47 protein-coding genes and 1 pseudogene (2 of these 48 running past the window's edge) are annotated in these 57,671 nt (G+C 64.4%); 24 read left to right on the forward strand and 24 right to left on the reverse strand.

The features are described from left to right. The 4 genes from FJ418_RS12480 to FJ418_RS12505 form a co-directional block, all read right to left on the reverse strand. Positions 1–1,234 carry the 5' portion of an ABC transporter ATP-binding protein gene (locus FJ418_RS12480; RefSeq protein WP_140865773.1) on the reverse strand. The gene continues 287 nt to the left of window position 1, outside the view, so the window shows 1,234 of its 1,521 coding nt (coding positions 1–1,234); its start codon is at positions 1,232–1,234; the stop codon falls past the left edge of the window. Between the two features lie 231 nt (positions 1,235–1,465). Then, entirely contained in the window at positions 1,466–2,491 is a 1,026-nt protein-coding gene (locus FJ418_RS12490) for a BMP family protein (protein ID WP_140544243.1), read from the reverse strand. 320 nt (positions 2,492–2,811) lie between these two features. Continuing rightward, entirely contained in the window at positions 2,812–4,887 is a 2,076-nt protein-coding gene (locus FJ418_RS12500; RefSeq protein WP_140865779.1) for a 3-hydroxyacyl-CoA dehydrogenase NAD-binding domain-containing protein, read from the reverse strand. 96 nt (positions 4,888–4,983) lie between these two features. Further along, positions 4,984–6,696 carry an MFS transporter gene (locus FJ418_RS12505; protein WP_140865780.1) on the reverse strand — a complete coding sequence of 571 codons (1,713 nt, stop codon included), beginning with the start codon at positions 6,694–6,696 and terminating at the stop codon, positions 4,984–4,986. 80 nt (positions 6,697–6,776) lie between these two features. Here FJ418_RS12505 and FJ418_RS12510 point away from each other — a divergent pair, with 80 nt between their 5' ends. Further along, positions 6,777–7,388: a TetR/AcrR family transcriptional regulator gene (locus FJ418_RS12510; protein ID WP_181166915.1), complete on the forward strand. Its 612-nt coding sequence runs from the start codon at positions 6,777–6,779 to the stop codon at positions 7,386–7,388. A gap of 16 nt (positions 7,389–7,404) precedes the next feature. Here FJ418_RS12510 and FJ418_RS12515 read toward each other — a convergent pair whose 3' ends face one another. Together FJ418_RS12515 and FJ418_RS12520 are read right to left on the reverse strand one after the other, a co-directional pair. Further along, positions 7,405–7,995 (reverse strand): hypothetical protein, encoded by a 591-nt coding sequence (locus FJ418_RS12515; RefSeq protein WP_140865784.1) that lies wholly within the window; start codon positions 7,993–7,995, stop codon positions 7,405–7,407. Positions 7,996–8,039: 44 nt separating this feature from the next. Then, positions 8,040–8,648, reverse strand: a complete 609-nt coding sequence (locus tag FJ418_RS12520; RefSeq protein ID WP_140865786.1) for a TetR/AcrR family transcriptional regulator — start codon at positions 8,646–8,648, stop codon at positions 8,040–8,042. Positions 8,649–8,726: 78 nt separating this feature from the next. Between FJ418_RS12520 and FJ418_RS12525 the strand changes: the two genes are divergently transcribed. Then, on the forward strand, positions 8,727–10,010 hold the full coding sequence (locus tag FJ418_RS12525) for an MFS transporter (protein ID WP_140865788.1): 1,284 nt from the start codon (positions 8,727–8,729) through the stop codon (positions 10,008–10,010). A 299-nt stretch (positions 10,011–10,309) separates the two neighbouring features. Then, positions 10,310–11,884, forward strand: a complete 1,575-nt coding sequence (locus FJ418_RS12530) for an alkaline phosphatase (protein ID WP_140647005.1) — start codon at positions 10,310–10,312, stop codon at positions 11,882–11,884. A gap of 137 nt (positions 11,885–12,021) precedes the next feature. Here FJ418_RS12530 and FJ418_RS12535 read toward each other — a convergent pair whose 3' ends face one another. Next, entirely contained in the window at positions 12,022–12,309 is a 288-nt protein-coding gene (locus tag FJ418_RS12535; RefSeq protein WP_246683024.1) for a hypothetical protein, read from the reverse strand. A gap of 195 nt (positions 12,310–12,504) precedes the next feature. Between FJ418_RS12535 and typA the strand changes: the two genes are divergently transcribed. The 5 genes from typA (at position 12,505) to FJ418_RS12560 (ending at position 17,438) form a co-directional block, all read left to right on the forward strand. After that, positions 12,505–14,334, forward strand: a complete 1,830-nt coding sequence (gene typA, locus FJ418_RS12540) for a translational GTPase TypA (RefSeq protein ID WP_140865790.1) — start codon at positions 12,505–12,507, stop codon at positions 14,332–14,334. 143 nt (positions 14,335–14,477) lie between these two features. Then, on the forward strand, positions 14,478–15,155 hold the full coding sequence (locus FJ418_RS12545; protein WP_140658953.1) for a hypothetical protein: 678 nt from the start codon (positions 14,478–14,480) through the stop codon (positions 15,153–15,155). Continuing rightward, entirely contained in the window at positions 15,152–16,267 is a 1,116-nt protein-coding gene (locus FJ418_RS12550) for an XRE family transcriptional regulator (RefSeq protein WP_140658954.1), read from the forward strand. Before FJ418_RS12545 ends, FJ418_RS12550 begins: the two co-directional genes overlap by 4 nt. 133 nt (positions 16,268–16,400) lie before the next feature. Further along, on the forward strand, positions 16,401–16,736 hold the full coding sequence (locus FJ418_RS12555; protein WP_140658955.1) for a hypothetical protein: 336 nt from the start codon (positions 16,401–16,403) through the stop codon (positions 16,734–16,736). Between the two features lie 87 nt (positions 16,737–16,823). Beyond that, positions 16,824–17,438: a LysE family translocator gene (locus tag FJ418_RS12560; protein ID WP_140704354.1), complete on the forward strand. Its 615-nt coding sequence runs from the start codon at positions 16,824–16,826 to the stop codon at positions 17,436–17,438. Positions 17,439–17,501: 63 nt separating this feature from the next. On the opposite strand, the gene FJ418_RS12565 is transcribed toward FJ418_RS12560, so the two are convergent. Further along, entirely contained in the window at positions 17,502–17,825 is a 324-nt protein-coding gene (locus FJ418_RS12565; protein ID WP_140647001.1) for a YciI family protein, read from the reverse strand. Between the two features lie 167 nt (positions 17,826–17,992). Beyond that, a pseudogene (locus tag FJ418_RS12570) lies at positions 17,993–18,557 on the reverse strand (peroxidase-related enzyme). A 128-nt stretch (positions 18,558–18,685) separates the two neighbouring features. On the opposite strand from FJ418_RS12570, the gene FJ418_RS12575 reads away from it, so the two are divergent. Together FJ418_RS12575 and FJ418_RS12580 are read left to right on the forward strand one after the other, a co-directional pair. After that, entirely contained in the window at positions 18,686–23,455 is a 4,770-nt protein-coding gene (locus FJ418_RS12575) for an NAD-glutamate dehydrogenase (RefSeq protein ID WP_140865792.1), read from the forward strand. Positions 23,456–23,869: 414 nt separating this feature from the next. After that, positions 23,870–25,258, forward strand: a complete 1,389-nt coding sequence (locus tag FJ418_RS12580; RefSeq protein WP_246683025.1) for an MFS transporter — start codon at positions 23,870–23,872, stop codon at positions 25,256–25,258. 139 nt (positions 25,259–25,397) lie between these two features. Here the strand turns inward: FJ418_RS12580 and purH are convergent, their stop codons facing one another. From purH to htpX, 4 genes are all read right to left on the reverse strand, one after another. After that, positions 25,398–27,014: a bifunctional phosphoribosylaminoimidazolecarboxamide formyltransferase/IMP cyclohydrolase gene (gene purH, locus FJ418_RS12585; protein ID WP_140865796.1), complete on the reverse strand. Its 1,617-nt coding sequence runs from the start codon at positions 27,012–27,014 to the stop codon at positions 25,398–25,400. A 113-nt stretch (positions 27,015–27,127) separates the two neighbouring features. Then, positions 27,128–28,852, reverse strand: coding sequence for a heparinase II/III family protein (locus FJ418_RS12590; RefSeq protein WP_140865798.1), 1,725 nt, complete (start codon positions 28,850–28,852; stop codon positions 27,128–27,130). A 147-nt stretch (positions 28,853–28,999) separates the two neighbouring features. Then, on the reverse strand, positions 29,000–30,376 hold the full coding sequence (locus FJ418_RS12595; protein WP_246683028.1) for an RsmB/NOP family class I SAM-dependent RNA methyltransferase: 1,377 nt from the start codon (positions 30,374–30,376) through the stop codon (positions 29,000–29,002). Next, complete coding sequence (gene htpX, locus FJ418_RS12600) at positions 30,373–31,407, reverse strand: zinc metalloprotease HtpX (RefSeq protein WP_140865802.1); 1,035 nt, start codon at positions 31,405–31,407, stop codon at positions 30,373–30,375. The genes FJ418_RS12595 and htpX overlap by 4 nt, the downstream gene beginning before the upstream one ends. Positions 31,408–31,574: 167 nt before the next feature. On the opposite strand from htpX, the gene FJ418_RS12605 reads away from it, so the two are divergent. Next, on the forward strand, positions 31,575–31,796 hold the full coding sequence (locus FJ418_RS12605; RefSeq protein ID WP_140658962.1) for a DUF1674 domain-containing protein: 222 nt from the start codon (positions 31,575–31,577) through the stop codon (positions 31,794–31,796). On the opposite strand, the gene FJ418_RS12610 is transcribed toward FJ418_RS12605, so the two are convergent. Next, entirely contained in the window at positions 31,793–32,458 is a 666-nt protein-coding gene (locus FJ418_RS12610; protein ID WP_140865804.1) for an HAD-IA family hydrolase, read from the reverse strand. The genes FJ418_RS12605 and FJ418_RS12610 overlap by 4 nt on opposite strands. A gap of 292 nt (positions 32,459–32,750) precedes the next feature. On the opposite strand from FJ418_RS12610, the gene FJ418_RS12615 reads away from it, so the two are divergent. The 3 genes from FJ418_RS12615 to FJ418_RS12625 all read left to right on the forward strand — a co-directional run bounded on the left by FJ418_RS12615 (position 32,751) and on the right by FJ418_RS12625 (position 37,015). Further along, positions 32,751–33,620: a transglutaminase family protein gene (locus FJ418_RS12615; RefSeq protein ID WP_140646993.1), complete on the forward strand. Its 870-nt coding sequence runs from the start codon at positions 32,751–32,753 to the stop codon at positions 33,618–33,620. A gap of 333 nt (positions 33,621–33,953) precedes the next feature. After that, entirely contained in the window at positions 33,954–35,315 is a 1,362-nt protein-coding gene (locus tag FJ418_RS12620; RefSeq protein WP_140865806.1) for a pilus assembly protein, read from the forward strand. Positions 35,316–35,746: 431 nt separating this feature from the next. Then, positions 35,747–37,015 (forward strand): cyclopropane-fatty-acyl-phospholipid synthase family protein, encoded by a 1,269-nt coding sequence (locus FJ418_RS12625; RefSeq protein WP_140865808.1) that lies wholly within the window; start codon positions 35,747–35,749, stop codon positions 37,013–37,015. Between the two features lie 12 nt (positions 37,016–37,027). Here the strand turns inward: FJ418_RS12625 and FJ418_RS12630 are convergent, their stop codons facing one another. Both FJ418_RS12630 and acs read right to left on the reverse strand, forming a co-directional pair. After that, on the reverse strand, positions 37,028–37,789 hold the full coding sequence (locus FJ418_RS12630; RefSeq protein WP_140865810.1) for an MOSC domain-containing protein: 762 nt from the start codon (positions 37,787–37,789) through the stop codon (positions 37,028–37,030). Beyond that, entirely contained in the window at positions 37,789–39,744 is a 1,956-nt protein-coding gene (gene acs, locus FJ418_RS12635; protein ID WP_140865812.1) for an acetate--CoA ligase, read from the reverse strand. The genes FJ418_RS12630 and acs overlap by 1 nt, the downstream gene beginning before the upstream one ends. A 304-nt stretch (positions 39,745–40,048) precedes the next feature. Here acs and FJ418_RS12640 point away from each other — a divergent pair, with 304 nt between their 5' ends. Beyond that, positions 40,049–40,321 (forward strand): usg protein, encoded by a 273-nt coding sequence (locus tag FJ418_RS12640; RefSeq protein WP_140865814.1) that lies wholly within the window; start codon positions 40,049–40,051, stop codon positions 40,319–40,321. A gap of 298 nt (positions 40,322–40,619) precedes the next feature. Here the strand turns inward: FJ418_RS12640 and FJ418_RS12645 are convergent, their stop codons facing one another. Together FJ418_RS12645 and FJ418_RS12650 are read right to left on the reverse strand one after the other, a co-directional pair. Continuing rightward, positions 40,620–41,654 carry an aldo/keto reductase gene (locus FJ418_RS12645; protein WP_140865816.1) on the reverse strand — a complete coding sequence of 345 codons (1,035 nt, stop codon included), beginning with the start codon at positions 41,652–41,654 and terminating at the stop codon, positions 40,620–40,622. Positions 41,655–41,694: 40 nt separating this feature from the next. Further along, complete coding sequence (locus FJ418_RS12650; protein ID WP_140865818.1) at positions 41,695–42,882, reverse strand: MFS transporter; 1,188 nt, start codon at positions 42,880–42,882, stop codon at positions 41,695–41,697. A gap of 123 nt (positions 42,883–43,005) precedes the next feature. Between FJ418_RS12650 and FJ418_RS12655 the strand changes: the two genes are divergently transcribed. Continuing rightward, positions 43,006–43,911, forward strand: coding sequence for a LysR family transcriptional regulator (locus tag FJ418_RS12655; protein ID WP_140865820.1), 906 nt, complete (start codon positions 43,006–43,008; stop codon positions 43,909–43,911). A gap of 67 nt (positions 43,912–43,978) precedes the next feature. Here FJ418_RS12655 and FJ418_RS12660 read toward each other — a convergent pair whose 3' ends face one another. The 3 genes from FJ418_RS12660 to FJ418_RS12670 form a co-directional block, all read right to left on the reverse strand. After that, a complete protein-coding gene (locus FJ418_RS12660; protein ID WP_140865822.1) occupies positions 43,979–45,028 on the reverse strand; it encodes an aldo/keto reductase in 1,050 nt (349 codons plus the stop codon). Positions 45,029–45,163: 135 nt separating this feature from the next. After that, entirely contained in the window at positions 45,164–45,568 is a 405-nt protein-coding gene (locus FJ418_RS12665; protein WP_140658974.1) for a hypothetical protein, read from the reverse strand. A 134-nt stretch (positions 45,569–45,702) separates the two neighbouring features. Next, a complete protein-coding gene (locus tag FJ418_RS12670) occupies positions 45,703–46,365 on the reverse strand; it encodes a YggS family pyridoxal phosphate-dependent enzyme (RefSeq protein ID WP_140865824.1) in 663 nt (220 codons plus the stop codon). 290 nt (positions 46,366–46,655) lie between these two features. On the opposite strand from FJ418_RS12670, the gene leuS reads away from it, so the two are divergent. Then, complete coding sequence (leuS, locus tag FJ418_RS12675) at positions 46,656–49,283, forward strand: leucine--tRNA ligase (protein ID WP_140865826.1); 2,628 nt, start codon at positions 46,656–46,658, stop codon at positions 49,281–49,283. Further along, positions 49,270–49,851, forward strand: a complete 582-nt coding sequence (gene lptE / locus FJ418_RS12680; RefSeq protein ID WP_140646467.1) for an LPS assembly lipoprotein LptE — start codon at positions 49,270–49,272, stop codon at positions 49,849–49,851. Before leuS ends, lptE begins: the two co-directional genes overlap by 14 nt. Positions 49,852–50,104: 253 nt before the next feature. Here the strand turns inward: lptE and fsa are convergent, their stop codons facing one another. Continuing rightward, the gene (gene fsa / locus FJ418_RS12685) at positions 50,105–50,761 is read right to left on the reverse strand and encodes a fructose-6-phosphate aldolase (protein WP_140704394.1); all 657 of its coding nucleotides are present in this window, start codon (positions 50,759–50,761) and stop codon (positions 50,105–50,107) included. A 90-nt stretch (positions 50,762–50,851) separates the two neighbouring features. On the opposite strand from fsa, the gene FJ418_RS12690 reads away from it, so the two are divergent. Beyond that, positions 50,852–53,035, forward strand: a complete 2,184-nt coding sequence (locus FJ418_RS12690) for a primosomal protein N' (RefSeq protein ID WP_140865828.1) — start codon at positions 50,852–50,854, stop codon at positions 53,033–53,035. A gap of 11 nt (positions 53,036–53,046) precedes the next feature. On the opposite strand, the gene FJ418_RS12695 is transcribed toward FJ418_RS12690, so the two are convergent. Together FJ418_RS12695 and FJ418_RS12700 are read right to left on the reverse strand one after the other, a co-directional pair. Further along, on the reverse strand, positions 53,047–53,502 hold the full coding sequence (locus tag FJ418_RS12695) for a type II toxin-antitoxin system VapC family toxin (protein ID WP_140865830.1): 456 nt from the start codon (positions 53,500–53,502) through the stop codon (positions 53,047–53,049). Further along, positions 53,499–53,741, reverse strand: coding sequence for a type II toxin-antitoxin system Phd/YefM family antitoxin (locus tag FJ418_RS12700; RefSeq protein ID WP_140646473.1), 243 nt, complete (start codon positions 53,739–53,741; stop codon positions 53,499–53,501). The genes FJ418_RS12695 and FJ418_RS12700 overlap by 4 nt, the downstream gene beginning before the upstream one ends. 65 nt (positions 53,742–53,806) lie before the next feature. On the opposite strand from FJ418_RS12700, the gene FJ418_RS12705 reads away from it, so the two are divergent. The 5 genes from FJ418_RS12705 to FJ418_RS12725 all read left to right on the forward strand — a co-directional run. Then, a complete protein-coding gene (locus tag FJ418_RS12705; RefSeq protein ID WP_140865831.1) occupies positions 53,807–54,502 on the forward strand; it encodes an aspartate/glutamate racemase family protein in 696 nt (231 codons plus the stop codon). A gap of 94 nt (positions 54,503–54,596) precedes the next feature. After that, on the forward strand, positions 54,597–54,992 hold the full coding sequence (locus FJ418_RS12710; RefSeq protein ID WP_140546140.1) for a DUF4345 family protein: 396 nt from the start codon (positions 54,597–54,599) through the stop codon (positions 54,990–54,992). Positions 54,993–55,227: 235 nt separating this feature from the next. Then, positions 55,228–55,788: a F0F1 ATP synthase subunit delta gene (locus FJ418_RS12715; RefSeq protein ID WP_140658980.1), complete on the forward strand. Its 561-nt coding sequence runs from the start codon at positions 55,228–55,230 to the stop codon at positions 55,786–55,788. Then, positions 55,788–57,317 (forward strand): F0F1 ATP synthase subunit alpha, encoded by a 1,530-nt coding sequence (atpA, locus tag FJ418_RS12720; RefSeq protein ID WP_140646477.1) that lies wholly within the window; start codon positions 55,788–55,790, stop codon positions 57,315–57,317. The genes FJ418_RS12715 and atpA overlap by 1 nt, the downstream gene beginning before the upstream one ends. A gap of 34 nt (positions 57,318–57,351) precedes the next feature. Beyond that, positions 57,352–57,671: the beginning of a F0F1 ATP synthase subunit gamma gene (locus tag FJ418_RS12725; RefSeq protein ID WP_140865833.1), read on the forward strand. It continues 565 nt past the right edge of the window; only the first 320 of its 885 coding nucleotides appear in the window; its start codon is at positions 57,352–57,354; the stop codon falls past the right edge of the window.

Consider the following 57,671-nt stretch of genomic DNA (forward strand, 5'->3'; position numbering starts at 1 on the left):
CCAGCAGCGCCTTCTGCAGATTACCGCCGGACAGCGCGCCGGCACGCACCATCGGGCCGGGGCAGCGAATATCGTAGGCCTTGATCTGCGCTTCAGCGAAGGCACGGATCGCAGTTGGATTGAGAAGTCCCCGGCGGCTGAAGGCCTCGGTGCCGATACGCGGCAGCACCATGGAGTCGGCCAAAGGCAGATTGGTGACGAGGCCGGTCGTCATCCGGTCTTCCGGTATGCGGCCGAGGCCGAGCGTCTGCAGCTCGCGCGGCAAAAATTGCGCAACCGCTTTGCCGGCTATCGTCATCGCGCCGGCCTTGGGCGCCAGCATGCCGGAAATCACATCGGCGAGCGCCCGCTGGCCGTTGCCGGAGACGCCGGCGATGCCCAGGATCTCGCCCGCGCGGACGAAAAGCGAGACGTCGCGCAGCGGCGTGCCGGCATGGCCGGAGGTGGAAATGCCGTCGAGCGTAAGCGCGGCGGCGCCGGGCGTCGAAGCCTCCTTGACCGGCGGCACGATTTCGTGGCCGCACATCAGCTTCGCCATTTCTGCCGATGTGGTGCTTGCCGGATGGTCGACGCGGCCGGCGACCTTGCCGTGGCGCAGCACCACGCAGCGATGGGTGAGGGCGCGAACTTCATTCAGTTTGTGCGAGATGAAGATGATGCCGAGCCCTTGCGCCGCCATCGAGCGCAGGGCGGCGAACAGGCCGTCGACCTCGCTCGGCGCCAGCACCGCCGTCGGTTCGTCGAGGATCAAAAGCCTGGCGCCGCGAAACAGTGCCTTGATGATCTCCAGCCGCTGCTGCTCGCCGACCGACAGCGCCGAGACCGGCAGGCTTGGGTCGAGGCTCAGCCCGTACTGCCGGCTGATCTCTTTCAGGCGGGCAAGCCCGCGCGCACGGTCGATGCGGCCGGATTTGCCGGGAATGCCGATCAGGAGGTTTTCCAGCACCGTCAGCCGCGGCGCGAGGTGGAAATGCTGGTGCACCATGCCGATGCCGGCGGCGAGCGCATCGGCCGAATTGTGGATGGCGACGGGCCTGCCTTCGACCAGGATATCGCCGGCATCCGGCGCATAGGCGCCGAACAGCACGTTCATCAGCGTCGTCTTGCCGGCGCCGTTCTCGCCAAGCAGGCCGAGGATCTCGCCCGGCGCCACGCTGAGGTCGACGGCCTCGTTCGCCTTGACGGCGCCGAAGCTCTTGGTGATGCCGCGCATTTCGATGAGTGGGGCGGACAAGGGTGCTCCTGGATTTGCGATCCGGCCAACCATGGAGGGCAGCGCTGCACCCCCTCTCTGGCCGGCCGGCAATCTTCCCCTCACGGGGGAGATCAGATGTCACGGCGGCCTTCGCCAACTTTCAATGTTGAAAGATCGAGCGCCGTCGAGGGAACCGCCAATCTCCCCGCTCGAGGGGGAGATGTCCGGCAGGACAGAGAGGGGGGCCTAGCGCCGCCCCTCAACCAGGCATCAATCCGAAACCGGCGTGTTCTCGTCGACGTCGACGCGGAAATTGCCTTCGAGGATCTCGGCCTTCTTCTTCTCGACCAGGTCCTTGACGTCGGCGGGCAGCGTCTTGTCGAACTTGTGGAAGGGCGCCAGATACGAGCCGCCCTTGGCCATGCGCGAGAAATCGCCATAGTCCTGCGCGGTGAAGACGCCGGCCTTGACCAGCTTGATCGCCTGCTCGACCGTCGGGTACATGTCCCAGACCGGGCCGGTGATGACCGTATCGGGCCCGAGGCTCGACTGGTCGGACATGTTGGAGATGGCGAAAATCTTCTTCTCGACCGCCGCCTCGATGACGCCGAAGCGCTCGGCATAGATGACGTCGACGCCGGCATCGATCTGCGCCACGGCCGCTTCCTTGGCCTTGGGCGGATCGAAGAACGAGCCGATGAAAGCGACCTTCTTCTTGACGTTCGGATTGACCTCCTTGGCGCCGGCGAAGAAGGCGTTGACCAGCCGGTTGACTTCCGGAATGCCCATCGCCGCGACCGCGCCGACCGTGCCCGACTTCGACATCTTTCCCGCGATCATGCCGGAGAGATAGGCCGGTTCGTGGATCCAGTTGTCGAAGACGCCGAAATTCGGCTCGGCGGGCCCAGCGCCCGAGCCGAACAGCCACGCCGTCTTCGGGAATTGTTTTGCCGTGCGGCGCGACTCCCGCTCGGCGGCGAAGGCGTCGCCGAGCACCAACTGGTAGCCACCTTGCGCATATTCGCGCATCACGCGGCTGAAGTCGGCGGTCTGCACCTTTTCCGACCATTTGTACTCGATGCCCAGCTCCTTCTCGGCCTTCTGCAGGGCGACATGGATCTGGTTGTCCCACGGCTCCTCGATCGGCGTGGCGAAGATCGCCGCCACCTTCAGCTTCTTGTCCTTGGCGAAGGCCGCGCCGGGCAGCACGGTCGCCGCGAGGCCGAGCGCGCCGAGTTCCAGCACGTTGCGCCGCGACAGGCCGGCGCGTTGCGTTTTGCTACGTTCGTTTTCCATTGAAGTGCCCCTCTGTTCGACAGCCGTGTCGAGCCGGCCGTTCAAAAAAATGTCAGACGAGAGACTATGGAACGGTGGTTGAGATTTGTCCACATGGTCAAATTTGGCATGTCGCCCCCGCGTTCGTCATCCACGGGCGGAGCAAGGAGCGTAGCGACGCAGCGCAGACCCGAGGATCCATGCCGGAACGTTCGAGAGCCGCGACGGTGCAGAACAATCGACGGCTGTGCCACCGCCTGTTCTGGACCGTCGCATTCTTTGTCTGATGGAACGGCATGAATTCCAGGGTCTACGCGTCGCTTCGCCCTGGAATGACGAAGTTATGGGGCGTCGCCCGCACCTTCCCAAGCCCCCGTCTCGGCAAACTTTCTCAGCACCGGCGCCGGCTCGAAGATCGCCCTGCCGGTCCGCCCATGCCAATGCTCCAACCGCTCGACGATCTTCGCCGCCCCTTCGAGCCCTGCCCAGAACATCGGTCCGCCCTTGCCGATCGGGAAGCCGTAGCCGTTGACCCAGACGACATCGATATCGGACGCCCGCGCGGCGATGCCTTCCTCGAGGATCTTCGCGCCTTCGTTGACCAGCGGGTAAAGCGTGCGCTCGATGATCTCGTCGGCGCCGATCTGGCGCCGCGCTATGCTCAGTTCTTCCGCCTTGGCGCGGATCAACGCCTCGACTTCCGGATCGGCAACCGGCTCCCGCGCGCCGCTCTCATAGCGGTACCAGCCACGCCCGGTCTTCTGGCCGAAATGGCCCTGCTCGCACAGCGTATCGGCGATCACCGCCGTCTGGCCGCGCGCCTTGCGGTTGCGCCAGCCGATGTCGAGGCCGGCGAGGTCGCCCATCTGGAACGGCCCCATCGGCCAGCCGAAATCGGTGAATGCCTTGTCGACTTGAGCGGGCGTTGCACCTTCGAGCAACAGCGCTTCGTTCTCCGCGCCGCGCGCGGCCAGCATGCGGTTGCCGACAAAACCATGGCAGACGCCGACGACGACCGCCACCTTGCCGATGCGCCGGGCGAGATCGGTGACCGTCGCCAGCATGTCGGGCGCGGTCTTTTCGGCCCGCACGATCTCCAGGAGCTTCATGACGTTTGCCGGCGAAAAGAAATGCATGCCGAGCATGTCCCCTGGACGCGAGGTCGAGGCGGCGATTTCGTTCACGTCGAGGTAGGAGGTGTTGGTAGCGAGGATCGCGCCGGGCCTGGCGATGGCGTCAAGCTTGCCGAACACCTCCTTCTTCACCGCCATGTCCTCGAACACGGCCTCGATGATCAGATCGCAATCGGCGAGATCGGTATAGTCGGTGCTGCCCTTGAACAGTCCGAGCCGCTTCTGCTTGGCCTCGTCCGTCAACGAGCCGCGGCTGACCGAAACGGCGTAGTTCTTGTCGATCGTCGCCAGCCCGCGCCGCAGCGCTTCCTCGCTGGTCTCGACCAAAGTCACCGGCAGGCCGCCATTGGCGAAAGCCATGGCGATGCCGCCGCCCATCGTGCCGGCGCCGATAATGCCGACGCGTTCGATCCGACGCTTCCGCAGGTTCTTGCCGGGAATCTTGGCCGCCTCGCGCTCGGCGAAGAACAGATGCCGCTGCGCCCGCGACTGGTCGCCGGAAACGAGTTTCAGGAAAAGCTGCCGCTCGGCCGCCAGCGCCTCGTCGAACGGCAAGGTGATCGCGTTGCGCACGGCTTCGGCGCAGGCAAGCGGCGCTTCAAGCCCGCGGGCCTTCCTGGCCAGTTCCGCCCTCTGGGCGTCGAACGCGGCGAGGTCGGTCCCGGCAAGGCGGTCGTTGCGGTCGCGCACCGGCGCGAACGGACCGCCCCGCTCGACCATTTCGTTGGCGAAACGAATTGCTTGAACAATCAGATCGCCATCGAAAGCCGCATCCACCAATCCGGTGGCCTTGGCCTCGTCGGCCGAGACCGGCGTTCCGGAAACGATCATGCCGAGCGCTTTCACAGCACCCACAAGGCGTGGCAGTCGCACGGTGCCGCCGCCGCCCGGCAAAAGGCCGAGCTTCACCTCCGGCAGGCCGAGCTTGGCGCCCTTGTCGGCGACGCGGAAATGACAGCCCAGTGCCAGTTCCAGCCCACCGCCGAGCGCGGTGCCGTGGATCGCGGCGACCGTCGGCTTGGCGATGGTTTCCAGCAAGGCGATGATGGCGCGCAGTTCCGGCTGCTGGACCGGCTTGCCGAATTCGGTGATGTCGGCGCCGGCGACAAAGGTGCGCCCGGCGCAGGCGATGACGATCGCGCTTGCGGCGGGATCGTCGCGCAAAGCGGCGAGCGCCTCGTGGAGCGGCTTGCGGACGTGAAAGCTCAGCGCATTGACCGGCGGGTTGTCGATGGTGACCACCGCCACGCCGTTCTCGTTCGCGACGCTGACAAAACTGGACAAGCGGAACCTCCCGAGGCCGGCTGCAATCGCGCAAGGGTTTACTAGGCAGCGACCCGAATGTGAACCCGATGCAGCGCTGGCCTAACGCTTGACCGTTTAACGTCGACTTGCTGCCTCGGCGGCCAGGTTCTCTGAAAACTCCGCCTCGGCGCCGCGGCCGCCGCGCCAGGAGGCGAAGGCGGCGACCAGATAGAGGATCGCCGAGAAGGTGAAGGCGAAGACCAGCCCGTGCTTGAACGGCCCCGACATCAGCTCGGGGAAGAACTGGTTGCCGGTCAGCGTCGCGGCGTTGGCCGGCGGCAAAGCGTGGAGCACGTCGGCCGGGATCAGTTCGCCCATCGGGTTGTAGCCGAGGAAGGCGGCGAACAGGCTGGCGACCGGCGGCATGTTGGCGACCTGGTGCGCGATCGCCTCCGGCACATGTTGCGCCAGAAGGCCGGCTTCCATCGTCGCCGGCAGGCTGGCGGCGAGGCCGGCCAGCATCAGGCTGAAGAACAGGCCGATCGACAGCACCTGCCCGGCATTGGTGGTGGTGGCGCGCATGCCCGACGCCTGGCCGCGCTCGCGCGCCGGCACGGAATTCATGATCTGCGTCGAGTTCGGCGCCACGAAAAGGCCGGAGCCGAGGCCGTTGAGGAAGAGCAGGCCGGCAAAGGCGGTGTAGGAGAAGTCGGCGGGCAGCAGCATCAGCGCGACGAAGCTGGCCGCGCCCGCGACCATGCCGCCAACGGCGAAAGGCACGCCGCCGATGCGGTCGGAGAAATAGCCCGAGATCGGCCCGGCGATCAGGAAGCCGACGGTAAGCGGCAGCATGAAAATCGCCGACCAAAGCGGGGTCTGCTCGAAGGAATAGCCGTGCAGCGGCAGCCAGATGCCTTGCAGCCAGACGATCAGCATGAATTGCAGGCCGCCGCGCGCGATGCCCGACGCAAGATTGGCGACGTTGCCATAGGCGAAGCCCGGAATACGGAACAGCGACAGGTCGAGCATCGGCTTGGCGACACGGCTCTCGATGACGACGAAAGCGATCAGCGAAGCGATGCCGACGGCAAAGAGCGTCAGCACTTTCGGGCTTGTCCAGGCCATCACCTGGTCGCCATAGGGCTGCAGGCCATAGGTGATGGCGGTGAGGATCATGACCAGGCCGAGGCCGAAGCTGATATTGCCCAGCCAATCGATTGTGTGGCTGGAGCGGTTCGGCGCGTCGTGCAGCTTGAGATAGGCCCAGATGGTGCCGACAAGCCCGAACGGCACGTTGATCCAGAACACCAGCCGCCAGTCGGTGTCGGCGAGCAGTCCGCCGATCAAAAGGCCGATGAACTGGCCGCCGATCGCCGCCACGACATTGATGCCGAGCGCGAAGCCGCGTTCGTTCTCGGGGAAGGCGTCGGTGAGCAGCGCCGTGGAATTGGCCATGATCAGCGCGCCGCCGACGCCCTGGATGATGCGCACGCCGATCAGATACATGGCGGCGAAATCGCCTTGTCCCGGCAGCAGGCTGAGCGCGATGGAGGCGGCGGTGAAGATGGCGAAGCCGAGATTGTACATCTTCGCCCGGCCGAACTGATCGCCCAGCCGGCCGAAGGCGACGACCAGCACGGCGGTGGCGATCATGTAGCCGATGATCGCCCAGAGCAGGTAATTGATGTTGCCGGGGTCGAGCGCCTTGAGGCCGATGCCGCGAAACACCGCCGGCAGGCTTATCAAAAGGATCGAGCCATTGATGGCTGCGGCCAGCATGCCGAGCGTGGTGTTGCTCAGAACCATCCATTTGTGGCTCTGTGGGCGGTCCTGTCTTGCGATGGTCATGGCGTTCAGATCCGGCGCTGCTGGCGCGTCGAGGGCCGGCAGGCTATATATGAGGATAGTCTCAGGTTTGGAATATGAGGATGGCCTCGGAAAAATCAAGCGCAACTGTGCCGCAGCCGCGCGCGCCGCAGCAAAAAAGAGGCCGCGACCGCGTCGCCGCGCTGATGGCGGCGGCCTCGGAGCTGTTCGTCGAGAAGGGTTTCGACGCGACGACCATGACCGAGATCGCCGCCAAGGCGGGCGCCGCCATCGGCACGCTCTATCTGTTCTTCCCGACCAAGCAGGCGGTGGCGCAGGCAATCCTCGCCCAGAACGCGGAGGCGCTTTCGGCCGAGCTCGACGACCTGCGCGACCGGACGCAGGGGATGAGCGCGGCGGTGATCGCCGACCAGCTGTTCGCGCGGCTTGGGACCTTCATGGCCGGGCATCCGGCCTATTCGGCGCTGCTCGACCTGCCGGGCGACGACGGCTGGCGGCGCGCCATGCGAGGGCACCGTCGCAGCCAGATCGCGACGCTGTTCGCCGCGGCCGATCCGCCGCTGCCGGCAGGACAGGCCGAAAGGCTGGCGGTGATCGTGCCGCAGCTGATGCGCATTCCGCTGACGCTGATCGGCGAGAAGCGGCTGCGCGACGGCGTGCTGGAGGACTTGCGGCTGATGCTGAGCCGGCATCTGGAGGCCGGGGAAGGCTGAGGAAGCCCGGTCGCGGTTAGTTGTCCACCCGGCCGAAAGCGGGCACGTCGCCGATCACTTCGCGCTTGTCCTTGCCGCAGGCGAAGGTCTTCGCCTTTTCGTCGGCAAGCTTGCGCGCCTGGTCGTTGGCCTGCGGGTTGCCGGTGGCTAGAACCAGGCCGACGGTGCAGCCCTGATGTTCTTCCGGTTGCGCCACCTTGGCGACGACCAGCACGTCGGTCGATTTCTTGTCGTCCTGCGGGTCGCTGATCGAGCGGCGGTGGATGGCGGCGATGGGAATGGCGACATCGCCATTGGTTTCGATGCGCCACTCGACCTTCGGGCCCGAGCCGTTGAAGGCGGTGAAGCTCTCCCAGACCGCGGTCATGTCGTCGGATGGAAAGCCGTAATAGAGAGACTCTCGCGCGTCGTCGTAGCCGATCAGCACCGGGTAGCCGCGATAGCCCGAGCAGACGAGGCTCGCCCAGTCGCCGTCGCCTTCCGCGGCCTGGGCATAGGTCACGCAGTCCTTCTTCCAGTCGAGATCGGTGTAGGCGCTGGAGATTTCGCCGGCCTGGGTCGTTTGGCAGAAACCGGCGAGGGCAAGCGGGATCAGAAGAGCACGCATGGCTGACAACTCCGTTCGAGTTGCCGAAAGCGTAGCTTCAATTGCTATTTCTTCAAGCTGGCTTCGATCAGGAGGTCGGCGTTGCGGGCGACGGCGGCCGCCGGTCCGCCCAGGCCAAACAGCTGGCCGCTGATATAGGCGCCCTCGATGAGGAGCAGCAGACCGTCACCCAGCGTATCGGAATCGGCGGCGCCCATCGCGGCGGCCATGGCACGCAGGCGCCGGCGCAGCTCCACTTTGTTGTTCTCGCTCACCACCCGCGCGGGATGCCCGCGCTCGGGATATTCGACCGCCGCGTTGGTCATGCCGCAGCCGCGATAATCCGGCTTTTGGGTGCGTTTGCCGACGCGGGTCAGGAAAGCGATGATCTGGGCGCGCGGATCGCCCGGATGCGCGTCGACCGCTTCGTCGAAGCGTTCCCAGAATTCGAGGTCGTATTTGCGCAGATAGGAGGCGGCAAGCTCGTCCTTGGACGGAAAGGTGCGGTAAAGGCTCGGCTTGGTGACGCCGGCACGCCTGACGATCTCGTCGACGCCGATCGCCCTTATGCCCTCGCGGTAAAAGAGGTCGCGCGCCACGTCCAGGATCTTATCCGCCGCCCTGGGAGCGGGGGCATCGCTCAACGACGCTTCAATTTTATTGTCCGATGGCATGCAAACAACTCGCTTGACAATGTTACTGACCGGTACGTATTTATGGCTTCATCCCATTGCAACGTACCGGTCAGTAACATGATAGCCCAGTCCCGTCCGTTTGGCCAGCGCTACGCATTCGTCGTTGTTGCCGTCATTTTCCTGTGCCTGCTGATCGCGGCGGGGCTCCGTTCGGCGCCCTCGGTGATGATGGTGCCGCTGGAGGAAAGCTTCGGCTGGCATCGCGACGTAACGTCCTGGGCCGCCAGCGTCGGCATCCTGCTCTACGGCCTGACCGGTCCGTTCGCCGCCGCGCTGATGGAACGTATTGGGCTGCGCCGCACGCTGCTAGGCGCGCTGCTGGTGATGTCGGGATCGACCGCGCTCAGCCTGTTGATGACTGAGCCATGGCATCTTTTCATCACCTGGGGCGTGTTTTCCGGCATCGGTTCGGGCGCGGTGGCGAGCGTGCTGGGCGCCACCATCATCAACCGCTGGTTCAAGACCAATCGCGGCCTGATGATGGGGCTGATGTCGGCCTCCAGCGCCACCGGCATGCTGGTCTTCCTGCCGCTCATCGCCTCGCTGGCGCAGAGCGGCGGCTGGAAGCCGGTGGCGATTGCCGTGGCGCTGGCCACCGCCGCGCTGATACCCTTCGTCTTGCTGCTGGTGCCGGAGCGCCCCGCTTCGATCGGCCAGGTTCGTTACGGCGCCGATGCCGACGACGTGCCGCCAGTGTCGCCTGCATCGCAGGGCAATTTTCTGGCCCATACGCTGAACACGCTGCGGCGGGCTGCCGGCACGCGGGTGTTCTGGTACCTGTTCGCCACCTTCTTCGTCTGCGGCTTCACCACCAATGGACTCGTCGGCACGCATCTCATCGCCTTCTGCGGCGATATGGGCATCGGCGAGGTGCAGGCGGCCGGGCTGCTGTCGATGATGGGCATTTTCGATCTGATCGGCACCACGCTGTCTGGCTGGCTCACCGACCGTTTCGATCCGCGCAAGCTGCTCGGCGTCTATTACGCGGTGCGCGGTCTGTCACTGATCTACCTGCCCTATTCCGGCTTCTCGGCGACCAGCCTGGTCATCTTCGCCGTGCTTTACGGGCTCGACTGGATCGCCACCGTGCCGCCGACGCTGAGGCTTGCCAACGAGGCGTTCGGCGATCGCAGCGGACCGATCGTGTTCGGCTGGATCGTCGCTGGCCACCAGGTGGGCGCCGCGGCCGCCGCCGCCTTCGGCGGCACGATGCGCGAGCTGCAGGGCAATTACGAGCTGGCCTTCCTGATTGCCGGCATGACCGGCATTGCGGCGGCTTGTATTTCGCTCTTGATCAACACGAGCAGGCCGGCCTTCGGGCCGGAGCCGCAGATGGTCTAAGCTGCCAATCTCCCCCCTTGTTGTGGGGGAGATGCCCGGCAGGGCAGAGGGGGCGCTGTCCCGCCGAGCTATCCAGTTGAAATCAAGTCCAATTAGGCCGTTGGGTATAGGCTCAGCGAGTAAACGCTGAGAAGTTGGCGATCCTTCGCGCCCCCCTCTGGCCTGCCGGCCATCTCCCCCACGAGGGGGGAGATCAGCAGTTCTGTTCACTGTTATCAAAACTTCATGGTTCCGATATGCGCCTGAAACATTGAAGCGAGAGCTTGGCGGTCCCGCTCAATGCCATCCCGGAGACAGCCATGAACAAGCTTTCGTTGACCCGCCGCGCTTTCGTCACCTCGGCCAGCGCCTTCGGCCTTGTCGGCGCCTCCGGACTTGCGCTGCCTTATTATTCCCGCGCCAGCCAGCGCCCGGCCTTCACGCATGGCGTCCAGTCCGGTGACGTCGACGCCACCTCCGGCATGGTGTGGACCCGCACCGACCGTCCGGCGCGTGTCATGTATGAGGTGTCGACGACCGAAAGCTTCGCCAATGCGACGCGGCTCGCGCCGCTCGACACCTCGCCGGCCAGCGACTACACGGTGAAGCGGCTGCTCACCGACCTCGCCTCGGACCAGGATATCTTCTACCGCATGGTGGCGGCCGACCTCTCCGATATCAACGCCGTCTCCGAGCCGATCGTCGGCCGCTTCCGCACCGCGCCGTCTTCGAAGCGCGATGTGCGCTTCGCCTGGTCGGGCGACACGGCCGGCCAGGGCTGGGGCATCGACGAGACCGGCATGAAGACCTATTCGACCATCGCCAAGCACACGCCGGACTTCTTCCTGCATTCCGGCGACACGATCTATGCCGACGGCGCCTTGAAGGACGAGGTCGACCTGCCCGGCGGCGGCAAGTGGAAGAACGTCGTCATGCTCGACGGCAAGCGCAAGGTCGCCGAGACGCTGGACGAGTACCGCGACCAGTGGAAATACAACATGATGGACAAGCATGTGCTTGGCCTGTCGGCCATCTGTCCGACCTTCTACCAGTGGGACGACCACGAGGTGCTCAACAACTGGTCGGATTCGAAGGACCTGACCGCCGACGACCGTTACAAGGAAAAGTCGATCCATGTGCTGGCGGCCCGGGCGGCGCGTGCCTTCCATGAGATGACGACCATCCGCTACGAGCCGTCGGAGCCAGGCCGCGTCTACCGCAAGATCTCGCATGGGCCGCTGCTCGACGTGTTCTTCCTCGACATGCGCTCCTATCGCGGCCCGAACGGCCCCGACATGGAAGAAACGCTGACGCCGAAGTCGCGCATGATCGGCGAGGAGCAGTCCAAGTGGCTGAAGCGCGAGCTGGCCAATTCCAGGGCGACCTGGAAGGTCATCGCCGCCGACATGCCGCTCAGCCTCGTCGTCTGGGACGACGCGGCGAAGAAGGTCGGTTTCGAAGCCGTCAGCAATAACGACAATGGCGCGCCGAAGGGCCGCGAGCTCGAATTCGCCGACGTGCTGCGCTTCATCAAGAATGCCGGCATCACCAACACGGTGTGGCTGACCGCCGACGTGCATTACACCGCGGCGCATTACTACAACCCCGACAAGGCGCAGTTCCAGGATTTCAATCCGTTCTGGGAATTCGTCTCCGGCCCGATCCATGCCGGCACCTTCGGCCCCAACGACCTCGACATGACCTTCGGGCCGGAGCTGAAATTCATCAAGGCGCCGACCGCCGAACAGGGCCAGAACCTGCCGCCGTCGGCCGGGCTGCAGTTCTTCGGCCTGGTCGATATTTCGGGCGCGACCGAACAGCTCACCGTGCGGCTGATGGATCGCGACGACAACGAGCTTTACAAGGTGACGCTCGATCCGGTGCGGTCGGCTTAGGCTGCGTTGATATTCAGGTGATGCCGGCCTGACCTGAATCTCAACACACCCTAGGCGAGCAGCAGCGTCAAAGATCCTGCCGTGGCCTCAAAGCGCTGCGGCGGTCCAGAACCAATTCCAAAATGCAATGAAGAGCGTCAGTCGGGATAGCAAGCCCGCGGAACGTTCGGCCAGACCGCGGTGTCGCAGTTGGCATCCTTCTGGCGCTGCTTGAAGGCGGCGCTGACCGGGCCGGTGACGATCGGGTCGACGCCATCGGGGGCGTCGGCGAACATCTGCTGTACTGTCCTGGCGTCGGGCGGTGCGATCGGGTCGGCTTCCCGCAGCACGGCCGCCGACTGCGCGGCGCCTGCCGCTACAAGCACGCCAAGCGCGGCCCACACAAAAACCGGACGCAATCTGGGCATATGATCGGTCATGAACATCGAACTGTCCGGCCCCTCAAAGGTTCCGCCTTGGTTAACAGAATCATTTCACACCAAGACGTTTAAGAATCAGTGACCATCTATTTGGGGTCGTGCCTCCCCTTTCGCAATTGCGAAAAACCTTGTATGAGCCGCGCAACCGAAAAAGGCGGCGCTTTTGGGCCTGCTGCCTGCAACGTTCCCGAGACCAGAAAAATGAACCTCCGCAATATCGCGATCATCGCGCACGTCGACCATGGCAAGACCACGCTGGTCGACCAGCTTCTGAAACAGTCCGGCGCCTTCCGCGACAACCAGCGCGTCGCCGAGCGCGCCATGGATTCCAACGACCTCGAAAAGGAACGCGGCATCACCATCCTGGCCAAGGCGACCTCGGTCGACTGGCACGGCACCCGCATCAACATCGTCGACACGCCCGGACACGCCGATTTCGGCGGCGAGGTCGAGCGCATCCTGTCGATGGTGGATTCGGCAATCGTGCTCGTCGACGCCGCCGAAGGCCCGATGCCGCAGACCAAGTTCGTGGTCGGCAAGGCGCTCAAGGTCGGCCTGCGACCGATCGTCGTCATCAACAAGATCGACCGTCCGGACGCCCGCCACATCGAAGTGGTCAACGAGGTGTTCGACCTGTTCGCGGCGCTCGACGCCACCGACGAGCAGCTCGATTTCCCAATCCTCTATGGTTCTGGCCGTGACGGCTGGGTTTCGGAAAATCCCGAGGGCCCGAAGGACCAGGGTCTCGCCCCGCTGTTCGACCTGGTCGTCAAGCATGTGCCGGCACCGACCGTTCATCCCGGCCCGTTCCGCATGATCGGGACCATCCTCGAAGCCAACCCGTTCCTCGGCCGCATCATCACCGGCCGCATCGAGTCCGGCACGCTGAAGGCCAACCAGGCGGTCAAGGTGCTGCATCACGACGGCACGCAGATCGAAGCCGGCCGCGTCTCCAAGATACTCGCCTTCCGCGGTCTCGAGCGCCAGCCGATCGACGAAGCCCATGCGGGCGACATCGTGGCCATCGCCGGCCTGTCGAAGGGCACCGTCGCCGACACTTTCTGCGACCCGGCGGTGAGCGAGCCGCTGCATGCGCAGCCGATCGACCCGCCGACCGTCACGATGTCCTTCCTCGTCAATGACTCGCCGCTTGCCGGCACCGAGGGCGACAAGGTGACCAGCCGCGTCATCCGCGACCGCCTGCTGCGCGAGGCCGAGGGCAATGTCGCGCTCAAGATCGAGGAATCGGCGGAGAAGGACTCCTTCTTCGTCTCCGGCCGCGGCGAATTGCAGCTCGCTGTGCTGATCGAGACGATGCGCCGCGAAAGTTTCGAGCTTGCCGTGTCGCGTCCGCGCGTCGTCATGCAGAAGGGCGACGACGGCCAGCTGCTGGAGCCGGTCGAGGAAGTCGTCATCGACGTCGACGAGGAGCATGCCGGCGTCGTCGTGCAGAAGATGTCGGAACGCAAGGCCGAGATGGTCGAGCTTCGTCCGTCCGGCGGCAACCGCCAGCGCCTTGTCTTCCACGCACCGACGCGCGGCCTGATCGGCTATCAGTCCGAATTGTTGACCGACACGCGCGGCACCGCTGTGATGAACCGCCTGTTCTTCGCCTATGAGCCTTACAAGGGCGAGCTGCCCGGCCGCACCAACGGCGTGCTGATCTCCAACGAGCAGGGCGAATCGGTCGCCTACGCGATGTGGAACCTCGAAGACCGCGGCCCGATGATCATCGATCCGGGTGTCAAGGTCTATCAGGGCATGATCATCGGCGTCCATTCGCGCGACAACGACCTCGAAGTGAACGTGCTCAAGGGCAAGAAGCTCACCAACATCCGCGCCGCCGGCAAGGACGAGGCGGTGAAGCTGACCCCGCCGATCCGCATGACGCTGGAGCGGGCGCTGGCCTGGATCCAGGACGACGAGCTGGTCGAAGTGACGCCGAAGACCATTCGGCTGCGCAAGCTCTATCTCGATCCTAACGAGCGCAAGCGTTTCGAAAAGGCCGCCAAGGTGATGGGCGCGGCGTAAGCTTTCCACGGAAGCCAAAAAGGGGGAGCGGGTGCTCCCTCTTTTTGAAGGCTGCCGAAAGTCGGGAAAAACAAATAGTCTGCTAGACGCAGGACGGTAATTTTGGTAAGAGGGTATGCACCAGTCAGAACAGGACTTTTGCCATGCCCGACTACGTAGAAGCGCTTGATACTGCATTCCCCGAGCATACCTACGGCGACACAATTCGTGCATTGCGCGAGGGGGTTGCGCTCGGCGATGACGCCGTCAAAAGTCTTCCCTTCCTCGATACTCCTGTAGGGAAAGATTTCCGAGGCCTGATGCGCCGCGCGGGTGTGATGTTTCGTATCCACCAACTCTGTGAAGCCGGCGACCTTCCATTTGTCGCTGAGTTTACTCCCATGCCCATTGGTAGCTGGCACTGGCTGGAAATCCGCAGCGGCCAGTGTCGCGGTTTTTTGGTGAGAACCCCGGAAAAAGAAGCGTTTCCTGAGGACACGCCAAATCAGCAGGACAAGCGCCACTCAAACCAGATCGACATGTTCGACGACCCGAAGGTGGTCCATCTGCCTACGGCGAAGTTCTACACCGCGTGGCTTTGTTACGGGGCCACCAAGAATGGTGCGTTGAGCCATGCACTTTGGGGCCTACCGAGTGGGCAAGAAAGCGAAACCTGGCTAGCTCGAAAAGACGCGCTGAACGCCACGCGCACGGCGATTGTTAGACCTGAGGAGTCGAAAAGACCCAAAGTCAATCCGCGTGATGCAATGAAATTCCGGGAGGAAGTTCAGGAAGCACTTGAGCAGCAAAAAGACGATATCGAATCCGGCAAAGAGAAATGATCGGCGAGCAGCATAAGGTGATCCCGGAACGCATCCGGGAGGCGCGCGAATCGGCCGGGCTAACCGACGAACAATTCGCTGATGCGATTGGTGTCTCGCGCGGCGCTGTTGGACACTATGAAACCGGCTTGAGCACGCCAAGGGGCGAAGTGTTTGCCCGGATAATCGAGGTGACGGGACAGCCGCCCTCTTTTTTCACGACACCGAGAAACAGATCTGTATCGCGCTTCCGCATGCCTAACTGGCGCAGCTTGAAAAGGATGCAGCGGCCAGAGCGACTGCGTGTTGCCCGCCGACTCGAATGGGCCTTCGACATTACGTCCTATCTTGAGCGGTTCATCGAATTGCCACCCGTCCGTTTGCCCGAAATCGACTTCGATTATGAGGTGGACGATGATGACAAAATTGAAACTGTCGCAGAGGCGGTCCGCAAGCTTTGGGGGCTCGCTCAAGAGCCTGTAACCGATCTCACCGCCGTGCTGGAGTTCAATGGCTGCATCTTGATCGAGGAAGAAGTAAAGTGCGAGGACATGGATGCGGTTTCGCGCTGGCAGGGAGGGCGACCATATATCCTCTACTCTAGGGAAGTGCAGAGCACGTCGCGCACGCTTTTCAATCTTGCGCATGAACTTGGCCATATTGTGCTGCATGCGTCGGTCGAGGTGACAAGCAAGAACCTCGACCGGATCGAACGGCAAGCAAACCGCTTCGCTGGTGCGTTTTTGCTGCCAAGGTCCCAGTTCGCATCCGAGGTGGCCAGCACGTCCATCGATTATTTCTTAGCGATGAAACAACGCTGGCGGGTTGCCGTTGCCGCTATGGTCTACCGCTGCAAGGACCTCGAAATTCTAAACCCTGTTCAGGTCCAATATATCTGGAAACAGATGAACATACGGCGCATCCGCAAAAAGGAACCGCTGGACAACGCCTTCCATTTGCCGCCGCCGACCGTATTGGCGACAGGCATGCGAATGCTGATGGACCACGGCGTCCAGTCCAAGGCACAAGTTGTCGGCGCGCTATCACTCAACACCTTCGATATTGAGAGCCTGTCCGGCCTGCAGAGGGAAGAACTTCAGACAAAGGTCGTTCAATTGCGACTTTTAAAGTGAACCTTAACGCTTAGCATTAAGCATAAAGTTTCACATATTGGGAACGTGTACAATCTGGCACGCGCGGCCTATACAACCACGGTCAAGGAAAATGCAGAAATTTAACCCAACGGCGTCTCACTCGGAGAGAGCCGTGCAGGCATGGCAGATCCTCGTCGGGATGGCTAAGAACAGACAAACATCTACTTACAAAGGCCTGTCTGTGCTGATGTATGGTAAGCCTGCGGCGGGAGTTTTAGCACAAATACTTGGCCATATAGCGTTTTATTGCCATCAAAACGGCCTTCCGACACTCAACTCCATCGTGGTTGGAAAAATACGTGGGACGCCAGGCGACGAAATCCCGCTTGACCCTACAGACTTCGATAAGGAACGAGAGCGCGTCTATGCGCAGGACTGGTACGACATTTATCCGCCATCCTCTGCGGATTTTGCGAAGGCCTACGCGAAGGCCTTAATTTCTAACTGAGACACTACCGGCAGTCGGTTTGCTTTCGCCATCCCGGTGGTTGCGCTAGTCTCGTGGGCTAAAATTCTTCACCACAAGAGGTCCGCCATGCATCTCGCCTCGCTGCTGATCTTCGCCGCCGCTTTGTTCGTCGCCGCCGGCTCGCCCGGCCCGTCGATCGCAGCACTCGTGGCGCGGGTGGTCTCGAAGGGGTTCCGCGATGTCTTCCCGTTCCTGCTGGCGATGTGGATCGGTGAAGCCGTCTGGCTGTCGCTGGCGGTGTTCGGGCTCGCCGTCGTGGCGCAGACCTTCCACTACGCTTTCGTCGTCGTGAAATGGGTGGGCGTCGCCTATCTCGCGTATCTGGCGTTCAAGATGTGGACGGCGCCGGTCGAGGCGAAGGAAGGCGAGATGCCGCGCGAGGACTCGCCCTTGAAACTGTTCTTTGCCGGCATGGCGGTGACGCTCGGCAACCCGAAGATCATGATGTTCTATCTGGCGCTGCTGCCGACCATCATCGATCTTGCCTCGGTCAGCGTTGTCGGCTGGGTCGAGCTGACGCTGACCATGGCTATCGTGCTGGTGGTCATCGACCTCGCCTGGGTGCTGGCCGCTTCGCAGGCGCGCCGGCTCCTGAAGAGCAAGCGCGCCATGAAGATCGCCAACCGCGTCAGCGCCACGACAATGGCGGGCGCGGCCGCGGCAATCGCGGCGCGTTCCTAATGCATGTCGCCCAAAAGTGCACCGCGGTTTTGGGATAACGACATGCATCAAAACGCTTAAGCGCTACATCATCTCGATGATCGGCGCGATCTCGACGCTGAAGGCTGGGTCCATCAGGATCGGGCAATCCTTTGCCTTGGCGACGGCGTCGTCGATGTCCCTGGCTTCGACGATGGTGTAGCCGGCGGTCGGATTGCTGCCGCCATTGTTCTCGATCTTGCCGCTCGGCAGCACCGTCTTCGACATGCCGACCGGATTGCCGCCGTCGACCACGGCCGTGCCGAGCTTGTCGTACCAGCCGGTCCAGGCATCCATAGCCGCTTTGCGTTCGGCTTCGTCGGTCGGCATCTTGCCGGAGCCGTGATAGACATAGAGAAATTTCGCCATGTTCTCCTCCCTTGTCGGCGGCGTCGAACCGGCATGCGGCCACGCCGCTTGCATATGCGGCTGCGCCGCAGTCCTGGATATGCGGCTACGCCGCAATCCTGATCATCGGACCAAATGGCGGGATGGGCAACGAAAAATTCGATATTGCTAATGTAAAGCCGCGGCCGCTACCGCGCCATGGCGTGGTATTCCGGGTTGGGCCGCATGTCGACCGCGGCGGCCACCCGGTTCGACATGTTGAAGAAGGCGGCGGTCGAGGCGATGTCCCAGATATCGCGATCGGTGAAGCCGGCTTGTCGCAAGGCCGCGCGGTCGGCCTCGACGATACCGGCCGGCTCCTCGGTCAGCTTGACCGCGAATTCGAGCATCGCTGTCTGTTTCGGCGACAGCTCGGCGGCGCGGAAATTCATCACCATCATCTCGCCGAGTGCCGGTTCGCCCGACAGCTGGCGCACTGCCGCGCCATGCGCGGTCAGGCAATAGAAGCAGTGGTTGATCGAGGAGACGACCACGGCGATCATCTCGCGCTCCAGCTTCGAAAGACCGGAATCGCCCAGCATCAGATCGTTGTACATATCGGTGAAGGCGCGCAGCTTCTTCTCGTCGAAGGCGTAGGCGGTGAGCACGTTGGGTACGAGGCCGAGCTTCTCCCGGGCATTTGTCGAAATAGGCTTTCGTGGCCTCGCTGAGCTCCGCCTGGACAAGGTCGAGCGCGGTTATTTTGCCGGTCATGGTCGTTCTCCTTGCGCGGCGATGGCGTCGGTTCGAATTTTTTAAAGCGTCGTCAAACCTTTGTCGCCAAACCGCAGTCATCTGGCTACCATAGTCGCAAAAGCATGCCACGGGAGGCAATAAGCGTCATGGCCAGCGTGAAATCCAAGCCGAAGAAGAAAGCCGCCGCCGCGAAAGCGGAGGAGAAACCCGCAAGGCTTGCCGACTATCTGCTGGCACGGGCGCCCGCCGAGGACATCGCGTCCTATGACGTGACCGACCTCGAACGCGCCGGCGAGCTCGCCGCGCAAGCGGTCGCCAGCCACCGGAAAGGCGAAAGCGTCGTCGCCGTCGAGGCCGATTCGGGCGTCGCCTGCGACGGCCGGCCAGTCACGGTGATCACCGTCGTCAACGACAACATGCCGTTCCTGTTCGATTCCATCCTCGGCGAGATCACCGAGATCAGCGGCGAGCCGACGCTGGTTACCCATCCGATCGTCACCGTCCGCCACGGCAAGGATGGTGTGGTCGAGGTGCTTGGCGATGGCGGCAAGGAGGATGACGACAGGCTGAGTGTCGTCCATGTCCACATTCCAAGGCTGAACGCCGAGCAGGCCAAGAGCCTCACCGAGCGGCTGCGCAAGATGCTTTCGCAGGTCCGGGCGGCCGTCGCCGACTGGAAGCGCATGCTTGCCCGCCTCGACCAGGCGATTTCCGAATTCCGCTATTCGGCGGTGCCGCTCGACAAGAAGAGCGTCGCCGAGGCGATCGCCTTCCTCGAATGGCTGCGCGACGACAATTTCACTTTCCTCGGCATGCGCGAGTTCAAATATACCGGCGGCGAGGAAAGCGGCTCGCTGGAGCGCGCCGAGAAGCCGGGCCTCGGCATCCTTTCGGATCCCGATGTGCTGGTGTTGCGGCGCGGCACCGAGGCAGTGACGACGACGCCGGAGATCCGCGCCTTCCTGCACGGGCCGGAGCCGCTGATCGTCACCAAGGCCAACGCCAAGTCGTCGGTGCATCGCCGCATCTATCTCGATTACATCGGCATCAAGACCTACACGGCAAAAGGCGCGCTCGCAGGCGAGCTGCGCATCGTCGGCCTGTTCACCTCGACCGCCTACACGCGCTCGGTGATGAAGATCCCCTATCTGCGCTCCAAGGCCGAGACCGTGATCTCGAAATCCGGTTTCGATCCGCACGATCATTCCGGCAAGGCGCTGATCAACATCCTGGAAAGCTATCCGCGCGACGAGCTGTTCCAGGTTCCCATTCCCATCCTGCGCAAGCACGCGGTCGCCATACTCGGGCTGATCGAGCGGCCGCGCGTGCGGGCGCTGGTGCGCGTCGACCAGTTCGATCGCTTCGTCTCGATCATCGTTTTCGTGCCGCGCGACCGCTACGACAGCGTCGTGCGCGAGAAGGTCGGCAGCTATCTCAAGACGGCGTTCGAAGGCCGGTTGTCGGCCTATTACCCGGCCTTCCCGGAAGGCGGACTGGCGCGCGTGCATTTCATCATCGGCCGTTCCGGCGGCAAGACGCCGAAGGTCGAGCAGTCGACGATCGAGGCGGCGATCCGCGACATCGTGCGCACCTGGGAGGACGCGCTCTCCGAAGCCGCGGAAGCGGCCGGCAGCGATCCGGCGCTGAAGGCGATCGCGGCGCGGTTCCCCGAAAGCTATCGCGACTCCTTCTCGGCCGCCGTGGCGTTGGCCGATGCCGGGCGCATCGCGAAGATCAGCGCCGTCAATCCGATCGCCATCGACTATTACCGCCATGCCGACCAGAAGCCGCAACAGGCGGCTTTGAAAATCTATCATTTCGGCAGCCCGGTGGCGCTGTCGCGGCGCGTGCCGGTGCTGGAAAACATCGGCTTCCGCGTCATCAGCGAGCGCACTTTCGAGGTCGGCGACGATCCGGCCGACCGTGTGTTCATCCACGACATGGAGCTGGAGAACAGCTACGGCGCGCGAATAGACCTCGCCGATGGCGGCGCGCTGTTCGAGGACGCGTTCCTGTCGGTGTGGCGCGGCGATGTCGACAATGACGGCTATAACGGCTTAGCCCAGACCGCCGGCCTGTGGTCGGGCGAGATCACCATCCTGCGCGCCTATGGCCGCTATCTGCAGCAGGCCGGTATTCCGCAGAGCCAGGATTTCATCGCCGCGGCGCTCAACCGCTATCCGGAGATCGCGCGCGGCCTGCATGCGCTGTTTGTCGCACGGCTCGGGCCGGCGGCGGAGGGCGATGGCGCGGTCGCCGCCAAGCACCTCAAGGCCAAGATCAAGGACGCGCTGGAAGAGGTGCCCAATATCGATGACGACACGATCATCCGCCGCTATCTGAACCTCATCGAAGCCTCGCTGCGCACCAATCATTTCGTAGCCGATACGAAAGAGAAAGGGCAGTCGCTGGCGATCAAGCTCGACTCCCAGGCGGTCGAGGGCCTGCCGGCGCCGCGGCCATGGCGCGAAATCTTCGTCTACGGCTCGGAGGTCGAGGGCGTGCATCTGCGCTTCGGTCCGGTGGCGCGGGGCGGCCTGCGCTGGTCGGACCGCGCCCAGGATTACCGCACCGAGGTGTTGGGCCTGGTGAAGGCGCAGCAGGTGAAGAACGCGGTCATCGTGCCGGTCGGCGCCAAGGGCGGCTTCTACCCGAAGAAGCTGCCGATGAGCGCCGGGCGCGACGCTATCTTCGAGGCCGGGACTTCGGCCTACAAGAATTTCGTCTCCAGCCTGCTCTCGATCACCGACAATATCGGCGTCGACGGCGTCATCCCGCCGGCCGGCGTGGTGCGGCGCGATGCTGACGATCCCTATTTCGTCGTCGCCGCCGACAAAGGCACCGCGACCTTCTCCGATACCGCCAACGCCATTTCCGAAAAACACCACTTCTGGCTGGACGATGCTTTCGCCAGCGGCGGTTCGGCCGGCTACGACCACAAGAAGATGGGCATTACCGCCAAGGGCGCCTGGGAAGCGGTGAAGCGGCATTTCCGCGAGATCAACCGTGACATCCAGACCTCGCCCTTCACCGTGGTGGGCGTCGGCGACATGTCGGGCGACGTGTTCGGCAACGGCATGCTCTTGTCGCCGCAGACCAGGCTGATCGCCGCCTTCGACCATCGCGATATCTTCATCGACCCCGATCCGGACATGGCCGCATCGATGGCCGAGCGGGTGCGCATGTTCGCGCTGCCGCGTTCGTCCTGGCAGGACTACGACAAGTCGAAGCTGTCGGAAGGCGGCGTCATCGTCTCGCGCAATCAGAAATCGATCACGCTGCCGGCGGCGGCTGCCGCCGCCATCGGCCTCGCCAAGACGACGGCGACGCCGGTCGAGATCATGAACGCCATCCTCAAGGCGCCGGTCGACCTTCTGTGGTTCGGCGGCATCGGCACTTATGTGCGGGCTTCGGGCGAGAGCAACCAAGATGTCGGCGACCGGGCTAACGACGCCGTCCGCGTCACCGCGCTCGATGTCCGGGCGAAGGTCATCGGCGAGGGCGCCAATCTCGGCGTCACGCAGCGGGCGCGCATCGAGTTCGGCCTGAATGGCGGCCGCTGCAATTCGGACGCCATCGACAATTCGGGCGGCGTCAACTGCTCCGACGTCGAGGTCAACATCAAGATCGCGTTGGCTTCCGCCATGCGCAAGGGCTCGCTGACACGGCCGGCGCGCAACAAGCTGCTCGCCGAGATGACCGACGAGGTGGGCGCGCTGGTGCTCTCCAACAACTACCAGCAGACGCTGGCGCTATCGCTTGCACGCAAGCGCGGCCTCGCCGACATCGCGCACCAGGCCCGTTTCATGACGGCGCTGGAATCGCGCGGCCTGCTCGACCGCGCGGTCGAGACGCTGCCTTCGCCGGCCGCGCTTGCCGAACGCGAGGCGCGCGGCGAGCCGCTGACCAGGGCCGAGCTCGGCGTGCTGCTCGCCTATGCCAAGATCGTGCTGTTCTCCGACATCGTCGCCAGCGACGTGCCGGACGAGCAACATTTCGACCGCGACCTGATGGGCTATTTCCCGGAACGCATGGCGAAGAAATTCGCCGGCGAGATCCGCGACCACCGGCTGCGGCGCGAGATCATCGCGCGCGTCGTTGCCAACGATCTGGTCAATCGCGGCGGGCCGTCCTTCGTCAACCGGCTGCAGGAAGCGACCGGCCGCACGGCGGCCGATGTCGTGCGCACCTTCGCGGTGATCCGCGACGGCTTCGCGCTGCCGGCGCTCTACAAGGAGATCGACGCGCTCGATAACCAGATCGACGGCCAGATCCAGCTCGATCTCTATCAGTCGGTCAGCCGGCTTATCTTTGTGACCAGCGGCTGGTCCCTGAAGAACGAAGTGGGCTCCGCGCCGCTGGGGCAGCGCATCGCCGAATTGCAGGACGCGCGCAAGGCGCTCGAACCGAAGCTGGCGTCGCTGCTGCCGGCCTTCTCGCGCGAGCGTATCGAGGAGCGGGGACATGGCCTGTTCAAGGGCGGCGCGCCGGAAGAACTCGCCGGGCAGCTCGCTCTGACCGAAGTGGCCGAACTGATCCCGGATGTCGCGCTCACCGCGCGCACGGCCAATGCCGACATCGTCAGCGCGGCCAAGGCGTTCTTCGCCGTCAGCGATGCCTTCCGCATCCCGCGCGTCGAGGAGGCCGCGCGCTCGATCATGCCGCCCGACTATTACGACCAGCTGGCGCTGTCGCGCGCGACCGACACGATCGGCGTGGCGCGGCGCGGCATCGCGGTGGCAGCGCTCACCGCGCACGGCACGGCGGCGGATCCGGTCGGGGCATGGCTCGAGGCCGGCGGCGAACGCGTCGCGCGCATCCGCGAGCGGCTGCAGGCGCTGACCGAAGGCGGCGACATCACCGTGTCGCGGCTCTCGGTGGCGTCGGGCCTGATGAGCGACCTGACGGGTATGTGAAGTTCCTCGCCCCTGCCAAAGCGGCTGGTCTTTGGCGATAGCGTGCGTAGCAGCTTGGCGCTTGCGTTATCCTATGCTGCGCTGGCCGACCCCCACTCCGTCTCGGCTTCGCCGAGCCACCTCTCCCCCGATCGACGGGGTAGAGGAAGGCGCCAAGCTTTTTGCCGTCAATGCTCGTCCAGCAACGCTCCCTTCCTTTCCCTCCGGAGGGGGGAAAGGTGGCGCTGCGAAGCAGCGACGGATTGGGGGAACCACCTGGCAATCAAGCCCCGGCCTGATCGGTCACGCCAGAAGATGCGTGCATCGCGTAGCCGCCTTGTGGGGCGAGGAATTGGCGCCTGCTTGTTCATTTGCATCGCTGCCTGAAAACATGCAGACATGGCGCCCGACGCGAGCGGTGCCAGAGGAATCAGCATGGTGGCGGTAGAGACAGTGCAGCGGGCATCGGGGCGCGGCATCTGGGGCTGGATGTTCTTCGACTGGGCGGCGCAGCCCTTCTTCACCGTCGTCACCACCTTCATCTTCGGGCCCTATTTCGTCTCGCGCATGGCCAGCGATCCGACCGCCGGTCAGGCCGCCTGGGGCTATGGCATTGCCGCCGCGGGCCTGGTCATCGCGGTGCTCTCCCCGGTGCTCGGCTCGATCGCCGACCAGACCGGGCCGCGCAAGCCGTGGATCGCCTTCTTCGCGACGATCAAGATCGTCAGCCTCACGCTTTTGTGGTTCGCGGCGCCGGGCTCGAATCTTTTCCTGGTCGTGCTCTTGTTCTCGCTGGCCTCGGTGGCGGCCGAATTCTCCACCGTGTTCAACGACTCCATGATGCCACGGCTGGTGCCGAAGCAAGAGATCGGCCGGATATCCAACATGGCCTGGGGCCTCGGCTATCTCGGCGGCATGATCGCGCTGATCTTCGTGGTGCTGTTCCTGGCGGGCAATCTCGAAACCGGCAAGACGCTCATCGGCCTCGATCCATTGTTCGGACTCGATCCGAAGCTCGGGGAGGACGCGCGCTTCACCGGGCCGATGTCCGCCGGCTGGTATTTCCTGTTCATCCTGCCGATGTTCTTCTTCACGCCGGACGCCAGCAAGGGAATCCCGATCGGCCCGGCGGTGCGCGAGGGCCTGTCCGAGTTGAAGTCTACTCTGGTGGAAGTGCGCCAGCGCAGCGGCATCCTGCGCTTCCTGCTGGCGCGCATGATCTATCAGGACGGCGTCAATGCGCTGCTCGCGCTCGGCGGCACCTTCGCGGCCGGCATGTTCCGCTGGTCGATCACCGAGATCGGCCTGTTCGGCATCATCCTCAACGTCGTTGCCATCTTCGGCTGCTGGATCGCTGCGCGGCTCGATACCGCGCTCGGCTCGAAGCACGTGGTGATGATCGCGCTGGTGATGCTGTCGGTCGCCACGATCGGCGTCGTCTCGACCGGTCCGGGCTTCACGCTGCTTGGCCTGATCCCGCTGTCGACCGCCGATTCCGGCGGTCTGTTCGGCACCGCGGCCGAAAAGGCCTATATCCTCTATGGCCTGCTGATCGGGCTCGCTTTCGGGCCGGTGCAGGCCTCGTCGCGATCCTATATGGCGCGCAGCGTGACTGCCGCCGAGTCGGGCCGCTATTTCGGCATCTATGCGCTGGCGGGACGCGCGACCAGCTTCCTGGCGCCGTTCATGGTGGCGACCATCACCACGATGAGCGATTCACCACGGCTCGGCATGGCGGCGATCATCCTGTTCCTCGGCATCGGCATGGCGATCCTGGTGGGGACACCCTATCCGGCGGACAAGCCGAAAAAGATGCTTCGATAATTCTACTCCGCTGGCCGCTTGCCGCGGTTTTCTGCGCTTCCGGTGCTCACGGACCTGAATGTCCGCTCCGCTCCGGTTCTCGAAAACCGCACCAATCGACTCAGCGGAGCGAATTCTTGAAGCATCTCCGCGCCGAGCATCAATGCCGGAAGTGCCGTACGCCCGTGAACACCATGGCGATGCCGTGCTCGTCGGCGGCGGCGATGACGTCCTCGTCGCGCATCGAGCCGCCGGGCTGGATGACGGCCGTGGCGCCGGCCTCGATCGCCGAGAGAAGGCCGTCGGCGAAGGGGAAGAAGGCGTCGGAGGCAACCACGGAGCCCTTGGTCAGCGGTTCGGTGAGGTCGGCGGCTTCCGCCGCGTCCAGCGCCTTGCGGGCGGCGATGCGCGAGGAATCGACGCGGCTCATCTGGCCAGCACCGATGCCGACCGTGGCGCCGTCCTTGGCATAGACGATGGCGTTGGACTTGACGTGCTTGGCGACGCGGAAGGCGAATTTGAGGTCGGCCAGTTCGGCCGGCGTCGGCGCGCGCTTCGTCACCACCTTCAGCTCGAGATCGTCGACCACGGCGTTGTCGCGGCTTTGCACCAGCAGCCCGCCGGCGACGGACTTGACCATCGTACCGGCGGCGCGCGGATCGGGCAGGCCGCCGGTGACCAGCAGGCGCAGGTTCTTCTTCGCGGCGACGATCGCGGCTGCCTCGTCGGTCGCGTCGGGCGCGATGATGACCTCGGTGAAGGTTTTCACGATCTCCTGCGCCGCCTCGGCGTCGAGGATGCGGTTCATGGCGACGATGCCGCCAAAGGCGGAGACCGGATCGCAGGCCAGCGCCTTGGCATAGGCCGCCTTGAGCGTTTCACCCTCCGCAACGCCGCAAGGGTTGGCGTGCTTGATGATGGCGATCGCCGCCGAGCGGGCGGGGTCGAACTCGCCGACCAGCTCGAAGGCCGCGTCGGTGTCGTTGATGTTGTTGTAGGAGAGCTGCTTGCCCTGCAGCTGCTTTGCCGTCGCCACACCCGACCGTTTGTCGCCCGACAGGTAGAAGCCCGCGTTCTGGTGCGGGTTCTCGCCATAGCGCATCACCTGGTCGAGACGGCCGCCGAAGGCGCGCCAGGTCGGGTGCTCGATCTGCAGCGCCTCGGCGAACCAGCCGGAGATCGCGGCGTCATAGGTGGCGGTGCGGGCGAAGGCCTTGGCCGCAAGCATCTTGCGGAAGTCGAGCGACAGCGAGCCGAGATTCATCTCCAGCGCGTTGACGACGGGCGCATAGTCGGCCGGATCGGTGACGATGGCGACATAGGCGTGGTTCTTGGCCGAGGCGCGGATCATCGCCGGTCCACCAATGTCGATGTTCTCGACGATCGAGGCATAGCCGGCGCCGGAGTGGCGGACCTCTTCAAACGGGTAGAGGTTCGAGACGACAAGGTCGATCGGCTCGATGCGATGGTCGCGCATGGCCTTGGCATGCTCGGCATCGTCGCGGATGCCGAGCAGCGCGCCATGCACCGACGGATGCAAGGTCTTCACCCGGCCGTCCATGATCTCGGGAAAGCCGGTGAGCTCGGAAACGTCGCGCACAGCCAGGCCCGCCTCGGCGATGGCCTTCGCCGTGCCGCCCGTCGAAACCAGCTCGACGCCGGCTGCGGCGAGCGCTTTGGCGAAATCGACCAGGCCGGTCTTGTCGAAGACGGAAAGCAGCGCCCGGCGCACCGGAACGAGATCAGGCGCCGGAATGTTTTTCGTGGGCACGGCCATGGGCGGGCGGCCTTTCAGAGCTGTTGGACGGGACGTTGGCCGGCCTTAGCATATGAGCCCCGGAAATCAAGTGAGTCTCGGAAATCAAGCGCGCGGCCGGATTTGTCGGGAATTCAGTTGTTCTCGGGATAGCCCGCAATGCCGGTGCGGGTCAGCTGCCAGTGGACTTCGGCAACCTCCGAGGCCTTGAAGGAGAGCACGATCTGCCGGCTGCGGCGCGGGCCGCTCAGTCCGGCGAAGTAGATCGATTCCTCGACCTCCGGCACCACTTCGGCGCAGGTGAAGACCCAGGTGTCGCCCTGCGCGGCGGCGAGCGCCAGGCGGTCGTGGTCGTCCTGCAGCAGGCTGATGTCGGGGTGGACATGGAAGCGCACCGTGACGAAGTCGCGGCCGTTGTTGCGGATCGCGGCATTGCCCGGGCGCAGGAAACGGTCGCGGCCGGCAAGCACGTTGCCGTTCGTGGTCAGCTTCAGCTCGCGCTCATGCAGGAAACCGAATTGCTGGGCATAGCCGTCGTGGCGGGCGACGAAGCCGTGCACGCCCTTCTGGTCGAGGCGCTTGCAGGGCACGTGCTGCGGGCCGCCGATCAGCGGCGAGCCCAGCAGGTCGCTGACGCGCAGCGAATGGCTGAAGCGCGCCGACGAGGTGTCGTTGAGCGTAGCGGTCGAATGCGCGGCGGTGGCGCGCGCCAGCGGCCGGAATTCCGGGGCGCCGTAGGTGTCGATGCCGGCATTGACGATGAAGTGCTGGCGCCCGGAGGAGAGTTCGAAGGCGAGGCAGCCGGCGTGCGCGGCGTTGGAGACGTCGACCGGTGGCGGCAGGCCGGTGTCGGCGATCACCGTCACGCCGCCCATCGACAGGCGCTCGTAGCCGGAGTGCGGCGCGTGCAGCAGCGGCGCGCCCACCGTGTCGTCATGGCGCATGATGGTGGCGATGCGGTCGTGGATGGTGGCGCCCATGCCGTTGAAGCGGGCGAGACTGCCGTCCTGGTGGCGAAAGAAACGCAGCGCCGGCAACATGCGGTCGATGGCGCCGATCAAGGCCGACGGCGGCGCCTCGGCCTGGTTGGCATAGGTCTGGCGCAACGGCAGAAGATCGGCCAGCAGCTCCAGCACCGCCATCGGCTTGCGCGAGATATGGCCGCCATCGGGCAGGATCTGATGTTCCAGCTCCTCGGCCAGGTTGCGTGTGGCGGCGCGCAGCGCCGAGGCCGGCGCGGGCAGAGACAGCGCGGCGAAGGCGAGCGCGACGCGGGCGCGCAGCCTCGCCTCGCCATCCGGCATCTCGCGCGCCATCGAGCGGAGATAGCGGATCTGCACGGCGAGCGATTTCAGGAAGGCGCGATAGAAGGGGAATTCGGCGCCTTGCAGCACCACCGAGGAATGCTGCAGCCAGGCGATCACCCGTTTGGCCGTCGTGCCCGGCTCCCAGGCGATGCCGGAGATCTGGTTGCCGTGCATGGCGATCCAGTCGGTGACGAGCGCCCTGGCGTTGGCGGCGGCAAGCTCGGTGCCGGTGGCGCGCATGTGGCGCAGCCAGCGGAAGCCATGCAGCGATTTCTGCCAGCCGCGATTGGGCACGTCGAGCTGGAAGGGCGATGTGCCGCCGGTCTCGACCAGATGGCCGGACAGCGGGTAGCGGCCGTAATAGATCTCCAGCGCGATCTGCGGATCGGCGAGCCGCAGGTCCGGCGGCGCGATCAGGACACGTTCGGGCGTGCGGCCGGAATAGCGCCAGCGATAGACCGGGCCGGCGCGGAGGCGCCGGCGCGTTTTGCGCCAGAACTCCCTCGCGACAAGCGTCCATAGACGCGTCGTGCTGCCGGCAACAAGTGCCAATAGCCCTCCTGATATCCCCATAACCCGCGCACAAGCTTATGCGATTCAAGAACTTATGCGAAGGCGGATTTCGCCGAAGTGAACCAATTCACGCGGCCGCGGCCGGGTCTTCCCTAAAAAAGTCAGCAAGTTTTATGAGATAACGTTTCAATCGGTCCGTCTCATCCGCGCGGCAAAGAAGCCGTCCAAGCCCGAAATCCCGGGCGATTCCAGCGCGAGGTCGGCCGGCGTGGTGCGCAACGTGCCCTCCGGCGTCAGGAATGGGTCGATATCGGCAATTTCGCCAGGCCGGATCGGATCGGCGTCCACGCCGGGGTTCCCGGCGAGGAAATCGTGATAGAGCTCCTCGCCTTCGATCGGGTCGAGCGAGCAGTTGGAAAAGACGATGCGGCCGCCGGGCCTGACGAGGCCGACGGCATGGGCAAGCAGCCGGCGCTGGAGATCAGCGAGCTTTTCGACATCCGCCTTGGTCTTGGTCCATGGCACGTCGGGATGGCGGCGCACCGTGCCGGTCGAGGAGCAGGGCGCGTCGAGCAGCACGGCGTCGAACAATTGCGCCGGCCGGTAATCCAGAAGGTCGGTCTGGACGAGTTCGGCGGTCAGGCCGAGGCGCCCGAGATTCTGACTGAGCCGCGCCAGCCGGTTCTTCGAGGTGTCGACCGCGGTCACCTCGGCGCCGGCCAGGATAAGCTGCGCCGTCTTGCCGCCGGGCGCGGCGCACAGGTCGGCGACGCGCTGTCCGCGGATGTCTCCGAACAGGCGCGCCGGCAGGCTTGCCGCGGTATCCTGCACCCACCATGCACCGTCGGCGAAACCGGGCAGGTCGATGACATTGGCGGAGAGCTTTTCGACACGCACCGTGCCGGTCGGCAGCACGATGCCGCCCAGTCGCTCGGCCCAGGCCGCCGGATCGGCCTTGATCGTGAAATCGACCGGCGCCTCGTGGCGATGCGCGGTAAGAATGGCGCGCGCCCTGTCGGCTCCGTAGGCGGCGGTCAGCCGCTGCGAAAACCATTGCGGCGCCTCGCTGGTCGCAGCGAGCGCCGGGGCAAGCTCGGCCTCCTTGGCGCGCGCCAGCGAGCGCAGCACCCCGTTGACGAGGCCGGAGAAGCGCAGTGTTCGCGGATCGGACTTGGCGTGGGTCACGGCAAGGTCGACGGCGGCGCTGTCGGGAACATCGAGGAACAGGATCTGCGCGGCGGCGACGTTGAGGATATGCGAGAGCGCGGTGGCATTGGCCGGCAGCGGCTTTTCCAGCCGCCTGGCCAGCAGCCCGGCAATGGTCATGCGATAGCGCAGCGCGGTGACCAGGATGGCGCGCACCAGCGCCCGGTCGCGGCCGTCCAGCGCCCTGTATTGCGGGTGGCCGTGCTCGTTGTCGGTCAGGCCATCGAGCGGCGTATGCGCGTCGATGACGGCGGCAAGCAGGCGCGCGGCCGCCTTGCGCGCGGCAAGGCCGGCGACGTTCTCGTCGCCATTCTTGTGTTGCGGACTGCCTGGCTGTCCGCGCCTCGGCGGCGTCACGACCAGGGACCCTTCGGCCGGACATTGCGCGGTCCGGTCGGGTTGCGGCCCCAGGGATTGGGCTTTGGCGGCGCCGGCTCAGCCTCTGGGGCCGCGTCTGCCGGCTTGCCCCATGGCCCCGTCGACGGCTCCTCGGGCTGCATGGGTGGCGCGGAAGCCTTGCGCCGATTGGCCGGCGCGGCGCCACCCATCGCGCGCGCCATCTCCTGCAGGGCAGCGATGCGGTTCTCCGTGTTCGGATGGGTCGAGAACAGATTGTCCATGCGCTCGCCGTGAAGCGGGTTGATGATGAAAAGATGCGCCATAGCCGGGTTGCGCTCGGCGTCCGGATTGGGAATCTGTTCGGCACCGCGCGCGATCTTGTTGAGCGCCGAAGCAAGCCATAGCGGGTGACCGCAGATCTCGGCGCCGCGCCGGTCGGCTTCGTATTCGCGCGTGCGGCTCACCGCCATCTGCACGATCATCGCGGCGAAGGGCGCGACGATCATCGCCACAAGCACGCCGACGAAGCCGAACGGATTGTTGTTCTCCCGGCTGCCGCCGAGAAAGAAGGCGAAATTGCCGAGCATCGAGATGGCGCCGGCAAGCGTCGCCACGATCGTCATCGTCAGCGTGTCGCGGTGCTGCACATGCGCAAGTTCGTGCGCCATCACCGCCGCGACCTCTTCGTGGGAGAGGCGCTCGAGCAGGCCCGTGGACGCCGCCACCGCGGCATTCTCGGGGTTGCGGCCGGTGGCGAAGGCGTTGGGCTGCGGGTTGTCGATCAGATAGGTCTTCGGCATGGGCAGCCCGGCCTGCTTGGCCAGCGCCTGGACGATCGCGTAATATTCCGGCGCGTTCTTCTCGTCGACCTCGACAGCGCGGTTCATCGACAGCACCATCTTGTCGGCGTTCCAATAGCTGAACAGATTGGTGCCGGCGGCGATCAGAAGCGCGATGACCATGCCGCCCGAGCCGCCGATCAGATAGCCGACGCCCATGAACAGCGCCGTCATCGCGGCAAGAAGCATGGTGGTGCGAAGCGTGTTCATCGTTTCATCCGTCTGACGTGGTGTCGGAGGGGGCCAGAGCATCGGACCGAAAAGTGGAATCCGGTTTTCGGAGTATTCCGATGCTCACCAATAGGGGTCGATCCTTCTGGTATCATGGCTATATGATGGGAGAGGCCGGTCTTCGTTTCAATCGGCGGGAGTATCGCATGACCGAAGAGCCAAGCAAAACCGAAGCAGTTGCAACGACCGAAGAGCTGCGAAAAGCGCTGACGCCCGAAGCACAGCGGGCGTTAGCAGAGGCTGAAGCGCGTCGTCAAAAGTATCGAGCGGCGGAAGCGCAGTTGCCGAAGGAAATCGGCGGCCGTGGCGGCAAGGAACCTGGCCGCTACGGCGACTGGGAAGTCAAGGGTCTCACCAGCGACTTTTAAGCAACGGCACGCTCGGGCGCGAAGGCGATCCAGCCATTGTCGTCCGTCGCAATGGCGATTTCGTCGTAGGAACGGATTGTCGGGTGCGACGTGACGAGCGGGCGGACATGCGTGGCGCTGATCACCATCACCGAGGCGCCGGAAGCCTCCCCCGCCGCTATGCCCGCCGGCGCATCCTCGAAGACCAGGCAGTCGCGCGCCTCGACGCCGAGACGCCTTGCCGCCAGAAGGAAGCAGTCCGGCGCCGGCTTGCCATGGGTGACGTCTTCGGCGGTCACCATCATGGCGGGAACCGGGATGCCGGCCGCCTTGATGCGCAGCAGCGCCAGCTCGCGCGGCGCCGAGGTGACGATCGCCCAGCGCTCCAGCGGCAGCGATTGCAAAAACGCAACAGCGCCGGGGATCGGGACGATGCCTTCGAGGTCATCCGCCTCGGCCTTGAGCAGCAAATCCGCCTCCGCCAGCGGATCGACACCCGGAAGCCTCAGCGCGGCGATCGTCTCGCGCGCGCGCCTGCCATGGATCGTGGGCAGGAAAGCCGTCACATCGAGGCCATGCCTGTTTGCCCATGCCGTCCACACCCGTTCCGCCGCGGCGATCGAGTTGAGCACCGTGCCGTCCATGTCGAACAGAAAGGCGGCGAATTTTGAGCCTGCAAACATCGGATGTCCTGGAGAATCGTTTTCGGGGAGGGGCGAAACGCAAAGCGCAGTTTAGACTGGGCAGGACCGCCTGAGAAGGGAGCAGGTCAGCGTTGATAGAACGCTGACCTGCTCTCACTTCTTGTTTTTACGCAATTGCGGACGGAAGGCTACGGCGAAGTCGCAGAGCCCAACCGCTGCGCACTTTTCCTGAATTGCTCCAGACGCCGCCATTTCGACTCGGCGCCGGAACCAGCCCCGGCTCGCGGCGTTGAACAGGCAGTCTTTCCAAAATCACGAAGGGGGGCATGCGATGCTGATCCGGCTCGGCTATGAAATCGCCATCGAATGCGCGGCGGTGACGCCGATCATCTCGCTTCTCGACATTCATGCCGAACGGCATGCCGACATCAAGCGGCAGACGCGGGTTCTGACCTCGCCCTCGGTGCCGACCCGGACCTATCGCGACCGCCACGGCAATATCTGCCGTCGCTTCACGGCGCCCGCCGGAAGCTTCCGCATCCTCTACGATGCGGCGATCGAGGACAGCGGCGAGACCGACGAAGTCAATACATTGGCGCGCGAAACGCCGGTCGCGGAACTGCCCGACGACGTGCTGGTCTATCTGCTCGGCAGCCGCTACTGCGAGACCGACCACCTCAGCGACATCGCCTGGCAGCTTTTCGGCCATTTGCCGCCTGGCTGGGCGCGGGTGCAGGCGATCGTCGATTATGTCAACAGCAGGCTTTCCTTCGGCTACGGCTATGCGCGCGCCACGCGCACGGCGGCCCAGGCGCATGAGGAGCGCGTCGGCGTGTGCCGCGACTTCGCGCATCTGGCGATCGCGCTTTGCCGATGCATCAACATTCCAGCCCGCTACGTGAACGGCTATCTCGGCGATATCGGCGTGCCGGCCGATCCGGCACCGATGGACTTCTCGGCCTGGATGGAAGTTTTTCTCGACGGCAAATGGTACACGTTCGATCCGCGCCACAACTGTCCGCGCATCGGCCGCGTCGTCATTGCGCGCGGCCGCGACGCCACCGACGTGCCGCTGCTGCACAGTTTCGGTCCGCACCAGCTCAGTCTGTTCAAGGTCTGGACCTACGAGCAGGAAGGCAACCGCTTCAATCCTCCGCATCATGGCATCGATCGGACGGTCAGCGCGCAGATGCTCCTTTGATATTCAGGTGATGCCGGCCTGACCTCTATCTCAACAGGCCCTGCGCTGCGCCCGTTTCATGGCTGCCGCTGACCCGCTTCGGCACAGTTCGATTGTGCCGAAGAGAGAACGACCGCGACAGCCTTCGAGATCATGGTAAGCACTTCATGAAGGTCGCTTGGCCAGCGTATTTTCGTTTACTTCCCGTTCACTCTAGTATTTGCCGAAACTCAGCAAAAACAATGGATTAACCTGCCGTTAAGCGTCTTTCGGCGGCCGACGGCCGGGTCTGGCCGAAATCCTGCAGCGCCTTTGTCATGCGGCACGGGTGCCGCAAGAGTGGAGGCGGAAGAGATGCGGCAGTTCAGAGGTGTCGTTCGTGGGGTGGACGGCTTTGCCCGCAATCGCGAAGGCAATTTCGCGGTTCTGTTCGGAGCTGCCGCATCGGTCCTCGCGCTGGGGGTGGGATTCGCGGTCAATATCTCGCAGCTCTACAACGCCAGATCGAGCCTGCAGGGCGTCGTCGACGCCGCTGTGACCTCGACGGCCCGCGATCTCACCCTTGGCGTCATCACCGAAGCCGACGCCAACAAGACGGTGCAGGCGTTCCTCGACGCCAACAGCGCGGCCGGCATCCTGCAGGCCAACCGGATCGTGCTGGACAAACTCACCGTCGACAGGACGGCCAGCACGGTGAAGGCGGATGTGCACACCGATCTCAGCCTCTATTTCCCCCTGTTCAGCATCGGCGACATGCAACGGGTGACGTCCTCGACCACGGCGCTCTATTCGGACAAGACGGTCGAGGTCGCGATGATGCTCGACGTCACCGGCTCGATGGCGGGCCAGAAGATCAAGGACCTGAGGACAGCGGCGAGCAACGCGGTCAATTCCTTCCTCACCGGCCAGAACGCCGCCAATCCGCGGGTGCGGGTGGCGATCGTGCCTTATGCCAATTCGGTCAATGTCGGCTCGCTCGCCGCAAGCACGGTCTTTGTCGAGACCAAGGCCAGCGAGCGCAAGCAGGCGCCCGGCAATGACGATCCGAAATATGTCTCGGCGTCGACGCGGCCGGACAACTGCGCCACCGAGCGCAAGGGCGCCTACCAGTATTCCGATGCCGGGCCGGACGTCAGCATGGTCAACCGCGACCTCTACCTGTCCGACTTCGCCAAGCAGTCCCGCACACGAGCCTGTCCGGTCGCGTCAATACAGCCGCTGACCACGGATGCCTCGGCTCTGAACAACGTTATCAAGGACCTCGATGCCTCCGGCGGCACGGCGGGCCATATCGGCGTGCAGTGGGCCTGGTACATGCTCTCCGAAAACTGGGGCAGCGTTATGAAGGCCTCGGAACGGCCGGCGAAGATGGATCCGAAGAAGGTCGCAAAATACGTGATCCTGATGACGGATGGCGAATTCAACCTGTCCTATTTCGACGCCGACGGCCCGGATCAGGTTTATAACGACGCCGGCAAGGTTGAGACACGCACGGCTGCGACGACGCTCTGCGCGGCGATGCGCGACCAAGGCATCGAGATATTCACCATCGGCTTTGCCCTTACGGAGAAGAACGCCAAGTCGACGCTGCAATCCTGCGCCAGCCCCGATAGCGGCAACAACAAGCATTTCTATCAGGCGGCCAACGGTACCGAGCTCGACCAGGCGTTTCAGGATATCGTGCGCAACATCGACAATCTCGCAATCACCAAATAGCGGGCGCCATGTAGCGCCAGGTAGCTGGAAGCCTCCGCTCGATGCCCCAAACGGAAAAGGCCGCCGCTTCTCGACGAAGCCGGCGGCCTTCCGTGTTTCCGTCCATGACGCGGCTTCTGGCGGCAACCCCATCGGGCTACCCGCCGCGCGTCTCGCGCCTTAACGGGAAGACTGCTTCCCGGAAGTGCAATCCGCAGAGCTCACGTTATGGAAAACGAAATCACTCGACATCGGATCACCTCCTTTCAGTTCGTTGAACACACTCAGATGATGGGGTGCGCCGCGGCAAAAGACAAGATGACGCCACGGAATGGTCGTGCCACGAGCCGGGAAACTGCTCTTGCGGTGCTTTTGCGCAACAGATCGGGATTGCGGTCTACAGGCCGGTGGACGACAGTGCGGCTTTGGGGGCGACATAGCGGGAGGTGGGAATGGACGCCGCCGACAGAGCCGCGCGGATCGTACGCAAGGTCGTCGAAACGCTGAAGCCGGGTTTTGCGGTCCGGCTGTGGACCGGCGAGCGGATCGGACCCGCCAGCGGTCCGGTGCTTGCCATCAACGATCAGGACATCGTCTGGCAACTGGTTCGCCGGCCGACCTTCTCGACGCTGGTCGAGATGTGGATTTCCAAGACCGTCGATATCGAAGAGGGCACGCTGTTCGATTTCTATGCCCTGCCTTCGCAAGGCAAGCTCAAGGCGAAGCTCAAATCCCTGCCCAAGCTGGCGATCCTGCGCGACCTGCCGGCTGTGCTGTTTTCGCGCAAGCAGATGACGGCGCGCAGCGACCTTTCCGGCCGCAAGCCTTTCGTCAGCGGATCGAACAAGGAGGCGATCCAGCACCATTACGACATTTCGAATGATTTCTACCGACTCTTCCTCGACGAGCGCATGGTCTACAGTTGCGGCTATTTCCACGATTTCGCCAATGGCATCGACCAGGCGCAAGTCGACAAGCTCGACCACATCTGCCGCAAGCTCAGGCTCGAGCCCGGCGAAAGGCTGCTCGACATCGGCTGCGGCTGGGGCGCGATGCTTATCCATGCGGCGAAGAATTACGGCGTCTTCGGCCATGGCGTCTCGCTGTCGCAAGCCCAGACCGACCTTGCCCGCGAGCGCATTCGCGCCGAGGGGCTGGAGGATCGCATCACCATCGAGATAAAGTCCTATGCCGAACTCTCAGGCACGTTCGACAAGATATCGTCGATCGGCATGTTCGAGCATCTGGGGCTCGCCAATCACGACGCCTACTTCTCGACTGTCCATCGCCTGCTGAAACCCGGCGGGATCTATCTGCATCACGCCATCACCAGGCGCAGCAAGGGCGACATCCGCAAGACGCTGCGCAAGGGGCCGGAATACAAGGCCCTGATCAAATACATCTTTCCTGGCGGCGAGCTCGATACGATCGGCATGACGCTCGGCAATCTCGAGGCGCACGGCTTCCTCGTCTATGACGTGGAGAACCTGCGCGAGCATTATGCGCAAACCTGCCGCCTGTGGGCGGAGCGTCTGCATGCGCGCTTCGACGAGGCGGTTGCCGAGGTCGGCGAGCCCAAGGCGCGGCTGTGGCTGCTCTATCTGACCGGTTGCTCGATCACCTTCCAGCGCGCCTCGGCGCAGATTTTTCAGACTGTCGCCACCAGGCGCGCCCGCGGCCCGAGCGGCCTGCCACCGACACGGGCGGATTTGTACAGGTAGACCCGGCCCGCTTCAGTCCATCAAGCGCATCGGCGCGCCGACTTCGATCCGCGCCGGCTGGTCGACGGTGCAGTAGACGCCGAGATTGTGGGCGTTGTGGCGCACCAGGTTGCGCAGGATGCCAGGATCGGTGTCGAAACCGTCCTGGGCGATGATGGTGAAGCCGCAGCGGCGGCAGGGCTCGGAGACGGTGAGCTCGAGATCGCCGACCGCGAGTTTCCTGCCGATCCATTCCGTCTCCGGAAAGGCGCCTTCGATCGGGTCCATATTGACGACGATGTTGGGGCGGAAGCGGCGCGGATCCGGCGTGCCCTCGGGATGCAGCGCCTTCAGCCGGGACAGCGAGGCGGTGGTGAGCAGATGGATCGGCGCCTTGGCGTAGCGGGCCTCGGTCAGCGGACCGGCATAGGAGGGCGCCGCGTTCTGCGCGCCGAATGGTCGGATCGCGGCCTCGAAGCCGAGGAAGGCGGATACAGCGCGGTCGCTTCGAGGGTCTGGCGCCGGCAGCCAGCCGCCGCCGGGCACGGCCACTTCGAGCCGCCATTCCTTGCTCATCGGGGCCTCGCTCAACCGGGTGCGGATCAGCGGCACCTTATGCCATCTGGCCTCGCGGTCGGGCCTGGCGATCTCGCCGTCGGAAGCATCGACCAGTCCGAACAGCCGGTCGCCGTCGACGGTCTTCAGCCCGACGGAGATGGCACCGAGCCGTTCGCCGGCGAGCGAACTCGCCGGGTAGCGCCAGAGCTGGCTGACGGTGCCGAGATCGCCGGTCATCAGCCCTTCTTGTTCTGCCGGTTGGCGACCAGGTCGTCGACCACGGCGGGATCGGCCAGCGTCGAAGTGTCGCCGAGCGCGCCGAAATCGTCCTCGGCGATCTTGCGCAGAATGCGGCGCATGATCTTGCCGGAACGGGTTTTCGGCAGGCCGGGCGCGAACTGGATCTTGTCGGGCGAAGCAATGGCGCCGATCTCCTTGCGGACATGCGCGATCAGTTCCTTGCGCAGTTCCTCGCTCGGCTCCATGCCCTTCATCAGGGTGACGTAGCTGTAGATGCCCTGGCCCTTGATGTCGTGCGGGTAGCCGACGACGGCGGCTTCCGACACTTTCTCGTGGCTGACCAGCGCCGATTCGACTTCCGCCGTGCCCATGCGGTGGCCGGAGACGTTGATGACGTCGTCGACGCGGCCGGTGATCCAGTAGTAGCCGTCCTCGTCGCGGCGGCAGCCGTCGCCGGTGAAGTACTTGCCGTTGTAGGTCGAGAAATAGGTCTGCACGAAGCGGTCGTGGTCGCCATAGACGGTGCGCATCTGACCGGGCCAGGAATCGGTGATGCAGAGATTGCCGTCGGCGGCTCCTTCGAGCACCTTGCCCTCACCGTCGACCAGTTCCGGTTTGACGCCGAAGAAGGGCCGAGTCGCCGAGCCTGCCTTGAGATCGGTGGCGCCGGGCAGCGGCGTGATCAGGATGCCGCCGGTCTCGGTCTGCCACCATGTGTCGACGATCGGCACCTTGCCGTTGCCGACGACCTTGAAATACCACTCCCAGGCTTCCGGATTGATCGGCTCGCCGACCGAGCCCAGAACGCGCAGCGATTTGCGCGAGGTCTTCTTCACATGGCTGTCGCCGGCGCCCATCAGCGCGCGCAACGCCGTCGGCGCGGTGTAGAAGATGTTGACCTTGTGCTTGTCGATGACTTCCCAGAAGCGCGACTGCGAGGGATAGTTCGGCACGCCTTCGAACATCAGCGTCGTGGCGCCGTTGGCCAAGGGCCCGTAGACGATATAGCTGTGGCCCGTCACCCAGCCGACATCGGCCGTGCACCAGTAGATGTCGCCGTCATGGTAGTCGAAGACATATTGGTGCGTCATCGAGGCATAGACGAGATAGCCGGCCGTGGTGTGCAGCACACCCTTCGGCTTGCCGGTCGAGCCGGAGGTGTAGAGGATGAAAAGCGGGTCTTCCGCCTTCATCTTCTCCGGCTTGCAGTCGGCCTTCACCGTGGCGATCTCGTCGTGGTACCAGACGTCGCGGCCGGGCGCCCAGCCGACCTTGCCGCCGGTGCGGCGTACGACGACCACGTTCTTCACCCGCACATGATGCTTGGCGGCGATTTCGATCGCCTTGTCGGTGTTCTCTTTCAGCGGGATCGGCTTGCCGCCGCGCAGGCCCTCGTCGGCGGTGATGACGAAGGTCGATTCGCAGTCGACGATGCGGCCGGCCAGCGCGTCCGGCGAGAAGCCGCCGAAGACGATCGAATGGATGGCGCCGATGCGCGTGCAGGCAAGCATCGCATAGGCGGCCTCGGGGATCATAGGCATGTAGATGGTGACGCGGTCGCCTTTCTTGACGCCGTGCTTCTTCATCACATTGGCGAGCCGGCAGACATGCGCGTGAAGCTCATTGTAGGTGATCTTCTTGTCGTCGTAGGGGTTGTCGCCTTCCCAGATGATCGCGGTCTGGTCGCCGCGCTTCTTCAGGTGGCGGTCGATGCAATTGTAGGAGACGTTGGTCAGCCCGTCCTCGAACCACTTGATCGAGACCTTGCCGTCGAAGGAGGTGTTCTTGACCTTGGTGAAAGGCTTGAACCAGTCGATGCGCTTGCCGTGCTTGCCCCAGAACTTGTCCGGATTTTTCACGCTGTCGGCATACCATTTGAGATAGGTATCGTTGTCGATCAACGCGTTCTTCTTCCACGCCGGCTGGACGCGGTGGACATGCACATCGGACATTTTTCAGCTTTCCTCCCGAACCATTCCACCGGCTTGGGCCGCCGGCGGCATCGCGGCGAAGCGGCCGCGAATTCGCGGGCATTATTAACAGTTCCGCCGTGACGGCAATATTAGACGTTGGATTCGCGCGGCGGGATGACGCAGGGTCAAGCGCAAAACGCTATCAGCACTCTCGCTTTACGGCTGCTAACCACCTGTTTTAAAGGCAAAAATTTTGAAAAAGCTCGAAAAAATCCATAGACAGTTAAGCAACCGTGCGCACAATTCAGCGTTGGGAGGAAGGAGAATCAACCAAGGAAACGCAATGCGCGACAATTCCGAAATGGACCTGATGCTCAAGGGGTATGGGCTGACCACGGCCAAGATCCTTTACCACTACCCGGACCACCCGCACCTGCTGCAAAGCTTTGTCTGGCAGGATTACGACATAGCTCCGAAATTCCCGGTGCTGATCCGCTTCATCGAATTCTGGAAGACCAAGCTCGACGGCCCGCTGCACTCGGTCACCTACACGCATCACAAGCTGATCGCGCCGAATGAATGGCGGAAGGTGGATGGGGAGTTCCTGTTGCATTAGGTGCAGGTTTTATCGATCGTCAGTGATTGGCGGAAATGCCCGTCGCTTCGTCATCCACGGGCGAAGCAAGGAGCGAAGCGACGCGGCGCAGACCCGAGGATCCATTCCGTGACTTCGAAGCGTTGCGGCGATCCAGAATTCTGCTCCGCCGCGCTCTGCGATCAAGGTAACGGCATGGATCCTCGGGTCTTCGCGACGCCGCTTCGCGGCTGCTTCGCCCGCGGATGACGAAGCTCGGAGGGCGGCCGCTAATCGCAAGCGTTCACGCTCGCCCTAATAGGGACGGGTCGACACGTGGTCAAACCGCTGGCGGGTTCAGCCGGGCAAAGCCTTCCTGGCGCCGATAGGGGAAGTAAGGATAGGGCGCGGTCACGGCGCTTGCTTCATCGAGCGCCTTGATCTGCTCAGGCGTCAGCGCCCAGCCGACGGCGCCGAGATTCTGCCGCAACTGCTCCTCGTTGCGCGCGCCGATGATGACCGACGACACGGTCGGCCGCCGCAAGAGCCAGTTGATGGCGACCTGCGGCACGGTCTTGCCGGTCTCGGCGGCGACCGCTTCAAGCGCATCGACCACCTTGAAAAGATGCTCGTCCTCGACCGGCGGACCGAAGCTGGCGGTGTCGTGCAGCCGGCTCTTTTCCGGCAAGGGCTGTCCGCGGCGGATCTTGCCGGTGAGCCGGCCCCAGCCGAGCGGGCTCCACACCAGCGCGCCGACGCCCTGGTCGAGGCCGAGCGGCATCAGCTCCCACTCATAGTCGCGCCCGACCAGCGAATAGTAGACCTGATGCGCGACGTAGCGCGGGTAGCCGTGCTTTTCCGCCAGGCCGAGCGATTTCATCACCTGCCAGCCGGAGAAGTTTGAGACGCCGACATAGCGCAGCTTGCCTTGGCGTACGAGGTCGTCCAGCGCCGACAGTACCTCCTCGACCGGCGTCGAGGCGTCGAAGGCATGAAGCTGCAGCAGGTCGATATAATCGGTGCCGAGGCGCTTCAGCGCCGCGTCGACGGAGCGGATCAGGCGCGAGCGCGACGAACCCCAGTCGGCCGGGCCGTCGCCCATCGGCAGGGACGTCTTGGTCGAGATCAGCACCGCGTCGCGGCGGCCCTTGATGGCCTCGCCAAGCACCTCCTCGGAGGCGCCGTTCGAATAGACATCGGCCGTGTCGAAGAGATTGACGCCTGCCTCCAGGCAGATGTCGACCAGCCGTCGCGCCTCCTTGGCGCCGCTGTTGCCCCAGTGGCCGAAGAGCGGGCCGGAGCCGCCGAAGGTACCGGCGCCGAAGGAAAGCGCCGGCACTTTCAGGCCGAAAGCGCCGAGAGGTCGATAGTCCATGATTTTTCTCCTTAAGATGTCGAAGGCGGAATTCGGCTGCTCAGCACTGCGCCGTGACCGGCTTGCCGATGGCGCGGCCGCGTTCGAGGCGCAGCGCCACGAGCACCACGCCGAGCGCGGCGAGCGGCACCAGGCCGGCAACGAGAGGGACGGCGCCGAGGCCGGGGCCGTGGTCGATGACGAAGCCGCCGAGCCAGGCGCCGATGGCGTTGCCGAGATTGAAGGCGGCGATGTTGAAGGAGGACGCAAGGCCCTGGCCGGCGCCCTCGGCCTTCTCCAGCACCCACATCTGCAGCGGCGCGACGGTGGCGAACGCGGCAGCGCCCAGCAGGCCGACGGCGATGATCGCCATGATCGGCTGATGGATCGCCGCCGTCATGACGAACAGCACCGCCGACAGCGCGACCACCGTGCCAATAACCGTCGGCACCAGATGCCGGTCGGCGAGGCGTCCACCGAGCAGGTTGCCCGCGACCAATCCGCCGCCGAAGACGAGCAGGATCGGCGACACGGACGCTTCGGAAAAGCCGCTGACGCGGGTGAGGATCGGCGCCAGATAGGTGAAGGCGGCAAAGACGCCGACCCAGCTCAGCACCGTGGTCAAAAGGCCGAGCAGCACCGGCCGGCGGCCGAGCACGGCGAGCGTGCCTTCGGCGCTTTCCGCCTCGTCCGCGGCGGCCGGCTCGTCGCGCGGCACCAGCAATGCGATCACGGCGAAGGCGACGACGCCCACAAGTGTGACGGCGAGGAAGGTGGAGCGCCAGCCATAGGCCTGGCCGAGCCAGGTGCCAAACGGCACGCCGAGGATGTTGGCGACGGTGAGGCCGGTGAACATCAGCGCGATGGCCGAGGCCTTCCTGTTGGGCGCGACGAGGCTGGTCGCGACGACCGAGCCGACGCCGAAGAAGGAAGCGTGGGCGAAGGCGGTCAGCACACGCGCCGCCATCAGCGTCCAGTAGTCGGGCGCCAGCGCACAGGCGAGGTTGCCGACGGTGAAGACAACCATCAGGGCAAGCAGCAAGGTCTTGCGCGGCAGGCGTCCAGTCAAGGCGCCAAGCAGCGGCGCGCCGACGACGACGCCCAGCGCATAGCCGGAAATGAGCAGGCCCGCGGCCGAGATCGAGACGCCGAGATCGGCGCTGACATCGAGCAGCAGGCCCATGATGACGAATTCGGTGACGCCGATGCCGAAGGCGCCGGCGGTGAGGGCATAAAGAGCAAGAGGCATGGCTGCGGTCCGGTTGATCAGGAAGGGGACGCCCAAAGCCCGCGCCCCGGGCGGAAGATCGTGATCCGCCAAGCTGTGAACCAGCCTTGCATCAGGCATACTTTCTGTGAAATAGATTCACGAATGGCGAGGCCCGAGATCAACCGTTCCGGCGAGATCGAAGTGTTCGTCCGCGTCGTCGAGGCGGGCAGCTTCTCGGCCGCGGCGCGGGCGCTGCGGATGACGCCGTCGGCGGTGAGCAAGCTGATCGCGCGGCTTGAGGCGCGGCTTGGCGCACGGCTCATCAGCCGCTCGACACGCAAGCTGCAGTTGACGCCGGAAGGGGCTGCCTTCCATGATAGCGGCCTGCGCATCCTCGCCGATCTCGACTCGGCCGAGCGCGAAGCGGCGGCGGGTGCATCGCCGCGCGGCAGGCTCAGGGTCAATTCCTATGTGCCGTTCGGCCAGCACCGGCTGATGCCGTTGTTGCCGCGCTTCCTGGAGAATTATCCCGAGATTTTCGTCGAAGCCGTGCTGACCGACAGTGTGATCGATCTTCTGGAAGAGCGCGCCGATGTCGCTATCCGCGCCGGGCCGCTACGCGAGTCACGCCTGGTTGCGCGCAAGCTTGGCCAGAGCCGGATGGTCCTGGTCGCGTCGCCTGCGTATCTTGAAGCACGCGGCACGCCACGCGCATTGTCCGACCTCGCTCGCCACAACATGCTGGCCTTCGGCTTCGCCAGGCATATCGAGGGCTGGCCCTTTGTCGATGCGACAGGCAAATCGATCATCATGCCTATTGTCGGAAACATGTCGCTCACCGACGGCGAAGCGATGCGGCGAACGACGCTGGCAGGAGCCGGCATAGCGCGGCTGGCGCGCTGGCATGTCGAGCCCGACATTGCCGCCGGACTGCTCGTGCCGTTGCTCGAGGAGTTCAATCCTGGCGACGAGGAGCCGACACATGCCGTCTATGTCGGCCATGGCAAGCATCTGCCGGCGCGGGTGCGGGCTTTCCTCGACTTTCTCGCGGAGACCGTTCGTCTCTGAAACGGAAAAGCCGCGCGTCCAAGGACACGCGGCTCCCGAAGGATGTCGGCTTGCTTGCGAAGACGGATTACGCCTTTGGCACGAACGGCGCCGGGCGCCGGCCGGCGCCTTGCCGCTCCAGCATCCAGCCGGGATATTCGGCAGGCAGGGCGCTCACCTCATCGAGCCTGGCGAGGTCGTCGGTGTCGAGCTTCAGACCTGTCGCGGCAAGATTTTGCTCGAGTTGGTCCATGCGGCTGGCGCCGATGATGACGCTCATCACGAAAGGCTTGGCCAGCACATAGCCAAGTGCCACGGTGGCGACGCCGACATCGTGTTTTTTGGCAACCTCGCGCATGCCGGCGACCGCCGCCCAGGCGCGGTCCTCGTTGACCGGCGGGAAATTGAACGAAGCGCGGCGGCCCTCGCCATTGCCCGGCGCGCCGGGACCGTATTTGCCGGAGAGCAGCCCGCCCGCCATCGGCGACCAGACCATCAGGCCGAGCTTCTCTTCGTTGATGAGCGGCACGATCTCGCGTTCGAGATCGCGGCCGGCGATCGAGTAATAGGATTGGATCGTCTCGAAACGGGCAAAGCCCTTGCGCTCGGCAATGCCCAGCGCCTTGGCGATGCGCCAGGCCTGCCAGTTGGAGACGCCGACATAGCGGACCTTGCCGCTGGCGACGAGATCGTCGAGCGCGCGCAGCGTCTCGTCGATCGGCGTCACCGTGTCGGTGCCATGCAGCTGGTAGAGGTCGATATGATCGGTCTGCAGCCGCTCCAGGCTGCGGTCGACCGAATCCATGATGTGGCCGCGCGAGGAGCCGCGCTCGTTGGGCCCGTTGCCCATGGCGCCATGCACCTTGGTGGCGATGATGACGTCCGAGCGCTTGACGCCGAGATCCTTGAGCGACTGTCCAAGCAGCTGCTCGGACTGGCCGAAGGAATAGACGTCGGCCGTGTCGAAGAAATTGACGCCGGCGGCGATCGAGCGGGCGACGATTTCATTGACGCCCTTCTGGTCGAGGCTGGCGATCAGGCCCCATTGGGCATTCTGGCCGGCGGCGCCGAAGGTCATGGTGCCGAGGCAGAGTTCGGAAACGAACAGGCCGGTGTTGCCAAGCTGGTTGTAGCGCATGGTGAGCTTTCCCCGAGAAAAGGATTGAATGACATCGGGGAAATAGGAACGGACCGTTTCGTTTCAAGCGCGGGCGCAAAGAATATCGTCCGGTTGGCGGGCCGGTAACGAGATCGTGACGATTGCCAGGGGCGCTCAGCTTTCCACCAAAGCGAGGATCGCGAAGGCAGTCATGCCGAATGCGACGGCGGCAAGGGGCAGCAGGATTTCGATCGTCGCCGTGCTGGCCTTCACGGGATGATCGCCAGTGTCGAACTCGCCTGCCATCCAATCGGCGAGCGTCGTGGGTCTGCCGGCAGCGCTGATCCGGTGATGACGCCAGACACGGCCGGCGATGGCCGGCAGCACGACCGACATGACGATGAATCCAGTTACGACGAACAGCAAATAGTCGTCGGCGCCGCTGCCCGCGAAGCCGATCCAGGCCGACAACGCATAGCAGGCCGCGAGCCCCACCATGGCGAAATAGACCCAGCGGTGCAGCCCGCGGGAGACTTGCCGGTTTTGCATGGTGTGCTGGCTGTGGCGTGTGGCGGTCATAGGGACCTCCTTTGCTATGAAAGGAGCCGCTTGCTTCCTGTGCACGGAGCTAGCGCCAGGATTCTAGGCGACAATGCGGTGGTGTGACGCGGCCGGCCCAAGGAAAGGCCTACGCTTCCTTGAGGCGCTCCTTGCTACCGATTGCCGAAGATCGCCGAGCCGACCCGGACGCTGGTCGCGCCGAAGGCGATGGCGGTCTCGTAATCGCCGGACATGCCCATCGAAAGTTTCGCCACGCCGGTCTCGCGAGCGAGCTTCTCCAGCAACGCGAAATGCGGGCCAGGATTCTCATCGGCCGGCGGGATGCACATCAGGCCTTCGATGGCGAGGCCGTGCACGTCGCGGCAGCGCTTGACGAAGGCGACCGCGTCGCGCGGCTCGATGCCGGCCTTTTGTGGCTCGGAGCCGGTATTGACCTGGACGTACAGCTTCGGCGCGCGGCCTTGCCTGGCGATCTCCTTGGCAAGCTCCGCGGCGATCTTCTCGCGATCGACGGTCTCGATGACGTCGAAGAGAGCGACGGCTTCCTTGGCCTTGTTGGACTGCAGCGGGCCGATCAGATGCAGCTCCAGATCGGCAAATGCCTCTCTCAGCGCCGGCCATTTTCCCTGCGCTTCCTGCACGCGGTTCTCGCCGAAGACCCGGTGGCCTGCCTCGATGACGGGGCGGATGTCCTCGGCCGCGAAGGTCTTCGACACCGCCACGAGCGTGACGGCGCCGGCCGGGCGCTTCGCCTCGCGTTCGGCGCTCGCGATCCTCGCCTTGACCGCGTGAAGCTGCTCTACGGCGCTCGTCATGCCACTATCCTGCCCATAGTTTTAAAGCTCGCGCCGGCTCGCCGCAGTTGACGGGTCCGGCAATCCATGGTGAACACCGCGACGACATAGTCTCGGCTGCCGGCCTAGGCGTGTCGATATTCAGGTGATGCCGGCCTGCAAATGCCGGTTTCCTGCGCTTCCGGTGCTCACGTACTTTAAGTACGCTCCGCTCCGGTTCTCGGAACCCGCCATTTTCGGCTCGGCCTGACCTGAATATCAACACGCCTTGATCCAGCACCGCGCACCTGCTTTTAAGTGAAAAACATCCGATGGCAACCGAACGATACAATCCGCGCACCTCAGAGCCCAAATGGCAGAAGGCCTGGGCCGAAAAGAAGCTGTTCGAGGCCCGCAACGACGACCCGAAGCCGAAATATTACGTGCTCGAGATGTTCCCCTATCCGTCGGGCAAGATCCATATCGGCCACACCCGCAACTACACGATGGGCGACGTGGTGGCGCGCTACAAGCGCGCCAAGGGTTTCAACGTGCTGCACCCAATGGGCTGGGATGCGTTCGGCATGCCGGCCGAAAACGCCGCCATGCAAAACAAGGTCCACCCCAAGGACTGGACCTATGAAAACATCGCCGTCATGCGCGAGCAGCTCAAGATGATGGGCCTGTCGCTCGACTGGGCGCGCGAGTTCGCGACCTGCGATGTCGACTATTACCACCGTCAGCAGATGCTGTTCCTCGACTTCGTCGAGAAGGGGCTGGTGACGCGCAAATCCTCCAAGGTCAACTGGGATCCGGAGGACATGACGGTGCTCGCCAACGAGCAGGTCATCGACGGCCGCGGCTGGCGCTCGGGCGCGCTGGTCGAGCAGCGCGAGCTGACGCAGTGGTTCTTCAAGATCACCGACTTCGCGCAGGACCTGCTGGACTCGCTCAACGGGCTCGAAGAGTGGCCGGAAAAGGTCAAGCTGATGCAGCACAACTGGATCGGCCGCTCGGAAGGGCTGCTGATCCGGTGGCCGCTGGCGGCGCCGGTCGGCGACACGAACGAACTGGAGGTCTATACGACCCGGCCCGACACCATCTTCGGCGCCTCCTTCATGGCGGTCGCCGCCGACCATCCGCTGGCGAGAAAAGCCGCCGAGACCAATGTCGAGCTGGCCAAGTTCATCGACGAGGTCCGCCACATGGGCACCTCGGTGGCGGCGCTTGAGACGGCCGAGAAGAAGGGCTTCGACACCGGCATTCGCGTCGTCCATCCGTTCGACGAGAACTGGACGCTGCCGGTCTATGTCGCCAATTTCGTGCTGATGGAATACGGCACGGGCGCCATTTTCGGCTGCCCGTCGGGCGACCAGCGCGATCTCGATTTCGCCAACAAATACGGCCTGCCGGTGATCCCGGTGGTGATGCCGGAAGACGCCGACGCAAAGACCTTCCAGATCATCGAGGAGGCCTATGTCGACGACGGCGTGATGATCAATTCGCGCTTCCTCGACGGCATGAAGCCCGAGAGGGCTTTCAACGAAGTCGCGAAGCTGTTGGAAGAAAAGACGATCGGCGGCCGGCCGATGGCGGAGCGCAAGGTGAATTTCCGCCTGCGCGACTGGGGCATCTCGCGCCAGCGCTACTGGGGCTGTCCGATCCCGATGATCCATTGCGAGCATTGCGGCGTCGTGCCGGTGCCGAAGGCCGACCTGCCGGTGAAGCTGCCCGACGACATCGAGTTCGACCGTCCGGGCAATCCGCTCGACCGGCACCCGACCTGGCGGCATGTGAAATGTCCGCAATGCGGACGCGATGCGCGGCGCGAGACCGACACGATGGATACCTTCGTCGATTCGTCCTGGTATTTCGCGCGCTTCACCGCGCCCTGGGCGAACGAGCCGACCGAGCCGAAAGCGGCCGACGAATGGCTGGCGGTCGACCAGTATATCGGCGGCATCGAGCACGCGATCCTGCATCTGCTCTATTCGCGCTTCTTCACCCGCGCCATGCGCGAGACCGGTCACCTCGATCTGGCCGAGCCGTTCAAGGGCCTGTTCACGCAAGGCATGGTCGTGCACGAGACCTACCGCGTCGGCGGCCCGTCCAACAACGGACGCTGGCTGTCGCCAAGCGAGGTCAGGCTCGAGGACGTGGGCGGCAAGCGCCGCGTCGTCGAGATCGCCACCGGCGAGGAGGCAACGGTCGGCGCGCTGGAGAAGATGTCGAAGTCGAAGAAGAACACAGTGAGCCCCGAAGAGATCACCGACGGCTACGGCGCCGACACCGCGCGCTGGTTCATGCTGTCGGACTCGCCGCCGGAGCGCGACGTCGAATGGACCGACGACGGCGCGGCCGGCGCGCACCGCTTCGTGCAGCGCGTCTGGCGCCTGGTGCAGATCGCGGCCGAGCAGCTTGCCAGTGTGAAACCGGCGGCGGCGACGGATGGCGAGGCGGGCGCCGTGTCCAAGGCCGCGCACAAGATCCTGAAGGCGGTCGGCGAGGATATCGAGAAGCTCGGCTTCAATCGGGCGATCGCGCGTATCTACGAGCTGGCCAACGCGCTGGCGACGCCGCTCGCCGACGTTGCCGAGGGCAAGGCCGATGCCGCGCTGAAAGGCGCCTGCCGCGAAGCGGTGGAGATCCTGGTGCACATCGTCGCGCCCGTCATGCCGCATCTGGCGGAAGAGAGCTGGCAGGAGCTCGGCGGCGCCGAGATGGTCGCCGAACGGCCCTGGCCGGTCTACGATCCTGCTCTGGTCGTCGACAACGAGATCGTGCTGCCGGTACAGGTCAACGGCAAGAAGCGGGGGGATTTGACAATTGCGCGCGACGCGGATCAAGGTGCCGTCGAAAAAGCGGTGCTGGCTCTCGACTTCGTGCAAAAAGCACTGGAAGGTAAGGCCCCGCGCAAGGTGATCATCGTGCCGCAGAGAATCGTCAATGTCGTTGCCTGATCCGGTGAAGTCAGAAGCGGCCCGCCTGCGCGGCCGCTTGGCGGTCTGCGGCATGGTCGCCGCGCTCGCGCTGGTCTCGGCCTGCACCGTGCGGCCGCTCTATTCCAACCAGCCGCTGTCGCCCGGATCGCGGCTCAGCGCGTCCGCCGAGCTCGGCTCGATCTCGATCAAGCCGGTCAATACCCGCTACGCGCAGCAGGTGCGCAACAATTTGATCTTCGCCTTCGGGCAAGGCTCGGGCGAGCCGGCCTCGCCGGCCTACACGCTCGATCTCGGCGTCACCGAGCTCGTCGAATCGGCGGCCATCGTGCAGGTGCAGACCCAGGAAGACGAGCCGACGGCGGGCACGGTCACGCTGACCGCCAATTACGTGCTGCGTGACACCGCGACCAACACGGTGATTGCCGTCGGCAAGCGCTCTATCCCGTCGTCCTTCGACCGGCCGCGCCAGGAATTCGCAGCCTACCGCGCGCAGATCGACGCGGAGAACCGCGCCGCGCGCGAATTGGCCGACCTTCTGCGGCTGTCGATCGCGCAGGACCTGGCCAAGCACGGCAAAAGGGCCTAGTTCCTCGTCGGGGATTGGCTGAAGCCTTCCGAACTTCGTCATCCTCGGGTCTGCGCGCGTCGCTTCGCTCCTTGCCGCCCGTGGATGACGATCGCGATAGGCGTCCCGGCCAATCGCCAAGGCATGTGACTTGCCAAGGCATAGACACTTTGCCACGAAAAAGGCCGGTTGCCCGGCCTTCTTCGCTACTTTTTGCCTTGCGCAATTCCCAGACGGAAAATCGTTACATACTTTTCCTGGAACTGCTCCGGCCTCAGCCGATCTTCTGGCCGGTCTTGGCCCAATCGGCGAGGAAGGCCGCGAGGCCCTTGTCGGTCAGCGGGTGATTGACCAGCGCCTTCAGCGTCGCCGGCGGCGCGGTGACGATATCGGCGCCGATCAGGGCGGCCTGCTTGACGTGGTTCACCGTGCGCACCGAGGCGGTCAGGATCTCGGTCTTGAAGTCGTAATTGTCGTAGATGGTGCGGATTTCCGAGATCAGCTCCATGCCGTCCGAGCCGGTGTCGTCGATGCGGCCGACGAAGGGCGAGATGAAGGAGGCGCCGGCCTTGGCGGCCAGCAATGCCTGGTTGGCCGAGAAGCAGAGCGTCACGTTGACCATGCGGTTCATCTCGGTGCGGATGGTCTTGCAGGCCTTCAGGCCGTCCAGCGTCAGCGGCACCTTGATGGCGATATTCGGCGCGATCTTGGCCAGCACTTCGGCCTCGGCCATCATGTCCTTGTACACAGTCGCCACGACCTCGGCCGAGACCGGGCCTTCGACGATGTCGCAGATCTGCTTGGTGACGTCGATGATCTTGCCACCCGATTTCAGGATCAGCGACGGGTTGGTGGTGACGCCGTCGAGCAGCCCAAGATCGTTGAGCTCCTTGATTTCCTTGATGTCAGCGGTGTCGACAAAAAATTTCATGGCGGTCTCCTTGGGGATTGCCGGGCGCCAGCCAGGCAGATGCGAGGGTCCCCTTTGATCTAGCCCAAAGTCAGGGCAAGGTCACGCCTGATGATGGAAGATTCGCCCTTTGTCGCAGCCGCGCCCGTGCTGGTGCCGATGCCGGCCGAACGGCCCTACACCTATGCCGTGCCGCCGGGCATGCGCGTGGTGCCGGGCTCGATCGTGCGCGTGCCGCTCGGGCCGCGCCAAGTCGCGGGCATCGTCTGGGACGGCGCCGTCGAAACCGTCGATGCGAAGAAACTGCGGCCGATCGAGGAGGTGTTCGACTGCCCGCCGATCGATAGGGCGATGCGCCGCTTCGTCGACTGGATCGCGCAATACACGCTGTCGGCTCCCGGCATGGTGGCGCGCATGCTGCTCAGGGCCCCCGAGGCTTTCGACCCGGAGCCGTGGATCGAAGGGCTGCAGCGCACGCTGGCCGAACCGGACCGGTTGACGGATGCGCGCCGGCGCGTGCTGGAGACGGCCGAAGGCGGCCTGGCCTGGACGCGCTCCGGGCTGGCGCATGCCGCCGGCGTGTCCTCGACAGTCATCGACGGGTTGCGGGCACAGGGCGTGTTCGAGACGGTGATGATCCCGCCGCGTCCGGTGGTGGCGGCGCCTGATACCAGCCATGCCGCGCCGGAGCTGATGCCGGACCAGAATGTTGCGGCGGAGAAGCTGCGCGCGGCAATCGCGGCCGATGCTTTCAATGTCACCCTTCTCGACGGCGTCACAGGATCGGGCAAGACGGAAGTCTATTTCGAGGCGGTGGCGGCTGCGCTCGACAAGGGCAGGCAGGTGCTGATCCTTTTGCCGGAAATCGCGCTGACGCATGCGTTCCTCGAACGTTTCCAGGACCGGTTCGGCGCCAAGCCGGCGGAGTGGCACTCCGACCTGCCGCCCCGGATGCGCGAACGCGTCTGGCGGCAGGTTGCGGAGGGCGGCGTGCGCGTCGTCGCCGGGGCGCGCTCGTCGCTGTTCCTGCCGTTCAAGGAACTCGGCCTGATCGTCGTCGACGAGGAGCACGATCCCGCCTACAAGCAGGAGGACCGCGTCTTCTACAATGCGCGCGACATGGCGGTGGTGCGCGGCCATATCGGTGCTTTCCCGGTCGTGCTCGCCTCGGCGACGCCGTCGGTGGAAAGCCGGGTCAACGCCGGCCAGGGCCGCTACGGCCGGGCGGTGCTGTCGTCGCGCTTCGCCGAGGCGGCGCTCCCCGACCTGAAGTCGATCGACATGCGGCGCTCGCCGCCGGCGCGCGGTGGTTTCCTGTCGCCGGTCTTGCTGGAGCAGATGCAGCGCACGCTGGAGAGGAAGGAGCAGTCGCTGCTCTTCCTCAACCGGCGCGGCTATGCGCCGCTGACGCTCTGCCGGGTCTGCGGCCATCGCTTCGGCTGCCCGGTCTGCTCGGCGTGGCTCGTCGAGCACCGGTTTCGCGGCCAGCTCGTCTGCCATCATTGCGGTCATAATGAGCGGCGGCCGGAGGCATGCCCCGAATGTGGCACGCTCGACCATCTGGTGGCCTGCGGCCCCGGCGTCGAGCGCATCGCCGAGGAGGTGGTGGCGCATTTCCCCGAAGCCCGCACCATCGTGCTTTCGTCCGACCTTCTGGGTGGCGTGCGCCGTCTACGGCTCGAACTCGAGGCCGTCGCCAATGGCGAGGCCGACATCGTCATCGGCACGCAACTCGTCGCCAAGGGTCACAACTTTCCCGGCATGACGCTGGTCGGCGTGGTCGACGCCGATCTCGGGCTCGCCAATGGCGATCCGCGCGCCGCCGAGCGCACTTTCCAGCTGCTCAGCCAGGTGACGGGGCGCGCCGGCCGCACCGGCAAGAAGAGCCTTGGCCTCTTACAGACCTACCAGCCGGACCATCCGGTGATGCGGGCGATCGTCTCCGGCGATTCGGAAGCTTTTTACGAGCGCGAGATCGCCGAGCGCGAACGGGCGGCGCTGCCGCCCTTCGGACGGCTCGCCGGCATCATCGTCAGCGCCGCGACACGGGGCGAGGCGGAAAGCCATGCGCGGGGGTTAAGGCGCGCGGCGCCGCAGGCTTCCGATCTCTTCGTGCTCGGGCCGGCCGAAGCGCCGTTGTCGCTGATCGGCGGGCGTCACCGTTTCCGCCTGCTGATCCAGGGCGAGCGGCGCGCCGACATGCAAGGCTTCATCCGTACCATGCTGGCGAGTGGGCCGAAGCTGCGCGGCTCGGTGCGCGTGCAGGTCGACATCGACCCGCAGAGCTTTTTGTAAGAATGGGGTGACTAATCGTCGCTCGGCGGGTCTTGCAGTATATTCCAACACCAAACACCAAGCGCCTCAAAATGCCTGATGTTTGCAGTTATCACGGTGAGCTCGTTGGTTGCCGCCGTGGCCGCGATCAATATGTCTGCTAGACTGGGATTCTTCCCTTGTGCAGAGGCTGCCTCCTCCATTTGACCCGCCCTTCGCGCTATATCGGCATTGACCTCTAGAATCTGATCAGCGAAGTCTTCAATGGTTTCATTGAGCCAGGCAGTGAGACCCTCGGCGCGTTTTGTGGCCCCGGCGCGGGCCAGCTTGCATATGCCTTTCTCGATTTCAGTGATCGCTATAACCGGTATGAAGAGTGCCTGCTTTGCACCTTGGGTCACGATCCAGGTGGCGACGTCTTTTGCAAGCGGCGGCCTTCCAGGCGCGAATGCCGATAAGATGGAAGTATCCACAAGATAGCCGCTCAAAGGTCGATATCCCGCGACGGCGACTCATTCCTTTCAAACTCGATTCCTCCCGGATAGGTCAGAAGGAATTCCCCGAAATTTCGACGCTCGACCGGATAAAGCTTTTGCAAGTCTTCGACCGAAACGATGGCGGCTGCTGGCTTACCATGCTTTGTGATGATGGTGGGCTCGCCGCCCTCCGCGGCCTCGACGAGCGCCGAGAACCCTGCCTTGGCTTCCCGAACTTGCATTGTTTTCACAGCAACCTCCTTGTGGTCTCATGTAGTCATAATATAGGAATTGCTGAGGAAAGGACAGCGCTATCATGAAAACCCTCGGCCTCATCGGTGGCATGAGCTGGGAATCGACCGCGATCTATTACCGCCTGCTCAACGAGATCGTGCGTGAACGGCTCGGCGGCCTGCACTCGGCGAAGCTGCTCCTGTGGTCGTTCGATTTCGCCGAGATCGCCGAACGGCAGCATGTCGGTGACTGGGAAGGCGCCGGCGTCCTTCTCGTTGAAGCCGCGCGCAGGCTGGAGGCGGGCGGCGCCGAGGGCCTGCTGATCTGCACCAACACCATGCACAGGCTCGCCGACGCGGTGCAGGCGGCCATATCGATCCCGCTTATCCATATCGCCGACGCCACGGCGCATGCCGTCGTCGATGCCAGCGTGAGGCGGCCGGCGCTGCTCGCGACGCGCTTCACCATGGAGCAGGATTTCTACAAGGGTCGGCTCGCGGACAAATACGGCCTCCAGCCGGTGGTGCCGGACCAGGCCGGACGCGACATGGTGCACCGGGTGATCTATGACGAGCTTTGCCAGGGCGTCGTCAAAGGCGAATCGAAATCCGCCTATCTCGACGAAGTCGGCCGGATGCGGCGCGCCCACGACGTGGACGGCGTCATCATGGGCTGCACCGAGATCACCATGCTGATCGGCCAGGGCGATTTCGATGTTCCGGTGTTCGACACGACGCGGATCCATGCCGAGGCCGCGGTCGATTTCGCGCTCGCTTGATGCGCTGTACCTAATGTGCCCGCCATCCTCTGGCGCGGTTTCATTCCCTCGCTAGAATGCCTGTGTTTCAGAACAAGAAATACGAGGGGGATTTATGGACTTCGCGTTTCCGTGGCCCGCGAGCCAGGGTGAATGGCTGGCCTGGTCGAGCGCCGTCGTAACCCTGGCCCTCGGCCTGTTCCTGTTCCTGGCGCCGGGGCTTGCCTTTCGCGCGCTGCGCCTGCAGCCAAGGCCGGAGAAAGCGGCGGCGATCGCCGAAGGACGCGGCCGCATGTCGGGCTTCTATCTCGGCGTCAGCCTGTGCTGCATCCTCCTGGCGCAGCCGCTGCTCTACATGGCGCTGGGCTTCTCCTGGCTGTTCACCGCCTTCGGCCGGCTCTTGTCGATGATGTCGGACGGCGCCAACACCCCTTTCAACTGGGTTTCGATCGTGGTTGAATTGGCATTGGCGGCGCTGCCGCTGGCCTTTGCCTTCGGCTTCGTTCCGTGAATTCGACGCTTGAGCTTGGCCTTCGCCGCCTGATGCGACAAAAGTGCCTGAAAACCATGCCGGACGATGCATTGCGGTCTTAAAAAGCCTGTGCTAGACGGCAATCGACTTTCGACCGGGGATAGCGGAAGCCGCGCCTCCGTGCTTGGAAAAATGCAGTAAGGTCAAAGATTTAGCCAGAGTTTTCGCTCGCGCCAACAATCTGCGGCCTGTCAGACAAGAGAAAAGACGGTCCGTGGCCCAATCGTCATCGCCAATCTCAGCTGTCGCCGAACGCTACGCAGGCTCGCTGTTCGAGCTCGCGCTGCAGGACAATTCAGTCGCCAAGGTCGAGGCCGACCTCGGCGGCTTCGAGGCAATGCTCAATGACAGCGACGATCTCTCGCGGCTGATCAACAGCCCGGTGTTTTCCAGCGAGGACCAGGCAAAGGCCATTGCCGCCATCGCCGACAAGGCCAAGATCACCGGCCTGGTCGGCAATTTCCTGCGCGTCGTGGCCAAGAACCGCCGCCTGTTCGCGGTGCCCGGCATGATCAAGGCGTTCCGCCAGATCGCCGCCGACCATCGCGGCGAGGCGTCCGCCGAGGTCACTTCGGCGCATGCGCTGACGACCGCGCAGCAGGATGAACTCAAGGCGACGCTGAAGGGCATCGCCGGCAAGGACGTGGCCATCGCCATGACCGTCGATCCGTCGCTGCTCGGCGGGCTGATCGTCAAGATGGGCTCGCGCCAGATCGATACGTCGCTCAAAACCAAACTCAATTCGCTCAAGCTTGCACTGAAAGAGGTCGGCTGATGGACATCCGCGCCGCGGAAATTTCCGCAATTCTGAAAGACCAGATCAAGAATTTCGGCAAGGAGGCCGAGGTCTCCGAAGTCGGTCAGGTTCTGTCCGTCGGTGACGGCATCGCCCGCGTCTACGGCCTCGACAACGTCCAGGCCGGCGAGATGGTCGAGTTCCCGGGCGGCATCCGCGGCATGGCGCTGAACCTCGAAGCCGACAATGTCGGCGTCGTCATCTTCGGTGCCGACCGCGACATCAAGGAAGGCGACACCGTCAAGCGCACCGGCGCCATCGTCGACGCGCCTGTCGGCATGGGCCTGCTCGGCCGCGTCGTCGACGCGCTTGGCAATCCGATCGACGGCAAGGGCCCGATCAAGGCAACCGAACGCAAGCGTGTCGACGTCAAGGCGCCCGGCATCATCCCGCGCAAGTCGGTGCATGAGCCGATGTCGACCGGCCTCAAGGCCATCGACGCGCTGATCCCGGTCGGCCGCGGTCAGCGCGAGCTGGTCATCGGCGACCGCCAGACCGGCAAGACCGCCATCATCCTCGACACGATGCTGAACCAGAAGTCGGTGCACGACAACGGCCCCGAAAAGGAAAAGCTCTACTGCGTCTACGTCGCCGTCGGCCAGAAGCGCTCGACCGTCGCGCAGTTCGTCAAGGTGCTGGAAGAGCGCGGCGCGCTCGAATATTCGATCATCGTCGCCGCCACCGCGTCCGATCCGGCGCCGATGCAGTTCCTGGCGCCGTTCACCGCCTGCACCATGGGCGAATATTTCCGCGACAACGGCATGCATGCGCTGATCAGCTACGACGATCTGTCGAAGCAGGCCGTCGCCTACCGCCAGATGTCGCTCCTGCTGCGCCGCCCGCCGGGCCGCGAAGCCTATCCGGGCGACGTCTTCTACCTGCATTCGCGCCTGCTCGAGCGCGCCGCCAAGCTCAATGACGACAACGGCAACGGTTCGCTGACCGCGCTGCCGATCATCGAGACGCAGGCCAACGACGTGTCGGCCTACATCCCGACCAACGTGATCTCGATCACCGACGGCCAGATCTTCCTCGAAACCAACCTGTTCTTCCAGGGCATCCGCCCGGCGGTGAACGTCGGCCTGTCGGTGTCGCGCGTCGGCTCCTCGGCGCAGATCAAGGCGATGAAGCAGGTCGCCGGCTCCATCAAGGGCGAGCTCGCGCAGTATCGCGAAATGGCCGCCTTCGCGCAGTTCGGCTCCGACCTCGACGCGGCGACGCAGCGTCTGCTGAACCGCGGTTCGCGCCTGACCGAGTTGCTCAAGCAGCCGCAGTTCTCGCCGCTGAAGGTCGAGGAACAGGTCGCGGTGATCTTCGCCGGCGTCAACGGCTATCTCGACAAGCTGCCGCTGAACCAGGTCGGCAAGTTCGAGCATGGCCTGCTCAGCCACATGCGCTCGGCCGGCAAGGACGTGCTCGACGCCATCCGCAAGGAGAAGGCGCTGTCGGACGACCTGCGCGCCAAGCTCAAGGCCGAGATCGACGCCTTCGCCAAGACCTTCGCCTAACAACAAGCCGGACGCACGGGATCAGGTTTGAAGCATGCCTTCATTAAAAGACCTTCGTAACCGTATCGCCTCGGTCAAGGCGACGCAGAAGATCACCAAGGCGATGCAGATGGTCGCCGCGGCGAAGCTGCGTCGCGCGCAGGAAGCGGCTGAAGCGGCGCGCCCCTATTCCGAGCGCATGGGCGCGGTTCTGGCCAACATCACCCAGGCGATCGGCGGCGGCGGCGATGCCCCGGCGCTGATGACGGGCACCGGCAGGGACGATGTGCATCTGCTCATCGTCTGCACGGCCGAGCGCGGCCTGTGCGGCGGCTTCAACTCGCAGATCGCGCGCCTCGCCCGCGACCACATCCG

This window comes from Mesorhizobium sp. B2-8-3 (assembly GCF_006440815.1).
GTDB lineage: Bacteria > Pseudomonadota > Alphaproteobacteria > Rhizobiales > Rhizobiaceae > Mesorhizobium.

What these genes read in the sequence shown, in the direction of transcription:
- FJ418_RS12690 (WP_140865828.1), top strand. Translation starts at nt 50,852, where the DNA reads ATGATGGAAGATTCGCCCTTTGTCGCAGCCGCGCCCGTGCTGGTGCCG.
- FJ418_RS12560 (WP_140704354.1), top strand. Translation starts at nt 16,824, where the DNA reads ATGCATCTCGCCTCGCTGCTGATCTTCGCCGCCGCTTTGTTCGTCGCC.
- purH (WP_140865796.1), bottom strand. Translation starts at nt 27,014, where the DNA reads ATGGCCGTGCCCACGAAAAACATTCCGGCGCCTGATCTCGTTCCGGTG.
- FJ418_RS12580 (WP_246683025.1), top strand. Translation starts at nt 23,870, where the DNA reads ATGGTGGCGGTAGAGACAGTGCAGCGGGCATCGGGGCGCGGCATCTGG.
- FJ418_RS12515 (WP_140865784.1), bottom strand. Translation starts at nt 7,995, where the DNA reads ATGCGTGCTCTTCTGATCCCGCTTGCCCTCGCCGGTTTCTGCCAAACG.
- htpX (WP_140865802.1), bottom strand. Translation starts at nt 31,407, where the DNA reads ATGAACACGCTTCGCACCACCATGCTTCTTGCCGCGATGACGGCGCTG.
- atpA (WP_140646477.1), top strand. Translation starts at nt 55,788, where the DNA reads ATGGACATCCGCGCCGCGGAAATTTCCGCAATTCTGAAAGACCAGATC.
- FJ418_RS12665 (WP_140658974.1), bottom strand. Translation starts at nt 45,568, where the DNA reads ATGACCGCCACACGCCACAGCCAGCACACCATGCAAAACCGGCAAGTC.
- acs (WP_140865812.1), bottom strand. Translation starts at nt 39,744, where the DNA reads ATGTCCGATGTGCATGTCCACCGCGTCCAGCCGGCGTGGAAGAAGAAC.
- FJ418_RS12575 (WP_140865792.1), top strand. Translation starts at nt 18,686, where the DNA reads ATGGCCAGCGTGAAATCCAAGCCGAAGAAGAAAGCCGCCGCCGCGAAA.
- FJ418_RS12650 (WP_140865818.1), bottom strand. Translation starts at nt 42,882, where the DNA reads ATGCCTCTTGCTCTTTATGCCCTCACCGCCGGCGCCTTCGGCATCGGC.
- FJ418_RS12655 (WP_140865820.1), top strand. Translation starts at nt 43,006, where the DNA reads ATGGCGAGGCCCGAGATCAACCGTTCCGGCGAGATCGAAGTGTTCGTC.
- typA (WP_140865790.1), top strand. Translation starts at nt 12,505, where the DNA reads ATGAACCTCCGCAATATCGCGATCATCGCGCACGTCGACCATGGCAAG.
- FJ418_RS12630 (WP_140865810.1), bottom strand. Translation starts at nt 37,789, where the DNA reads ATGACCGGCGATCTCGGCACCGTCAGCCAGCTCTGGCGCTACCCGGCG.
- FJ418_RS12660 (WP_140865822.1), bottom strand. Translation starts at nt 45,028, where the DNA reads ATGCGCTACAACCAGCTTGGCAACACCGGCCTGTTCGTTTCCGAACTC.
- FJ418_RS12565 (WP_140647001.1), bottom strand. Translation starts at nt 17,825, where the DNA reads ATGGCGAAATTTCTCTATGTCTATCACGGCTCCGGCAAGATGCCGACC.
- FJ418_RS12525 (WP_140865788.1), top strand. Translation starts at nt 8,727, where the DNA reads ATGATAGCCCAGTCCCGTCCGTTTGGCCAGCGCTACGCATTCGTCGTT.
- lptE (WP_140646467.1), top strand. Translation starts at nt 49,270, where the DNA reads ATGTCGTTGCCTGATCCGGTGAAGTCAGAAGCGGCCCGCCTGCGCGGC.
- FJ418_RS12530 (WP_140647005.1), top strand. Translation starts at nt 10,310, where the DNA reads ATGAACAAGCTTTCGTTGACCCGCCGCGCTTTCGTCACCTCGGCCAGC.
- FJ418_RS12490 (WP_140544243.1), bottom strand. Translation starts at nt 2,491, where the DNA reads ATGGAAAACGAACGTAGCAAAACGCAACGCGCCGGCCTGTCGCGGCGC.
- FJ418_RS12605 (WP_140658962.1), top strand. Translation starts at nt 31,575, where the DNA reads ATGACCGAAGAGCCAAGCAAAACCGAAGCAGTTGCAACGACCGAAGAG.
- FJ418_RS12535 (WP_246683024.1), bottom strand. Translation starts at nt 12,309, where the DNA reads ATGTTCATGACCGATCATATGCCCAGATTGCGTCCGGTTTTTGTGTGG.
- FJ418_RS12510 (WP_181166915.1), top strand. Translation starts at nt 6,777, where the DNA reads ATGGCCTCGGAAAAATCAAGCGCAACTGTGCCGCAGCCGCGCGCGCCG.
- fsa (WP_140704394.1), bottom strand. Translation starts at nt 50,761, where the DNA reads ATGAAATTTTTTGTCGACACCGCTGACATCAAGGAAATCAAGGAGCTC.
- FJ418_RS12615 (WP_140646993.1), top strand. Translation starts at nt 32,751, where the DNA reads ATGCTGATCCGGCTCGGCTATGAAATCGCCATCGAATGCGCGGCGGTG.
- FJ418_RS12640 (WP_140865814.1), top strand. Translation starts at nt 40,049, where the DNA reads ATGCGCGACAATTCCGAAATGGACCTGATGCTCAAGGGGTATGGGCTG.
- FJ418_RS12710 (WP_140546140.1), top strand. Translation starts at nt 54,597, where the DNA reads ATGGACTTCGCGTTTCCGTGGCCCGCGAGCCAGGGTGAATGGCTGGCC.
- FJ418_RS12620 (WP_140865806.1), top strand. Translation starts at nt 33,954, where the DNA reads ATGCGGCAGTTCAGAGGTGTCGTTCGTGGGGTGGACGGCTTTGCCCGC.
- FJ418_RS12520 (WP_140865786.1), bottom strand. Translation starts at nt 8,648, where the DNA reads ATGCCATCGGACAATAAAATTGAAGCGTCGTTGAGCGATGCCCCCGCT.
- FJ418_RS12505 (WP_140865780.1), bottom strand. Translation starts at nt 6,696, where the DNA reads ATGACCATCGCAAGACAGGACCGCCCACAGAGCCACAAATGGATGGTT.
- FJ418_RS12550 (WP_140658954.1), top strand. Translation starts at nt 15,152, where the DNA reads ATGATCGGCGAGCAGCATAAGGTGATCCCGGAACGCATCCGGGAGGCG.
- FJ418_RS12545 (WP_140658953.1), top strand. Translation starts at nt 14,478, where the DNA reads ATGCCCGACTACGTAGAAGCGCTTGATACTGCATTCCCCGAGCATACC.
- FJ418_RS12645 (WP_140865816.1), bottom strand. Translation starts at nt 41,654, where the DNA reads ATGGACTATCGACCTCTCGGCGCTTTCGGCCTGAAAGTGCCGGCGCTT.
- FJ418_RS12610 (WP_140865804.1), bottom strand. Translation starts at nt 32,458, where the DNA reads ATGTTTGCAGGCTCAAAATTCGCCGCCTTTCTGTTCGACATGGACGGC.
- FJ418_RS12625 (WP_140865808.1), top strand. Translation starts at nt 35,747, where the DNA reads ATGGACGCCGCCGACAGAGCCGCGCGGATCGTACGCAAGGTCGTCGAA.
- FJ418_RS12705 (WP_140865831.1), top strand. Translation starts at nt 53,807, where the DNA reads ATGAAAACCCTCGGCCTCATCGGTGGCATGAGCTGGGAATCGACCGCG.
- leuS (WP_140865826.1), top strand. Translation starts at nt 46,656, where the DNA reads ATGGCAACCGAACGATACAATCCGCGCACCTCAGAGCCCAAATGGCAG.
- FJ418_RS12670 (WP_140865824.1), bottom strand. Translation starts at nt 46,365, where the DNA reads ATGACGAGCGCCGTAGAGCAGCTTCACGCGGTCAAGGCGAGGATCGCG.